Genomic DNA, 57,671 nt, shown 5'->3' on the forward strand with positions numbered 1-57,671 from the left:
CTCACATCAATCCCGATCCCAAACATGGCAGAACTCCGCTAGGCTGACAGGGTCGAGAGCTCTCCCCGCTTGCCCAGTCTTATCAGTTCGAGCGCCAACTCAACCAACTGTTCGGGCGGTTCAGGGAGAATCCGGCGTGGGCACCCAAGCTACTTCTCGGTCGCAAGACCTGGATCCACACGGTCGCCCACGCCGGGCTCTCGGCACCCAAGGTGCCAGATCGGCAAGAGATAAGATCCACGCCATGCGTGGATGCTCTGCCTCAACGTCGCCTAAACTCGATGATCCCAAGGACCGAGGTCGCTCAGGCACTCCGCCTGATGTCGCAAATGACATTAGACCCGCCAGGGAATGTGCGGATACTCTTGAATCCGCATGGATATTCCAAAGAGGTAGAGGTGGCAGCCATGGATTTCCCGTCCCCGCCTGTTCCGGCGAAGCTCCGGGAAATGCTTAAGGACTATCCGGAGCACATCGAACAGCTACAGAAGGCTCTCATTTCAGTCAGCCATGGGCGACAGAGTTACGCCCCGCCCTTTGAGGGCGCAGTATGGTTGTTGGAGGACTGTCTCACTAGCTTTGTCGCCGAAGCGCGAGCTGAACTAGCAACCGCCGAGGCTTCAGGCAACCCGAAGGCAATTGCACAGTCTCAAAAAAAGTAATAGCTCATGTCCTTTGCGAGATCCAGCAACATTGGCATGGCCAGACTCAGCGATCTCAGGAAGTACTTCGAGCTTCATTCAAAAGGCGACTAGCGACACGTTCTGATAGTCGACTGGCCATGGGGGCATTGAACTTGCCTTTACAAGTGCAGATACTCATGAAAACGCGTCAGGCCGCTGAATAGGTACCCACCATGCCTCAATCCCATCCTCCCGTTCCGGCGAAGCTTCGAGAAATGCTCAGAGACTACCCAGAGCACATTAAGATCCTGCAGGAAGCGCTCAATTCGGCGAGCAACCGACGCATAAAGTCCCTGCCGACATTTGAGGATGCAGTGTGGAAGCTGGAGGACTGTCTCGACGGATTCATCAATGACGCTCAAGGTGAGCTGACTGCAGCTCAGGCATCCGGCAATGCGCAATCCATTGCAGCGGCTGACGATAAATTCAAACTGATGTTCCGAGCGCGTTCCGGCAACGGCGGAATGAAAGGCCTCCATGAACTGTATGAGTATTTCAAGGCATCGGGAGAACAGCCCTAAGTGGATACTCCCCATCCGCGTTTGAGTCCAGAGGAACATTCTGCCCGCCTCAGGGATGTCATCCTTCCGGAATCTCGTTTGGACCAAGTCACAAGCCAGCTGATGCCTCGAGCCATCGTTCTGGCGGGACAACCCGGCGCGGGTAAAGGTGGACTGGTCACCGCTGTTGAGTTTGAGCTTTCCGATGATGTTGTAAAGGTCGATCCTGACGAGCTTCGCGGCGCTCATCCTGATGCTCGACTCCTGCGCCAGCAACACCCGTACACGTGGGCCGGCCACACACATGAAGACGCCAGCCAATGGGCCAAGGAGCTGCGTTCGACAGCAGTAGAGGGGCGTAGGAATCTCATCCTCGACACCACGCTTGGCAATGGCGATAGCGCAGTCTCATTGATCAAGGACCTTCAAGCCAACGGCTACGACGTAGAGATTCGAGGCGTCGTGGCGCACCGGCTGGAAAGTGAACTTGGCGTGGATGCCCGCTTTTCCAACTCTCTGGATAGCAGAGGCTTCGGCCGCTACGTCCCCGAAGATGTACGCAAACACGTTTACGATGCCCTGCCCGGAAATCTGGACAAGGTCCAGGCCGAGACCGGCATCCAGATTCGGCTCTACGGACGCGAAGGCGCTCAGGTCTACGACAGTTATGCCGATACCCGCCTGCCGGGCGCAGCACTGGAAGCCGAACGCGAAGCTCGGCTGAAAGACCCTCGAATCACCCAATCATTGCGCGATGGCTGGCGCGCACAAGGCCGCTGGCACGCCGAGCTTGGGGACACCCTGCCCCTCAACGACAAGGTCAGTCCACCAACAGCGGCAGCCGTTTTCGATGAGCGCGCAACGCTCAAGGTTGTTGAAGGCATTACACCCAACATCCAGGAAGCACGCGGCATCGACCACACCATCCGCGTGCGTCCAAACATGGTGCGGGGCGCCGTCATCGGTGGTGCCGCTGCGACGGTTGTTGAAGCTGCCTCAGAAGGAACAAAGATCGCCGATCTGTACGCACGCGACAATCGGACGGGTGCAGAAGCTGCGCTGTTGGACTTCGGTGCACGCAGCGTCGGCGGTTGGACCGGCGCAGCGGTGGGCGCCAAGGTCGGTACGCTGCTGGGCATCGAGTCCGGCCCCGGCGCCATTGTCACCGGCATCATCGGTGGCGGGTTGGGCGCCTGGGGTGGCGGTGAGATCGTCGATTGGATCGAGAAGTACCAGATCGACAATCAGCCCGACAGCACCGGTAGGGTCTGGACGTTTGACCCGGCGCATCCCGAGAAGGGCTGGACACACAGCGAGCGGGAGATCGTAGGTACCGTCGGCACCCTGGCCGATCGCCCGATCTACGGCGCGACCACGCAGCTGACCGCCGATGCCGAATTGACCCAGCAACTGAACTACCAGGCCTCAAGCCGGGCCGTCGGGCTGCGGCTGTCCGAGCCTGATCAACCGATCAATCCCTTCAGCATCGCCGGCGACGCCAGCGATACACCCAGCGCACTGCCACGCTCCTGGGAGCGCAATCCGGAAACCGGCGAATGGCGACGCGAGGTCGTCCATCAGGTCCTCGAACATGGCATCAAGAACACCACGGTCGAAGTTGCCGACGCCACCAAGGCTGCGCAGCTTGATGAAGCCGCACAGGGCATCATGGCCTTCAACGCCGCCCGAAGCTCGGCGGCCTTTGCCAAGCAGTATGAGGAGGCCTACACCGCCCAGGGCTGGTCTCAGTACGGAGCTATTCCTGATGAAGTGATCTGGGCACGCGAGCATCCCGATCACGTACTCGCCTCCGACGGACGCACCTATCAGCAACAGGGCGATGGTGAGTGGCTGCATGACGGCTGGGTCTACGATTCGCTGGCCGAGGGCAACATCCGCGACGAGTTGAACAGTACCTACCCGCAGATCCGGGCCATCCAACAGATGGAGGCGCCCGTACCCAGCGCCCACGAACGCAGTATCGAGGCATTGACCGCCAACGAGCGCGATGCTCACGAACAGGCCATGCAGGAAGCCAATCGACTTGGCGTCGCTGCACCGCAGGTGCAGCAGATGGCCGCCGCAGCCGTGGCTGAGGTTCGCGGCGAGCACGCCGAAGAACGGCTGACGCCACAAGCCGTGATCGATGCGCACAGCGTTGAACGCGCTGCACTGGCGCCCAACACATCACCCTTGGTACAGGCGCATCACGCTCCTGCGCCTGCAGCGCCGACGCCTTCGGATCGTGTGGAATCTCTACAGGAGCCGGCTCGCCGCGAAGCACCACGACAGGAGCCGACCGCAGCCGCTGCAACGCAACCTGCATGGGATGAGTCAAGCGAGCGGCAAGCGCGTACCGAGGCAAATCCTCCTGCGCACCCGGTGCCGGCAGCTCCTGTGCCGTCACCCGACATTCCCTCCGCTGAGCGATCTCCCGCGCAGCCAGAAGTGAGTGCGCTACCGACACCGGATATCGGGCACCCGGCTCCTGCGCAGGAGCCCGTTGCAACTGACCCGCACTCCCCGGCCCCGTCAATCCAGACCGAAGTGGCTGAAGCCGCGCCGGCTACTGCCCGCCTCCACGAAGCCGAAGCGAAATCGGCGTCGGTCCAGCCGGAGTCAGACGTTCCAGCCGCACTCGCAAGAGCCGAGCCCGCTGCGCCCCCGCTGATGACAGACGCGGCGACCCAAGTCTCGCAGCACGAACCTCCCTACACGCCACCACCCGTGGAGGCACCGGCGGCATCACCCTCAAGCGCAACGATCCAGGAACCCGAAGCGCCGCCCGCGCCCCTGCTGCCTACCCAGCCCGAGCATCCCGATCATGTGCTCTACCAACAGGTGCGCGAAGGCGTAGCGGCGCTGGACGCCAAACACGGTCGCACCTTCGACGAAGCCAGCGAGCGCATGACCGCCAGCTTGCTGGTGCTCGCCAAGGACAACGACCTGGACCGCGTGGACCACGTGCTGCTGAGCAACGCCACCGCGGACAAACCCGCCGGTCATACTCTGTTCGTGGTCCAGGGCGAGCCCAGCGACCCCGCACACCAGCGCGCCGCAATGCCGACCGAACTGGCTGCGCAGACCACGGTGGAAGAATCCATGCAGCAGTTCGACGCCGTCAGCCGCGAAGCGCATCAGCGCGCCTTCGCCAACCAGCTGGAGCAGCAGCTGGAAGATCAGCGCGTGCAGCAGGATATCCAGATCCGTGCCGCCAGCATGGGCTGAGTGGGTAAGACACGCGCGAAATCATTCACAACAGCCCGCCCTCTTGGTCCCCCTGCTTGTCAATCGGCGCTATTGATATCGCCGCACAATCAGAAGAACAGACTCGCTCGCTCAACGGTCGCGAGTGGATTGGCCTTCCGCACCGCCTCCAGAAAGAGCAGAAAGTCGCGGTTGAACAGCGAAAGGTTGTTAGTGAACGTCACGCACTTTCTACCCGATGCTCTGCTGAAGCACACCTGCCAGACATAGCGCGCATAGATGACGTCGGACGTTCGAGTGACTGAGGTGATCTGCGAAAGCGGAACTGCCGTGGGCACCGGGCCCCGCCGCAGGTAGAAGGATTCTGTATCAAAGAAGTAGTGCTCGCGATCCTCTTTGCCATCCACCATCACCAAGGTCATGGACGTGCCGGAAATCCGGCGAGGTGGATTCAGACGCAGCCCGGATCCCAACGCGGAACGCGCGGTCGCTGACATTCGCCGAAGGATGAACCAAAGGATCACCAACGGAAGTGCCGCGAGGACAATGAAGCCTACGGTCTTCAAGACAACGTCCAATGTGCTTGGCACACAGTTCTCCAGGATGAACGTTCAGGCAATGGCGACGCCCGGGTAGATCCACGCCAGGCGTGGATGCTTTCCCTCAACGCCCTATCACTTCCAATGATCCGGCCCCAGGAACGGCAGGCTCAACACAAACACCGGCACCGCCACGGGAATCAACGCCGCGCCCAGCACCTTTCCGGTCGCCGTCCCAGCCCCTGGCTTGTCCGTATCGTCCGGCCGGATCCGCTCAGCCCGCGCGGTAATCGACTGCGGCAGCTTCGCCTTCGCCGCCAGCGCAGCGGCATCCGGCAACGTCACCCGCTCGCCATCACTCTCGAACAGCGCGCTGTAGTAGCTGCCGCCCTGTCTGGAAAGGTTGCAGTCCGGGTTGGCCGCCAGCTCGTAGCGGCTCCGGGCTTCAAGGATGTACGGCCGGCGCGTCAACGCATCGATGGCCTTGGCCACCCGTGGGCTGATCTCCAACCGCTCCAGCTTGAACTGCGCCGCCTGTTCCGGCGTCACCTGGTCCGGCCGCAGCAGCAGCGCGTAGCTGCCATGCACCTTGGTCCTGTCGGCCGGCACGCGCCAGTCCTCACGGAAGTACAGCTGCGCGCAGACCACGGCCTCGCGCAGCGGGCTGTCCATCAGGGCGCGGTAATCACGGAACGGCGCGGCGTCGAAGCGCATCGGCTCGTCATAGACCGGCAGCAGGTACAGCTTGCCGTCGTCGGCCACGAACGCGCCGGTAATCTCGCGATTGGAATGGTGGTAGTCCGGCCCACTGGCGCAACCAGACAGCAGAGCCAAGCACAGGGCAAAGAGAATAGAGAGAACGGACGTACGCATGTCGTATTGAAGGGCTTCCCTGGAAAACTGGCCCCGCCCGAAAGGACGGGGCCAGTCCGCCATGGTGCCACGGCACAGCAAGCGATGCAGAGCCAGCCCTACTTCAACCGCTCCACCAACCGCTGCCCCACCTCCAGCGCCGAAGCCGGATTCTGCCCGGTAATCAGCTCGCGGTCCATCACCACATGCCCCGTCCACGGCGTGGTGTTGCTAGTGAACTTCGCACCCGCCCGCTGCAATGCAGTCTGCGGGTAGAACTTCATCTCACCGCCGCCCAGCAGCGGCTTGGCCTGCTCTTCTTCCTGGTTGCTGATCACCGTCATCTGGTAGCCGCGGTAGATCCACTTCGGCGTGGCCGGCGTCGCACCCGCCTCCAGCTTTGCCACGAAACCACCCGCATCCGGCAGCGTGGAAAGCAGCGCGATCGGCCCGTGGCAGACCAGCGCGGTGGTCTTGTTGCGCTGGTGGAAGTCGGCCAGCAGCCGGCCCAGCGCCGGGCTTTTCAGCAGGTCCTGCATCGGCGCGTGGCCACCGGGAATGTAGACCGCATCGAAACGCGCGTAGCCCTGCTGCTCGATGCGCGCCAGGCTGACCACCGGCGAGGCCGTCGGCGAGGTCAGCGCCAGTTTCTCCAGCAGGTTCTTGTGCAGCGTCAGCTGCGCGGCATCGTCGCCAAAGTACGCCGCCGTCACCGAGGACGCATCCACCGTCGGCGCCCGCCCCTGCGGCGTGGCGAAGGTCACCTCGTGGCCCGCATCCAGCAGCAGCTTGACCGGCTGCATCAGCTCGTTGAGATAGAAGCCGGTGGACAGCACCTTGCCGTCCTTCAGGTCCAGGTGGTTTTCGTCGGACAGCACCACCAGCACGTTGGCGGCATGCGCGCCGGTCGCGGCCAGGGTCAGGGCCAGCGCTGCGGCCAGCCGGGTCATCAGGTTCATGGGGAGCTCCTATCGGGGAATGGCGGCCACTTTATTCATCGCCCCAGCGGCGATAAATTGGCCCCATCGCAAAACATCTGTTCCCCGGAGAGCCAAATGAGCCGCAAGTTCGACTACCTGGGCGATGTGGAGGTGTTCCTGGCGGTCGTCGAGCACGGCTCGTTCACGGCCGGCGCGGTCGCGCTGTCCACCACGCCCTCGGTGCTGAGCCGCGCGGTCACCCGCCTGGAAGCGCGGCTGGGCCGGCAGCTGCTGCAGCGGACCACCCGCCGCGTGGGCCTGACCGACGCCGGGCGGCTCTATCTGGAACAGGTGCGCACCGCCTTCGGCCTGCTGGACGACGCCGAGCGCGACGTACTGGCCCAGGATGGTGCGCTGGCCGGCCGCGTGCGCCTGAGCGTGCCCACCACCTATGGCCACTACCGGCTGCCGCCCGTGCTGGCGCGCTTTGCGCAGCAGTACCCGCAGGTGCAGGTGGAACTGAACATCACCAACCGCAACGTGGACCTGGTGGCCGAAGGCTTCGACCTCGCCATCCGGCTGGGCCAGCTGCCGGACAGCGGGCTGGTCGCGCGAAAGCTGGAGGACGCCCCACTGCTGCTGGTGGCCGCGCCGGAGTACCTGCAGCGCCGGGGTACGCCGCAGACGCTGGACGATCTGCAGCAGCACCTGTGCCTGCCCTTCGTGATGCCGCGCACCGGGCGGCTAGCGCCATGGATCTTCCGCGACGGCGGGCGGGATGTGGATTGGGTGCCGCGTTCGTCCATCGAGACCTCCGACGATGTGCTGGGCGTGGTGTCGCTGGCCGAACAGGGCATCGGCATCTGCCAGAGCTATGCGTTCATCGTGCACGAGCGGTTGCAGCGTGGGCAGTTGGTGGAAGTGCTGCCGCAGCTGCGGGGGAGATCTCGCCCGTTCTCGGTGATCTATGCGCCGCATCGGCGGCAGTCGGCGGCGGCGCGGGCGATGATTGAGTTGCTGGTTGGGAATGCGGCTGAGGATCGCACTTGTTGAGGCCGCGAGGCGCGCTGGCGATGTCGGGATTGAACCGATTTTGTGGGCGTGTGGCCTGTCGGGAGCCGCTGCCTGCCGAAGCAAACTAAGAACTGTTGCAAAGAAGGCCGTCGCGCTATTCGCTTGTGGCGTGGGGGATTGCGCCAGTTTGATTCGCCATCAGCAGAGCAGCTGCGCGAATGCGTCTGCTGGCGTCGCGTGCTGCACGAATGGTGCGTGCAACAATAGTTCCTCGCTCTCGGATTCCGCGATTCCTCCGCGAATTTCTATTGGCATTCGAAGCGGCTGCGTAAACACCATGACGTGCCACCGACAACGGGTGGCTCCGGGTCTGCAAACCCGCGATGAGCAACGACTGTTGTTTACGCTTGCCCGTCGGCACCGTCCTTAACCGGTGCCGGCGGGCAATCCGTCGGCCTATCTGGCGGGCGGTGCGTGGGGGTCTTCGGATCCACCGGTCACTCGTTGCTTCATCCCGGTTTGCAGCCACGCATCGTCCGCCACCCCGCTACGCGGTGGCGCTGTTAAGCACAGCCACGGAAGCCGACGCCATGAACGAATCCGACACCTTCTCCTCGTACACCGTTGTTGAGCCCATCAACGACGACACTCCCCTGCCCGATCTGAACTCCCTGCTTGGCATCCTCAAGCGCATGCGCGGCTGCGAAGGAGCTGATGGGCATCCTTGGCCAGAAGCCGATGTGTCACCCGGCCGACGCGTGAGCCTGGCACGGAGCGAGCGCGCGATGGTGGGGGCGCTGACGGTGCTGGAGCTGCTGCACGCGGCGGACCGCTGCCGGGTGGCAGCGGAGCCGGAGCGGCATTTGGATGAAGGGGTGGTGGATGGGTTGTTTCTGGCTTGTAGGGGGTTGGTTGAGTGGGCTTGCCATGAGGTGAGGCCGGAATGAGGCGGCATCCGCTCACAAGGCCCGAAATCAGCCCAAACAGGGCTCGCGTCTGATTCCTCGAAAACGTCCCCTCAATGCAAATCAAGCATCTTCGTCGAAATAATCGCTATCCACGGACGGGACCCGAAGAATACGCGAGCTCACGCCTACCTCATTGTCGATCATGAGACCAACCAATCGATTTCCATCCACGATCACAATGCCTTCAACAGAGCCAACAAAGTCAACAGCCTGAGGCGTGAAGCCAGACGTGGTTATGAAAACTCCGCGTTTGGCCTTCTGTCCAGCAAGCGCCCCATAGAAGGCCTGAAGCTCGGGCCTACCAACTGTACTCTTCCAGCGCTTCGCTTGCACATAGACCTTGTCCAGACCGAGCTTATCCAGAGAGATCACGCCATCGATTCCACCATCTCCAGCTCCTCCGACCCGCAGCAAGTCAGAGCGGCTGGCGCCGTACCCCAGTCGATGCAGGATATCGAGAACGATGATTTCAAACCGCCCGGGAGAAACACGCAACAGACAGTCCAGAAGCTCCACCGCTGTGGCCGATTTCAATTCAGCAAGCGCACTATCAAGTCGATCATCAGGGCTCAAAACGCGAGACCCAGGAGCTAATTCACTGGAGACAGGGCCATCTAGCGCCGCAGCATCTACTGCGGATCGAAGCTTGACCGCGAGATAGCCAGTTGCGATTCTCCCAACCTCTTCATCGTCCAGCGGGAACGGATGATCGCCGACGTAACTTCTCCCGGCCTCCGTCAACTGCCAGACGCCGCGCCTCGGGCTGGACGAAAGGCCAGCGCGCTTCAGCCGATCATGCGCCCAAGCCGCTCGATTCTTATAGATCTGCGCACCGCTATCCAATACCCTGAGCTTCTGTTCCTCGGTCAACCCTAGGGCATTGGCCGCGGCTTCATATGCTGTTGCGGCGGCAACGCCTTCAGGATTTCCTTCGAGGAGGCGCAACACGGGATCGATGAATTTGTCGTAAGTTGGAATCATCAACTTTGCCCCTTACAGTGTCTTCTTAGCAACTATAACCTCATCCGAAAAATGGCCCTGGGATTCGCATCTAACTCAGGCAAGAATTGAGCAATCTGACCCACCCCGATTGCTGGGCCGACGCAACATCATGGTAAGAGGTATTCGACATACCTACTTATATCCCCTCCACATCAATCCCGTGTTCGGCCAGCCAGGCCCTTCGCTGCGCATAGTCGGGCATTGCGCGCTCAACGCGTAGCCAGAAGGCGGGGCTGTGGTGTGGCTCGTGTAAGTGGGCAATCTCGTGCACCACCACATATTCCGCGATACGGGCTGGCAGCAAGATCGTTTTCCAGTGGAAGTACAGCCAGTCGCCCTTTCCACACGAACCCCAGCGATAGCCGAGATCCTGCACTTTCACGCCAGCCGGGGCCACCTCCATGCGTGACTGGTAGTCGGCCACCCGGTTCGACAGCCAGGTCCGAGCCCTTTCGCTATACCAGCGGACGAAATGCTCCCGTGCGCCTGCCTGCGCATCTTGGCGGAGCGCAAAGCGGCCATTCACCAGCTTCAAGGGGCAGTCTTGGTCATTGACCAACTTCAGCCGATGGCTCCGCCCGAGGTACAGGAAGCCCTCGCCGCCGACGAATTCCTTTCGTGGTACCTGGCGTAGCAGCCGATCCTTCTCCGCCAGCTTGGTGTAGATCCAGAAGCGCTTCTCGCTGACAAATTCGCGGAGTCGGGCGATGCCCACCTCGGGCGGGGCGCTCAGAATCAGTTCCCCCGTTCTTTCCACGGTGATTTGCATTGTTCGACGCCGGGCACTGCGCCGTATCGTGAAATGCAAGTCGTCTACCTGGATGCAAGCCTCTGCCTCGGCCGCAGAGCCGTCCGCGTGGTACTGGCTAGATTTCAGTGGCGCCAGCATAGCTTTACACCTGCACCAGCTTGTCGTGACTGGCGCGTGACTGCTCCATCAACTTGTCTGCGAGCACGCCGGCCTTGTCGGCGTCTACCAATGGTGGCCGCAGGCGCATCAAGTGCTCGAACAATTGCGTGTTCAGGTCCTCCTGCGCCGCGCGTTTGTGGGGACTCCAAATATCGCGGTTACCTTGCAACTCCTGCACCAGCAGGTCTACTAGCTCCACGGTCACATCCTTCAGTCGCAGAAACTCGGGCGCGGTTGGCGCCTGTCCAGCACACACCACGTCCAGCACAGTGCGCAGGAAGGGCGCGCAATGCTCGGGTAAGTCGCTTGGCGCATCGGCCATGACTGCCTTTCCCGTGCGCAGCTCGTCGATGATCTTCTGCAGTTGCGAGATCACCTCGTTCCACTTTTCGCCCAGCGTCTTGAGAATGTCGCTCAAATGCTCCGAGAGCTTGCGGTACAACACCGGGTCTTCATCGGTGTGCTTGCGGATGTGCGAGCGAATTGCGTGCTCCATTTCAGACGCCTTGGCGCGGTCGTTCGCCGCCCGGGCCACGTGCGTGTCGAACTGAGCATCGGTCAGCTGAATCGGCGGGATCTTGGGGTCGATGCCCAACGAGATCACATGGTCGTCGATCAGCTTGCGCACTTTGGCGCCGACATCCTTGCCCAGTACCGGCGTGTCCTTGTAGCGATTGCGGGCGCGGGCGTAGATATAGGCGAGCGTCTTGGCGTCCTTGGTGTAAGGCAACCCTTCCGGTCGCGGCAACACTATGTCGAGCGATCCCAGGAAAGCCTTGAGCTTGACGGCAAACTCGGCTCGCAACCTCTCGATTCCCAATGCGTCAACGCAGGCCTCGGTGTCCTCCAGCGAGTCAATGCCACGCCGGCGGAACAAATCCACCACGCGCAGATGCCGGTCGCGCAGCACTGGCACCTGATCTCTCAAGCTAGCCAGCGCGCCTTCCACGTCCTCATCGGCGTAGGCCGCCAGCGCTTCCTTCAGATGTTGCGCGACACCAAAGTAGTCAACCACGATGCCGCAGCGCTTGCCGAAGCCGGTGCGGTTGACACGGGCAATTGCCTGCAGCAACTCCGCCTCGCGGATTGGACGGTCGAGGTACATCACGCCCTCGATCGGCGCATCAAAACCGGTGAGTAGCATCGACTTAACGATCAGGAAGGCCAGCGGATCGGTCTTCCCGGGCTTGGCATGGAACAGCGGCTTCTTGAAACGCTCAATCAGCTCCTCGTGCGCTGCGCCGTCGGTCCACTGCTTCCAGGCCTGGTTGTCATTGTTGCTGCCCGAAATGATCGGCGCGAATTCAATATGCTCCAGGGTGCCGCGGTAACGCCAGGCCTGCACCGCCGCCTGCACGCTCACAGGACGCTGACATAGCAGCTCGTCATCCAGCGCCTTGTCCTCAGGCGAGAGTGCTTGGGCCTCGGCCAATAACTCATCACGGGCGGACCTCAGAGCGTCGAAATAACGAATCGCCGCCAAACGGCTATACGCCACCACCTGCGCCTTGTAGCCGTTGGGTAGGATGTTGGTCACGTAATGGCGAAGGATGTCACGCGCTTTGTCGGCGATCAACGCCGGGGCGTCGAAGATTTGGCCTTTGGTAGCGTACTTTTTCTTGATCGCCTCCAGCTCCTCTGGCGAGTGCTGGCGGAACAGGTCTTCGAACAGTTCGTCGAGGCTGGCGCCGTCCTTGATCGCGCCGTTGGCAGTCCGGCCCTCGTAGAGGACCGGCACCGTGGCACCGTCAGCCTCGGCTTCCTTGATGGTGTACTTGTCGATGAACTCCCCGAAAATCTCATGGGAGCGCTTCTTGTCGCCCATGATGATTGGCGTGCCGGTAAAGCCGATGCGCGCGCAGTTGGGCAGGGCCGCCAGCAAGTTGGCGTGCAGGTCTCCCGCCTGGGTACGGTGCGCCTCGTCCACCAGCACAAGGACGCTGTCGTCCTCGTTCAGTACCTCAAACTTCTCGTGGGTCTTGTAGGAGGCCTTCGGCTCTTCTACTTTCGGCAGATCATCTGCAGTCAGCGGCGCATCACCAGGGGCATCCGGGTCACGGTATTTTTGGATCGTGGCAAAGATCAGCCCGGGTCCCTTGCGCCGCGCCAGTGCCTTTACGCCCGTCGTGCTTTCGGCCACGTCCACCACCTCGCCGGTCAGCGTGGCGGTGAGGGATAGCTGGCCCTGTAGGTCCTTGCGGTCGGTGATGACGACAACCTTGAAGCGTCGCAGTTGCGCGTCTGCACGCATCTTGCGAACCAGGAACACCATTGTCAGGCTTTTGCCGGAACCCTGAGTGTGCCAGATGATGCCGCCGCGCTTGTCATGTTCGCCGTGCTGCAGGCGCGTCTGGCCGGTCTTGAGGCGTGCAATCGCTCGGTTCACCGCCCGGTACTGCTGGTAGCGACATACCGTCTTGATGGTTTGGCCGCCTGTCTGCATGAACAACATGAAGTTCTTCACCACATCCAGCAGATGCGCGGGAGCGAGCAGTCCCGCGATCAAGCGTTCCTGCTCAGAAATTGCCGCCTTGCCGAGTGCCTGCGCCACCTCAATCTCGCTACCGGACCCATCCGGGCCGGCCACCGTCTTCCACTGCGCGTAGTGCTCAAAGGCCGCGCCTATGCAGCCGACCCGGGCCTCGTCGAAGCTACTGGCCACCAGCAACTGGTTGGTGGCAAACAGAGGCTCGTTGCCCTCGTTGTCATCCACCTCAAAGGCGGCCTTGCGCTGGTTGCTGTAGCGCCGCAGTTGATCCACCGCCTCGACCAGCGGCTCGGGGACGGACGGGCTCTTGCACTCCACCACCACTAACGGAATGCCATTCACCAGCAGCACCAGGTCGGGCACGATGAAGGCCTTGCCTCCTTTGAAACCGGGCTGGCAATCGACGCGGAACTGATTGATCACGGCGAAGTGGTTTTTCGCAGTAGTTTCCCAGTCGATGTAGCGTATGGTCTGGCCGCGCCCGCCATCCCAGCCGGGCAAGCCTTCCACCGTCAGGCCACGGATCAACAACGCGGTGGCCCTTTCGTTGGCTTCCATCAGCTTATGCGTGCCCAGCCGCGTAATGGCTGCCACGGCTTCCGACAGCCGGACCTCGTCCAGCCAGGGCGCACCATCGGGTCCAAGGTTCAGCGCGCGTAGTTGTTTGCGCAATAACCTCTCCTGAACCACCTCGGCAAAGCCGGTTCGACCAGTAACTGTCGGATCATCAAGACTTCCTGCGCTGTAGGTCCAGCCAAGTGCCTGCAACTGCGCAACGAACGGCTTTTCGACGTCATCAAGTTCCCAACCCATCTGGCGTTCCTTCTTTATTGGGCAGCTTCGACCAGCAATGGTGTGACGCGGACTCGGCCGGTGAAGAGATCGTCCATTAGGCCGGCCCTCTCTGAATGGCGCTTCGAAAGCGAATCAATCTCCAGATCGATACGCTTGCTGAGCACCCGAAGGCGATCTTCCATGAGACGCTGCTCCTCACGCGGAGGGACTGGAAACCGAGTAGATCGAAGCGTTTCTGAACGAATGGCAGCCATCGTCCCACCCTGTTGATCTCGAGCGAAATGCCCCAGCACCCAAGGCGAGTAATTGACCTGAAGCATCGCCAAATAAGGTGAATAGGCCTCTTGATTCAGAGAGATCGTCCAAGTGTGCTTAGAAGAAAGAGCTTTGCCAATATCTTTTGGGACTAGGCAACACCTTCCGACAGTACCCATGATCGTGATCATCAGGTCCTCAGGGCGAACCGCATAACGCTCCAGTTGCGCGAATTTCCTCGGAGTTACCAATCTGGTGAACGTGGCGACAAACCGCTCGGTGTGGACATTGTCGATTCCAAGAAGCGGGAGTCCAACCTCAACCAATTCCTCCTTCAGAAGAGCACTGCCGAATGGTCCAGCACGCATTGCTGGATCAACGTCGGCAAGCAATTCTTCAAGCTGGTTGACATGCCACTCCCTAGGAATCCATCCCAGCGGCGATTCCTTGTAGAGATTCGGAGCCTCGGACTGGGGTGGGCGCAGTTCGCCGTTTGCAGCGATGCCACGTGTCAGCAGGTCATGCAGAAGGCCCTTCTTTAAGGCCTTGAGCTTGGCAACGATCGCCTCGGTTTGGAGAATGGCGGTGTCGAGGTGATCAAGGATCTCGGCAACTCGAAGTTGCTCTGCAGGCGCGGGGCAAAAAACTCGAATGGCCTCCAGCAACTCTCGGTCAACGTGCGGTATCCCGGTGCCGGTCGTCTGGCCCTTCAGATAGGATTCCGCATGCTTTACGGCATGGAAAAAGTACGCCGGATTGAAACCTGCGCTTGGCGTTATCTTGGCCATCGTGGAAGCGACCAATCCGGACTTCGCCCTAAAGAACTCACCGGCATTTGAACCGTCCCACAGTAGAATCGTATCGCCATGGCGTGCGCGAACTGCATCAGGTCCTGGCTCGGCAAGTTCTGCACTCGCTCGCCCTCGCAGATACTCGGGATTGAGGTACGGCTCGGCCCCAGGCCCGGAATAGCCGGTTGCCAGTGGTGCTTTTCCTTTTTGAATGATGATGTGCCCACCCAGGGTCACAAAGTCAGACATACCGCAGACCCTTCAAAAATCCCTGTAGCGCCTTCGCCGCTTCATCGCGCTTGCTCTCTATTTCAGTCAGCGTCACTCGGTACTTGTCCCACCAGTTCTCAAACGCAGCCACGATCTGCTTGCGCTGCGCAGCCATGTAGCGCTCAATGATAGACCGCATATCGTTGTGCAGAATGGTGAGCACCAACTCGGCGGCGGCTTCTGGTGTCAGGCCCTCAACGGCGGCACCGATTCGCTGCTTGAAGCTGTCCTTCTTAATCTTGAGCTGTTTCTTGACGGCGGTGAGTTCCTTCTTCCAAGCCTTCAGCCGGACTTCGTCCGCAGCGCCTGCTTCGTCGGCATCGTTCTCCCCTGACTCGGCGGCTTCGCCATCCTCGTTCTCGACGTCCTTGGGGCTGGCGGCCCTGATCTGACTGTCGAGGTCGGCCTTCTTCGCCTCTAGCTCGGTGATGGCCTCGACGAAATCACTCATCAGGAACTTGACTAGCTTGTGCTCCAGCGGGCTTTCCTTGCTGACCCTGTCTTCCAGCGCGGTGACGATGCTGGTGCGCCATGCGTCGGCCACGCCCTTGGCCCCGCGCGCCATCAGGGTGAGGAAGTCGTACTTGGTCTGATACCAGAAGCCGGCCACGATGCCTCGCACCTGGAAGGGGTCGAGCAGGCCGATGGCCTCCAGGCTCTGACTGAAACTAGCCAGCAGGTCGTTGCGAAGGGCCACCAGACTGGCCGCATTGTCCATTTGCCCGGACAGTGCCGTGATACGTGCGCTGTGAGCTTTCCACCATTGCTCGAAAGCGGCGCGAATGTCCGCCTCCTTGGCGACCAAACCGGCATTGCTTTCGATGGTCGGCTTGAGGGCCTGTCGTTTGTCGAGGGCAGGCGCGAAGTCGAAATACTTGGCATCCCTTTCAACCAGCAGGTCCATCGGGTTCAGGCCGTGGGCGCTGAACAATCCGGCTCTGTCGGCCACCTCAGCCTTGGGGATGCCGCCCACCAGATGAGCCCGCACGTCGTGCGGCTCGGATGGCGGCGCGTTGTCGGCGTAGCGCCGAATATTGAGGTTGTACTCATTGGTTTTGAGTGCGGCGTTGTCGACGATGGCCGAGAAACCGTCGATTGCGCGGAATTCGTCAAAGGTGGTGACGATCTTCTCAATGTGCTCGGGAAGCAGGTAGTTCTGCGCGCGACCTTCGAAAAACTCGCGATCTGCATTGATGAACAGCACTTTGCCCTGGCGCTTAGCGGGTTTGCCGCTGACGCGGTTGGCACCCTTCTGCACGCGCTGGCGCAGCACCAGAATGCAGGCCGGAATGCCGGTGCCGTAAAACAGGTTAGGGGCCACGCCGATGACGGCCTCGAGCAGGTCGTCCTCAATGATGCCGGCCCGGATGGTCCTCTCTTCGCCCCCCCGGAACAGCACACCATGGGGTAGAACGGTGGCCACCATGCCGCCATCGCGCGTGACGGCCAGCATGTGCTGCAGGAACATCAGGTCAGCTTTTTTTGCCCCGAGAGGCACCTGGCCATAGGGGAAGCGCTCAGCTTCAAACTTCGGCTTCCATGCGGGATTACCGTCGGCATCCTTCTCGGTATTGCCCCAGTGGATGGAGAACGGCGGATTGGTGAGCACGCGGTCGAAGTGCATCAATTCGCCACCCTCGACATGCTGTGGCTCGGCCAGAGTGTCCTCGTTTTGCAGATTAGCGGTGCTGATGCCGTGCAGCAGCATGTTCATCTTGGCGATGGACCACACTGTGCCGTTGAACTCCTGCCCAAACAGGTTAGCCTTGCGGCCGTCTTCACCGTGTTCATCAATGTACTCCTTGGCCGCGATCAGCATGCCGCCAGAGCCACAGCAGGGATCGTAAATGTCGTGCTTGAGCGCGGGCTTAATTAGTCGCACCATCATCCGCACCACCGAGCGCGGCGTGTAGAACTCACCACCCTTCTTACCCGCCGAATCGGCGAACTCGCCGATCAGGTACTCGTAGGCTGCACCTAGCAGGTCAGGGAACTCGAAGTCTTCATTGCGCAGGCGATGCAGGTTGAAATGCGTGATGAGCTGCTGCAGCTTGATATCGGGGATCTTGCTCTGACCGATCTTTCTTGTGAAGTCGATGTGCTCCAGCACGTCATACAGACTGACGTTGTCGCCCTCAATTCCAGCAAGCGCCTTACTCAGAAGACTCCCAACATTTGGCTGTCGCGAATTGTCGACCAAGTGGTCATAGCGAGACTCCTTGGGCACCCAGAAGTATCCATCCTTCTTGTACCAGCGTTTGTTCTCAGCCGAGGCCTCAGCCTGAGCGCGCGTCTTACCCGCGTCGATCTCGATCTGAATCACCTCTTCTCGGCGCTGCTCGAACAAGTCAGAGCAGCGCTTGAGGAATAGCATCCCAAAGATGTACTCCTTGAATTCGGATGCATCCATCTTGCCGCGCAAGATGTCGGCGGCTTTGAACAAATGACGTTCTAGCTGAGAAAGGGTCAAAGGCATACTAACAATCCAATCGAGTTCGTGTATCTCTCGGCAAGACGCATCAGGCGCGTTGCTCGAGAATGTTTTTTCCCTGCGCAGTGACATCCCGGGAACAGTGCAGGACGGCCATGCCGTAGGGTGCCAGGTGCCCATTGGGCCACAGCCGATTTTTTCGGTCCAGTGGCCAAGGAAACGCATCGTAAGTCTTCCGCGATTCGACGCCAAACGAACCGGAGTTGGACGTGCGGTCGTGGGTAAAGGGCACGCCAAGTTTCCCGAGTCTAAAAAAACAAGGGCGCCTCTCGGCGCCCTCCTTCTTTCAACTCACTCCCACTCAATAGTAGCCGGCGGCTTCCCCGAGATGTCATAGACAACCCGCGACACCCCCCGCAACTCATTGATGATCCGGTTGCTCACCGTCCCCAGGAACTCATACGGCAGATGCGCCCAATGCGCCGTCATGAAGTCGATCGTCTCCACGGCCCGCAGCGCAATCACCCACTCATAAGCACGCGCATCGCCCACCACGCCCACCGACTTCACCGGCAGGAACACAGCAAACGCCTGGCTGGTCTTGTCGTACAGGTCGGCCTTGCGCAGCTCATCAATGAAGATGGCGTCGGCCTTGGCCAGCAGCTCGGCGTACTCGCGCTTCACTTCGCCAAGGATACGCACGCCCAGGCCGGGGCCCGGGAACGGATGGCGGTAGACCATGGTGCGCGGCAGGCCCAGCTCAACGCCCAGGCGGCGCACTTCGTCCTTGAACAGTTCGCGCAGCGGCTCCACCAGGCCCAGCTTCATGTGCTCCGGTAGGCCGCCCACGTTGTGGTGGCTCTTGATCACATGCGCCTTGCCGGTCTTGCTGCCGGCCGACTCGATCACGTCCGGGTAGATGGTGCCCTGCGCCAGCCACTTGGCGTTCTTCAGCTTGTTCGACTCTTCGTCGAAGATCTCGACGAACAGGTTGCCGATGATCTTGCGCTTGGCTTCCGGGTCGCTCACGCCTTCCAGCGCGGCGAAGTAACGGTCGGCGGCATTCACGCGCACGACCTTCACGCCCATGTGCTCGGCGAACATCGCCATCACCTGGTCGCCTTCCTGCCAGCGCAGCAGGCCGGTATCCACGAACACGCAGGTCAGCTTCTCGCCGATGGCCTTGTGCAGCAGCGCGGCCACCACGGACGAATCGACGCCGCCGGACAGGCCCAGGATCACCTCGTCATCGCCCACCTGTTCGCGCACGCGGGCGATCTGGTCGTCGATGATGTTGGCGGCGGTCCACAGGGTCTGGCAGCCGCAAACATCCACCACGAAGCGGCGCAGCAGCGCCTGGCCCTGCAGCGTGTGGGTCACTTCCGGGTGGAACTGCACGCCGTACCAGCGCTTCTCTTCATTGGCCATGGCGGCCACCGGAATGCGGTCGGTGGTGGCGGTGATGGTGAAGCCCGGCGGTGCAACGGAGACGTGGTCGCCGTGGCTCATCCAGACATTCAGCTTCGGCTCGCCGCCGTGGTCGCTCAGGCCCTTGAACAGTGCATCCGGGTTGATCACGTTCACTTCGGCGTGGCCGAACTCGCGCTGGTCCGCCGCTTCGGTAGCACCGCCCAGCTGCGCGGCCAGCGTCTGCATGCCGTAGCAGATGCCGAAGATCGGCAGGCCGCTGTCGAACACTTCCTGCGGCGCGGCCGGCGCACCCGGCAGCGTGGTCGATTCCGGGCCACCGGACAGGATGATGCCCTTGGCGCCAAACGCCGCGATCTCGGCCGGGTTGTGGTCCCACGCCCAGATTTCGCAGTAGACGCCCAGCTCGCGGATGCGGCGGGCAATCAGCTGCGTGTACTGCGCGCCGAAATCGAGGATGAGGATCTTGTCGTTATGGATGTTGGTCATGGCGCCCCGGCAATGCAGTAGGGAAAACGAAATCAGATTTACGGCGGCAGATGGAGAAAGAGGAACGGGAAGTGCTTCCCCGTTCCTCTTTGCTCGGCCCGCGTCAGGCGCGGTAGTTCGGCGGCTCTTTGGTGATCGTCACGTCGTGGACGTGGCTCTCACGCTGGCCGGCGCCGCTGATCTTCACGAACTTGGGCTTGCTGCGCATCTCGTCGATGGTGGCGCAGCCCACGTAGCCCATGGTGGCGCGCAGGCCGCCCATCAGCTGGTGGATGATGCCGCCCACCGGGCCGCGGTACGGCACGCGGCCTTCGATGCCTTCCGGCACCAGCTTGTCGGCAGTAGCGGCGTCCTGGAAGTAGCGGTCCTTCGACCCCTTCTCCATGGCAGCCAGCGAACCCATGCCGCGGTAGCTCTTGTACGAACGGCCCTGGTACAGCTCGGTCTCGCCCGGCGATTCCTCGGTACCGGCCAGCAGGCCACCGACCATGATGGTCGAGGCACCGGCAGCCAGCGCCTTGCCGATGTCGCCGGAGTAGCGGATGCCACCGTCGGCGATCAGCGGGATGCGGTCCTGCAGCGCTTCGGCCACCAGATCAATGGCGGTGACCTGCGGCACGCCGACGCCGGCGACGACGCGGGTGGTGCAGATCGAGCCCGGGCCGATGCCGACCTTGACTGCGTCAGCGCCGCTGTCCAGCAGCGCCAGTGCGGCTTCGCCGGTGCAGATGTTGCCACCGATGACCTGCACGTTCGGGAAGTTCTTCTTGACCCAGCTGACGCGGTCCAGCACGCCCTGCGAGTGGCCGTGCGCGGTATCGACCACGATCACGTCCACGCCGGCGGCGACCAGCGCTTCCACGCGGCGATCGGTATCGCCACCCACGCCGACGGCAGCGCCGACCAGCAGGCGGGTCGACAGATCCTTGGCAGCATTCGGGAAGTCGGTGTTCTTCTGGATGTCCTTGACGGTGATCAGGCCACGCAGTTCGAAGGAATCATTGACCACCAGCACCTTTTCGATGCGGTTGCGGTGCAGCAGCTGCAGCACTTCATCAGACGCAGCGCCTTCCTTGACCGTGATCAGGCGATCCTTCTTGGTCATGATGTGGCGGACCGGGTCGTCCAGCTCGGTCTCGAAGCGCATGTCGCGGTGGGTCACGATGCCGGCCAGCAGGCCGTCGCTGCCCACCACCGGCACGCCGGAGATGTTGTGCGCCTGGGTCAGGGCCAGCACGTCGCGGATGGTGGTTTCCGGGCCGACGGTGATCGGGTCGCGGATGACACCGGCCTCGAACTTCTTGACCTTGGCCACTTCCGCGGCCTGCTGTTCCAGGCTGAGATTCTTGTGGATGATGCCCATGCCGCCGAGCTGGGCCATGGCGATGGCCAGGCGGGCTTCGGTGACGGTGTCCATGGCTGCGGACAGGATCGGAAGCTTCAGCTTCAGGTCTCGGGTCAACCGCGTTTCGAGGTTGACGTCCTTGGGCAGGATGGTCGAGTGGGCGGGGACGAGCGAGACGTCGTCGTAAGTGAGTGCTTCAGCCTGGATGCGCAGCATCGGCATACCCGAGATGTGGGGAAGCGCGACATTTTACCCTGTTTTCGCGTCGCGTGGCAGGGGGTAGATGCGACGCAGTGTCGCGCCGGCGGCGATTGGTTCAGGGGCCCGGCTACCGCTTTGGTGGGCGCCAACCTGGGTTGGCACGACCCGTCCGGCACCGGCACTCCAGATGGGCCGATGGCCCTGATGGATGTGTGCCAACCCAGGTTGGCACCTACCACGGCAGGCCAGCGGCCGGCCCTACCCGTCAGCTCAGCGCTTCCGCCGCTTCCAGGGTGTTCTGCATCAGCGTGGCCACGGTCATCGGGCCCACGCCGCCCGGCACCGGGGTGATCCAGCTCGCCCGCTGGGCGGCCGCCTCAAACCCGACGTCGCCCACCAGGCGGCCATCGTCCAGGCGATTGATACCGACGTCGATCACCACCGCGCCCGGCTTCACCCACTCGCCCGGCACGATGCCGGGGCGGCCCACCGCCACCACCAGGATGTCGGCGTTGCGCACGGCCTGTTCCAGCACGTCCTTGGGGGTGAACTTGTGGCAGCTGGTCACGGTGCAGCCGGCAATGAGCAGCTCCAGGCCCATCGGGCGGCCGACGTGGTTGCTGACGCCGACGATGGTGGCATTGCGGCCGCGTACCGGCTGGTCGGTGTGGCCCAGCAGCGTGGTGATGCCGCGCGGGGTGCACGGGCGCAGGCCGAACTCGCGCAGGGCCAGGTGGCCGACGTTTTCCGGGTGGAAGCCGTCCACGTCCTTGCGCGGGTCGATGCGCTGGATCAGCCGGCGCGCATCGGGGATGCCCGGCAGCGGCAGCTGGATCAGGATGCCGTTGATCTTCGGATCGGCGTTGAGCTGGTCGATCAGGTCGAGCAGCTCGGCCTCGGTGGTACCGGCCGGCAGGTCGTAGTCGTGCGCCTCGATGCCGACCTTCTCGGCGGCGCGGCGCTTGTTGCGCACGTACACCGTCGAGGCCGGGTCGCCGCCGACCAGCACCACGGCCAGGCCCGGGCGGCTGCCACCAGCGGCCACGCGGGCGTCGACGCGCACCTTCAGGCTGTCGAGCAGGTCCTCGGCGATGCGGCGGCCATCAAGGATGCGGGCAGAATGCGGGGCGGCGGAATCAGTCATCGGGGGCAGGCGTGGAGCGGCGGGGACGCTATTGTCCCTGATTCAGGCCCCCTCGCCCACCGCCGTGCGCCGACTCCGCGCACCGGTAGTGCCGGCCGCTGGCCGGCAACCTCATGACCTCGGAACGTTTGCGCATCTGCCGGCCAGCGGCCGGCACGACCAACCACCGGCTTCGGCAATTCCCCACACGGTAGTGCCGGCCGCTGGCCGGCACCCCCATGACGTCGAAACGTTTCCGCATTTGCCGGCCAGCGGCCGGCACGACCAACCGCCGGCTTCGGCAATTCCCCACACGGTAGTGCCGGCCGCTGGCCGGCACTCCCATGACGCCGGAACGTTCGCGCATTTGCCGGCCAGCGGCCGGCACTACCAACCGCCGGCTTCGGCAATTCCCAAGACGGTAGTGCCGGCCGCTGGCCGGCACCCCATGACGTCGGAACGTTTCCGCATCCGCCGGCCAGCGGCCGGCACGACCAACCGCCGGCTTCGGCAATTCCCCACACGGTAGTGCCGGCCGCTGGCCGGCACCCCCCATGACGCCGGAACGTCTGCGCATCTGCCGGCCAGCGGCCGGCACTACCAACCGCCGGCCTCGGCAATTCCCCGCACGGTCGTGCCGGCCGCTGGCCGGCAACCCCATGACGTCGGAACGTTTCCGCATCCGCCGGCCAGCGGCCGGCACGACCAACCGCCGGCTTCGGCAATTCCCCACACGGTAGTGCCGGCCGCTGGCCGGCACCCCCATGACGTCGGAACGCTTGCGCATCTGCCGCCCAGCGGCCGGCACGACCAACCACCGGCTTCGGCAATTCCCCACACGGTAGTGCCGGCCGCTGGCCGGCACCCCCATGACATCGGAACGTTCGCGCATCCGCCGGCCAGCGGCCGGCACTACCAAGCGATCAGCGACCGGGCTTTATTCTTCCTCTTCCGGCACGTCCTGCGGGTTCAACGTCTTGCTTGCCCGCTTCGGCGCGGTGAACGGCGTCGGCGTCGGCACGCCCTGGCCGGAGTTGCCGAACACCATCTTGGCGCCGGCATTCAAACCACCACCGGCAATTTCCAACTCGAAACGCTCGGCATCGCGGCGGCGGATCTGCTCGGCAATCTCCACCGCGTCATCCTCATCCGCACCCAGTTCCACCAGCGCGGCTTGGCCGAACAGCACCGCCGATTCAAACGTCTCGCGGATCTGGAAATCGACACCGGCATGGATCAGCCGCAGCGAATGTTCGCGGTCGAACGAGCGCACCATCAGCTTCGCCTGCGGGAACTCGTGCGACACCAGTTCGACGATGCGGTCGGCGGCCTCGGCCTTGTCCACGCACACCGCAATCGCACGCGCGGTGGCCGCGCCCGAGGCATGCAGCACGTCCAGTCGCGTTCCGTCGCCGTAATAGATCTTGAAACCGAAGCGCGCGGCGCTCTGGATCATCTCTACATCGTTGTCGATGATGGTCACGTCCACGTCGCGCGCCAGCAACGACTGGCTGGCCACCTGGCCGAAGCGGCCGAAGCCGATCAGCAGCACGCTGCCGGACAGGCCCTCGGCCTCGTCCACGCCGTCCATGTTCACCGTCGGCTTCGGTGCGATGCGCTTGTAGACCAGCACCACCAGCGGGGTCAGCGCCATCGACAGCACCACCACCGCGGTGAAGTTGGCATTGATCTCCAGGTTGATCACGCCGGCCGATGCGGCGGCAGAGAACAGCACGAAGGCGAACTCGCCGCCCTGTGCCATCAGCACGCCCCGGTCCAGCGCCTGCGCGTGGTCGCTGCCCATGATGCGCGCGACCACGTAGATGCACAGCGCCTTGGCTGCCATCAGCGCCAGCACCAGGCCGAGGATCAGCGGCCAGTTGCCGGCCACCACGCCCAGGTCCAGCGCCATGCCGACGCTGAGGAAGAACAGGCCCAGCAGGATGCCGCGGAACGGCTCGATGTCCGCCTCAATCTGGTGTCGGAAGGTCGATTCGCTCAGCAGCACGCCGGCCAGGAACGCGCCCATCGCCATCGACAGGCCGGACAGCTGCATCAGCAGCGCCGCGCCCAGCACCACCAGCAGCGCGGCGGCGGTCATCACCTCACGCGCCTTCGATTCGGCCAGCACGCGGAACAGCGGATTGAGCAGGAAGCGGCCGACCAGCACCAGGCCGACGATGGCGCCCACGCCGATCGCCACCGACAGCCAGCGCGAACCCTCGCCATCGGCACTGCCCGCGCTCGGCGCCATCCATGCCACCAGCGCCAGCAACGGCACGATCAACAGGTCTTCGAACAGCAGGATCGAAACGATCTTCTGCCCCGACGGCAGCGCGATGTCGCCGCGCTCGGCCAGCAGCTGCATCACCACTGCGGTGGAGGTGAGCACGAAGCCGGTGGCGCCGATGAAGGCAACCTGCCAGGGGAAGCCGAACAGCTTGGCGATGCTGGTCAGCACCAGCGCACAGGTGACGATCTGCAGCGTGCCCAGCCCGAAGATTTCCTTGCGCAGGCTCCACAGGTGCGAGGGCCGCATTTCCAGGCCGATCACGAACAGGAACATCACCACGCCGAGTTCGGCGGTATGCAGGATCGCCTGCGGGTCGGAGAACCAGCCCAGGCCGAACGGTCCGATCGCCAGACCGGCAGCGAAGTAGCCCAGCACCGAGCCCAGGCCGGCCCGGCGGAACAAGGGCACCATCACCACCGCCGCGCCCAGCAGGGCGACGACCTTGACCAGCTCGCTGGTCGCTGCTTCTGCCGCCATGCGGTGTGTTCCCCAAGATCCAGAATCGGGTTCAACAATAGAGCAATGCCGATGACGGCAATAGCACGCATGTTGCGCCGGATTGTCTTGGAGGTGGAACGATGGTGGGTAACCGCCCCAGCATCATCCCGAAACCAATGCACGTCGCTGTAGATCCACGCCCTGCGTGGATGACGCCCGGCCGGACTCACCCGCCCCGGCAGAACGCGGCGTAATCGATATACCCCGGGAACGGCACACCCGCCGCACACACCGGGCACTTCGGGTCGGGCCGGATGCCTGTCTCACGAAATCGCATGCCCAGCGCATCGAAGCGCAGCAGCCGACCGACGAGTGGCTCACCGATGCCCAGCAGCAGCTTCAGCACCTCGGTCGCCTGCAGCACGCCGGCCAGGCCAGGCAGCACGCCCAGCACGCCCGCCTCGGAACAGTTCGGCGCGAACTCCGGCGGCGGCGGCTCGGGGAACAGGCAGCGGTAGCACGGCGCCACGCCACGCTGGCGGCCAGCGTCAAACACGCTTACCTGGCCGTCAAAGCGCTCGATGGCGGCGTAGACCAGCGGCTTGGCGTGCTTGATGCAGGCGTCGTTGAGCAAGTAGCGCAGCGGGAAATTGTCCGACCCATCCAGCACCACGTCCACGCCGTCCAGCAACGCATCCACGTTTTCGGAGGTGACCCGCTCGGGCACCGCCTCGACCTCGATCGACGGATTCAACGCCAGCAACCGCTCGCGCGCCGAATCGACCTTGAGCTGGCCGACGCTGGCTTCGGTATGCACGATTTGGCGGTGCAGGTTGCTGCGCTCCACGCGGTCGTGGTCGGCAAAACGCAGGTGCCCTACCCCGGCTGCCGCCAGGTAAAAACCGGCCGGCGCGCCCAAACCGCCGGCACCCAGCACCAGCACGCGCGATTGCTGCAGCCGGCGCTGGCCCGCCTCGCCCACCTGCGGCAGCAGCAGGTGGCGCGAATAGCGATCAAAGAAATCACGCTCGGCGGCGCTGGCCAGCGGCTGCACCAGCGGCAGCGACTGCTCGCGCCAGGCCACGGTGCCGCCGGTCACGGAAGCCACATGGGTGTATCCAGCCTCCAGCAGGCACTGCGCGGCATCGGCCGAGCGCTTGCCGCTCTGGCAGATCAGCAGGATCTCCTGGTCGTGCCGCGGCAGATGCGCGACCGGGTCGGCCTGCAGTTCGCCCTTGGACACGCCGCGCGCGCCCTCTGCCATGCCGCCGGCCCGTTCGTGCGCCTCGCGCACGTCGATCAGCACGGCGCCATGGGCCAGGCGCTCGCGTGCCTGTGCGGGGGAAAGCTCTGGGATGCTCATGGGCGCATTATCACGCACGTGGCGGCAGGCCGCCTTGGCCGATACCTGCAAACATGGGGGACTGCCGGCTGCTGGCCGGCATGGCCATGAACGCACGGGATGACGCGAGGTTGCCGGCCAGCGGCCAGCACTACCACAAACAAGAAAGGCGGCCCTGCGGCCGCCTTCCCGTGAATCACTTGCCCTTGACGTGCTTCATCAAGCGCCGCTTGGCCTTGACCTGCCGCTCGGTGAGGACGTTCTTCTTGCCCTCGTACGGGTTGGTACCCTCGCGGAAGATGAAGCTCACCGGCGTGCCGATCAGCTTGAAGCGCTTGCGGAAGAAGTTCTCCAGGTAGCGCTTGTACGACTCCTGCAGTTCCTTCAGGCGGGTGCCGTGCACGATGAAGGTCGGCGGGTTGGAACCGGCCGGGTGCACGTAGCGCAGCTTGGAGACATGGCCGCGGATGGTCGGCGGCGGGTTGGTCTCGTACGCCACTTCCAGCGCTTTGTTCACTTCGCTGGTGGTGAAGGTCTTGTTCGCCGATTCGTGCGCGCGGTGCACCGCACGGAACAGCTCGCGCAGGCCCGAGCCATGCTTGGCCGAGATGCGCACCGACTCTGCCCACGGCACGAAGCCCAGCTTCAGCGACAGCATGGTTTCAGCCTGCTCGCGCTGGTACTCGGTCAGGCCATCCCACTTGTTGATGGCGATCACCAGCGCGCGGCCGGCATCGAGCACGGCACCGAGCACGGTGGCGTCCTGGTCGGTCACGCCTTCGGTGGCGTCGAGCATCAGCACGGCCACCTGGCACTGCTCGATCGACTGCATGGTCTTGACCACCGAGAACTTCTCGACGACCTCGTCCACGCGCGAGCGACGGCGCAGGCCGGCGGTATCGATCAGGCGGTATTCGCGGCCATCACGTTCCAGGTCCACCGCGATCGAGTCGCGGGTGGTGCCCGGCACGTCGGAGGCGATCATGCGCTCCTCGCCGAGGATGCGGTTGACCAGGGTCGACTTGCCCACGTTCGGGCGGCCGACGAAGGCGATGCGGATGCGGTTCGGATCGTTGTCCAGCTCTTCACCGCTGCCTTCTTCCGGCAGGCGCTGGATCACTTCGTCCAGCAGGTCATCCAGGCCCTGGCGATGCGCGGCCGACACGGTCAGCATCTCGCCGAAACCGTAACGGGCGAACTCGGAGCGGACGCTGTCCTCGTCGGTACCGTCGATCTTGTTGATCAGCAGCAGCGTCGGGCGCGACAGCTTGCGCAGCCAGGACAGGATCTCGTCGTCCAGCGCCGAGGTGCCCTCGCGGGCATCGACGACGAACAGGATCAGGTCCGCTTCGGCAGCCGCCGCACGCGCCTGGCGGGTGGTGGCACCGGCCAGGCCTTCGTCCTCACCGGCGATACCGCCGGTATCCACGACCAGGAAATGGTTGTCCTCGTCGAGGCGGCAGACGCCGTAGTTGCGATCGCGGGTGACGCCGGGCTGGTCATGGACCAGGGCGTCACGCGTGCGGGTCAACGCATTGAAAATGGTCGACTTGCCGACATTCGGCCGTCCAACCAGGGCGACCAAAGGCAGCATCGCGATTACTCCGTATTAATTTGCCAACCGGAAGGCGGTCAGCTTGCCATCCACGTTCTGCACCAGCAGCACCCCGTCTGCGACGACCGGCTGGGCCAGCAGGGCATCACCACCGCTCTTTGCCCGTGCCGCCATCGCACCATCGGAGGTCTGCAACCAGTGCACGTATCCCTTGTAGTCGCCGACCACCACGTAGTCGCCCTGCAGCGCCGGGCCGGTCAGCGAACGACGGGCCAAGGCGGTCTGCGACCACATCGCTGCGCCGCTGGCCTTGTCCAGGCCGAACACGCCGCCCTTGTTGTCGGTGACGAACACATTGCCCGACGACACCGCCACGCCGCCCGCACCGCCATGGTCGCGCGCCCACAGGGGGCGACCGGTCGGGCCTTCGATGGCCATGGTCTGGTTCTTGAAGCTGCTCACGTAGAGGGTGTTGCCCTCCAGCACCGGCGCGCCATCGACGTCGGCCATGCGCTCCAGCTCGGTACGGCCTTCGCCGTTGCCCAGGTTCTGCTCCCACAGGGTGCGGCCATCCTGCTGGGCCAGGGCGGCAACCGCGCCCTCGTCCTTGCCGATGAACAGCACGCCCGGACCGGTCACCACCGGCGCGTTGCCGCGCACGGTCAGCGCCGGCAGCTCGCTCGGGTTGAACCACTTCTGGGTGCCGTTGCCGGCATCGAAGGCGGTGACGCGGCCATCGTTGCTGCGCACGTAGACCAGGCCCTGGGCCACGGCCGGCGCGGCAATGACTTCACCCGGGACACGGGCGCGCCACTTCTCGCTGCCGTCGTTGATGTCCAGCGCGATGACCTGGCCATCCAGCGTGCCGATCACGACCAGGTTCTCACCGACACCCGGGCCGCCGGACAGGCGCAGCTTGGCCTTCTTCTTTTCCTTCTTCGGCTCCCAGGTCCAGACCTTCTTGCCGGTCTGCAGGTCGATGGCGTGCACGCCACCGGTGATCGCCGCAGCGAACACGTGGCCGTTGGCGACCGCCGGGCCCTGGCGCACGCCGATGCGGCGCTCGCCCTTGCCGAGGTTGACCGACCAGACCTTGCTGACCTTCACGGTCGGCTCGAACTTGACCAGCTCAGCCGGTTCCTGTGCCTTCTTCGCGGCCGCGTCCTTGCCGGCGAACCAGCCCTTCATGGTGCTGCAGCCGGTCAGGGCCATGCCCATCAGGAGCACGGTGGCGACGCGGGTGATCATGACCTTCTGACTCATCAAACCGACTCCGCAGGGGCGGCGACGGTGCCGCCGGCGTCCATAACCTTGGTTTCCAGCAGGCGCCGCTGCGGCGCTGCCACGTCCAGCGTCTTCAGCGCCTTCTCGTACTGTGCACGGGCCTCATCACGCTTGCCCTGCGCCATCAGCGCATCGCCATGGATTTCCAGGCTGCTGCTGTCGGTGGCGCTGCCCAGCAGCTTGATGGCCTCGTCGCTCTTGCCGGTGGCCACCAGCAGGCGGGCCACGCGCTGGTCAACCACGCGCTGCAGGTCGCCTTCGACCTTCACATTGCGCAGGGTCGCCAGCGCTTCTTCGTTCTTGCCAGCGTCGACCTGGGCCTTGGCCAGCTGCAGCGCTGCGAGGTCGCCGTAGATGCTGGACGGGCCGGCTTCGAGCGCCTTGACCGCCTTGGCGGCGTCGTCAAGCTTGTTCTGCTGCAGGCCCTGCAGGGCCTTCTGGTACTCGACATTGGCCGAGGCCAGCTTGCCGCCCTGATCCTTCTGGTACCACTGCCAGCCGGCAATGGCACCGATGGCGATGACTACGCCACCGAGGATGCTGGCGCCATTCTTCCGCAGCCAGCTGCGGACGCGTTCACTTTGTTCGTGCTCGTCGAGCAGATCGTCGATCGCCATGCGTACTCTCGCCCCGCCCATCGGGAGGGACCATTGGGATTATCGAAGGTGGTGAAACCGCGCCTCAGTGCGAAACCGGGACAACGGAGCCTTCAGAGGATACCTGAAAGCGTGCCACGTTGGCTCGCTGGTAGGGGGTCAGATCGACGATAGCGCCGTTCTGCTGAACCTGGACCGCCGAGGCGTTGCCCAGGGTCACCCGGGTCACCTGGCCCGGCGTGAAGCTGCGGGTTTCGCCGGACCTGATCAGCGCCTTCTCGACGGTGCTGCCGTCCGGGCCGCCGATGTCGACCCAACTGTCGCCGCTGAACTGCATTTCCAGCGTGTTGCCAGCCGCTGCCGGGGCCGGGACCGGACGCGGCACCGGGGCCAGCGAGGCCACGTACGGGGTGGCGGCCGGCTTGCTGGCCGGGGCGGTGGCCGTGTCAGCCGGGGCCGCGGCGTCGGTACCGGCGGCGGCCGGGGTCACCGGCACGGCGGCCGGGATCGCATCCAGCGAGGCGGTGTTCGGCGACGGAGTGGCGCTGTCGTCGAAATGGCCACGGGTGGCGAACCACACCGGCACTGCCAGGACTGCGGTGATGCCGACATACAGCACGCGCCGGCCGAGGTTCTCGGCGATGCGGCGCGCACGCGGGGTATGGGTATGACTGACCAGGGTGGGCGGAACCACCGGGCCGACCTGGGCCTGTTCCAGCAGCTGGCCCACGTCCACGTCGAGCAGGCGCGCATAGCTGCGCAGCTGGCCACGCACGAACACCGGCGCCCCCAGCTTCTGCCATTGTTCCTCTTCCAGCGACTTGACCACCTGGACCGGCATGCGCAGGCGCGAGCCGACATCTTCGAGGGTCAGTCCGGCCGCTTCACGGGCCTGGCGCAGGCGGGTGCCGCAGCCGGCCGCAGTCTCGAGAGCGCTCACAGTCTGGTCATCAATCACAATGCATCAACCCTGGAGTTAGGAGCCCGCTTCCTGCGGAAATTCCTGTCGAATCCGCTGCAGATAACGATCAGATGCCGCCCGATCGCCCAGCTTCACTTCGATTTGAGACGCAAGTTGTAACACGGAACGCGTTGCGGGTGCAGCCGCAATCCTACGTTCGGCGAAGGCCCGGGCTTCCATGTAGCGGCCCTGGCGGTAGCTCAGCTGGGCCATCGACTCCAGCGCGACCGGGTTGGCCGGGGCCGCCACGAGCGCCGCACGCAGGTCGCGTTCGGCACGTTCAAGCTGGCCCGCATCCAGTGCGCAACTGCCGGCATTGGCCTGCGCTTCGCCCGGGGTGGGATAGCCCGGCGCCTGCAGCGCGCGGTCGAACCAGACCAGCGATTCGGCCGGCCGGCCCTGCTGGCACAGCCAGGCACCGTAGTTGTTGAGCACGTCGCCGCGCTGCGGCGCCAGTTCGGCGGCCTTGCGGAAGTTTTCGCCGGCCTGCCGGGTGCGGCCACGACGGTCGTCGATACCGGCCTGCAGCACCAGCGCGTCGGGGGCCTCGGGCGCCAGTTTCAGCGCGTCGCGCACCTTGCGCTCGGCGGCATCGAGGTTGCCGACCTGCAGATCGCGGGTCGCCAGCGTCAGCAGGTCGCGCCAGCGCACTTCGCGCCGGACGCTTTCCGGGTCACCGACCGAATAGACCGGGGCCTGGCTCGGGCCGAGCTTGGCCTTGGGATGGGATTTGCAGCCACCGACCGCGACGGCCAGCACGCCTGCGCACAGCACCAGCCAGAGGCGGTCAGGCTGCGGCATCGCTCCCCTTCCCCGCCTGCAGCGTCTTGTTGAACTCCGCCTGGCGGCGGGTGCGGTCCATCACCTGGCCCTTGAGCTGGCCACAGGCGGCGTCGATGTCGTCGCCACGGGTGCGGCGCACCATGGTCAGCACGTTGCTGTCGAGCAGGATCTTCTGGAAGGCGCGGATGTTGGCCTCCTCGGAACGCTCGTAGCGGGTGCCCGGGAACGGATTGAACGGGATCAGGTTGACCTTGCCCGAATCCTTGGCCTGCACCGCGTTGTCGAACTGGCGCATCAGGCGCGCCAGCTCGCGGGCATGCTCGGGCTTGTCGTTGATGCCCTTCATCAGCGTGTATTCGAAGGTGACCGATTCGCGGCGCTTGTTGGCGCGCAGGTAGCGGGCGCAGGAGGCCATCAGCTCGGCGATCGGGTACTTCTTGTTGAGCGGCACCAGGGTCTCGCGCAGCGCGTCGTTCGGCGCATGCAGCGACACCGCCAGCGACACGTCGCTCTCGGCGGACAGGCGGTCGATCTGCGGCACCAGGCCGGAGGTCGACAGGGTCACGCGCTTGTTGGCCAGGCCGTAGCCCAGGTCGTCGCGCATCACGCTCATGGCGCGCACGACGTTGTCGAAATTCATCAGCGGCTCGCCCATGCCCATCATCACCACGTTGGTGAGGCGGCGCATCTGGTGCGGCACGTTGCCCAGGTGGCGCGCGGCGACCCACACCTGGCCGATGATCTCGGCGGTGGTCAGGTTGCGGTTGAAGCCCTGGGTGGCGGTGGAGCAGAACGTGCAGTTCAGGCCGCAGCCGACCTGCGAGGACACGCACAGCGTGCCGCGGGTCTTGTCCGGGATGTACACGGTCTCGATGGCGTTCTTGCCATCCACGCCCATCGCCAGCAGCCACTTGTGGGTGCCGTCGGCGGAGGGCTTGTCGAACACGATGTTGGGGACAACGACCTCGGCATGGGCCTGCAGCTTGGCGCGCAGGACCTTGCCGAGATCGGTCATTTCATCGAAGTCGGTGACGTAGCGATGGTGGATCCACTTCATCACCTGGTGGGCACGGAACTTCTTTTCGCCGAGAACCTCGACGAAGAACTTCTCCAGGCCCGCGCGATCGAGGTCGAGCAGGTTCTGCTTGCCAGCCGTGGGTGCCGACTTCGGCAGCGGCTGGATGGCGGGGGACTGTACGACCTCGTTCACGGCATTACTCTCAGCGCGAGACGACTTCGGTGGCGGCGAAGAAGTAGGCGATTTCAATCGCGGCATTCTCGACCGAGTCCGAGCCGTGGGCGGCGTTGGCATCGATGGATTCGGCGAAGTCGGCGCGGATGGTGCCCGGCGCGGCTTCCTTCGGGTTGGTGGCGCCCAGCAGGTCGCGGTGGGCCAGGACGGCGTTCTCGCCTTCCAGGGCCTGGATCATCACCGGGCCGGAGATCATGAACTCGACCAGCGCGTTGAAGAACGGACGCTCGCGGTGCACGGCGTAGAAGCCTTCGGCTTCACGGCGCGACAGCTGCTTGTACTTGGCGGCCACGACCTTCAGGCCGGCCTTCTCGAAGCGGGCGTAGATTTCGCCGATGACGTTCTTGGCAACGGCGTCCGGCTTGATGATCGAAAGGGTGCGCTCCAGCGCCATGGGATGTCTCCAATGGAATCGGGCCGCTGATGGCCCGAAGGGTAACATGAAAAAAACCCGCGTCGGGACGCGGGCTTAGCCTGATAAACGTAGGCGAATTGTAAAAGATAAAGCGCTGGCGTGGTAGTGCCGGCCGCTGGCCGGCATTGGGCGCCATTCAACCGCGGGGCTGCCGGCCAGCGGCCGACCCTACCCCATTCACCCACCTGAGTGAAATCTGACCGGACCGGCCGATTTTGCTGCACTGCAAAATGCCATACGCTACCGTCTGGTCCTAGTATCAAACAATCGTTTGATTAAGGTCTGCCCGCCGATGGCCAAACCCGCCCACTTCTCGACCAAGGACCGGATCCTCGGCGCGGCCGAGGAGCTGTTCGCACAGCACGGCTTCGCCGGTACCTCGCTGCGCCAGGTGACCAGCCAGGCCGACGTCAACATCGCAGCGGTCAACTACCACTTCGGCTCCAAGGAAAACCTGGTCAACGAGGTATTCCGCCGCCGCATGGACGAGATGACCGGCGCCCGTCTGGCGCAGCTCGAGCGCGCCCGCAGCGAACACCCCGGGCAGCTGCGCCCGGTGCTGGCCGCCTTCGTCGAACCGGCACTGGCACTGGCCCAGGACCGCCAGAACGGCGGCGCTTTCGTGCGCGTGATCGCCCGCGCCTACGCCGAGAAGAACGACAACCTGCGCAAGTTCCTGTCCGACCACTACGGCCACGTGCTGCGTGCGTTCGGCAAGGCCATTGCCGAATGCGCGCCCGGCCTGAGCAAGGAAGAGCTGTACTGGCGCCTGGACTTCCTGGCCGGTTCGCTCACCTACGCCATGGCCGACTTCGGGCTGATCAAGCGTCCCGCCGGTGTCACCGAAGCGGCGCATCGTGCCCATGCCGCCCACGAACTGATCCATTTCGCCGAAGCCGGGTTCCGCGCCGCCGCACGCGCCAGCGCCCTGCCCGCTTCCCTTGATTCCACCCAGTAACTGCTGACCAACAAAGGCCTTACACCATGTCCAATTCCCTGCTAGTCCGCCGCGCCGCCGTGCTGGGTGCCGGCGTCATGGGTGCCCAGATCGCCGCCCACCTCACCAACGCGGGCGTCGACACCGTGCTGTTCGACCTGCCTGCGAAGGAAGGCCCGGCCGACGGCATCGTGCTGAAGGCGATCGCCAACCTGGGCAAGCTGAGCCCGGCGCCGCTGGCCAGCAAGTCGCTGGCCGAAGCCATCACCCCGGCCAACTACGACTCCGGCCTGGAGCAGCTGAAGGACTGCGACCTGATCATCGAGGCCATCGCCGAGCGCATGGACTGGAAGCAGGACCTGTACAAGAAGATCGCGCCGTTCGTGGCCGACCACGCGGTGCTGGCCTCCAACACCTCCGGCCTGGGCATCAACAAGCTGGCCGACGTGCTGCCCGAACAGCTGCGCCACCGCTTCTGCGGCGTGCACTTCTTCAACCCGCCGCGCTACATGCACCTGGCCGAGCTGATCCCGGCCACCACCACCGATGCCGCCGTGCTGGAAGGCCTGGAAGAATTCCTGGTCACCACCCTGGGCAAGGGCGTGGTGTACGCCAAGGACACCCCGAACTTCATCGGCAACCGCATCGGCGTGTTCTCGATCCTGTCGACCATCCACCACACCCAGCAGTTCGGCCTGGGCTTCGATGAAGTGGACGGCCTGACCGGCCCGCTGGTCGGCCGCCCGAAGTCGGCCACCTACCGCACCTCCGACGTGGTCGGCCTGGACACCATGGCCCACGTCATCAAGACCATGGGCGACACCCTGCCGAACGACCCGTGGCATGCATTCTTCAAGTCGCCGAAGTGGCTGGACGCGCTGATCGCCAAGGGCGCGCTGGGCCAGAAGACCGGTGCCGGCATCTTCCGCAAGGTCGGCAAGGACATCGTCGTGCTGGACCTGGAGAAGCAGGACTACCGCCCGGCCGAGCGCACCGCCGCCCCGGAAGTGGTCGAGATCCTGAAGATCAAGAATCCGGCCGAGAAGTTCGCCAAGCTGCGCGAAAGCCAGCATCCGCAGGCGCAGTTCCTGTGGGCGACCTTCCGCGACCTGTTCCACTACAGCGCCTACCACCTGGCCGACATCGCCGAGACCGCGCGCGACGTCGACCTGGCCATCCGCTGGGGCTACGGCTGGTCGCTGGGCCCGTTCGAAACCTGGCAGGCCGCCGGCTGGAAGCAGGTGGCACAGTGGATCGCCGATGACATCGTCGCCGGCAAGAGCATGAGCAATGCGCCGCTGCCGGACTGGGTGTTCGATGGCCGCGACGGCGTGCATGCCGCCGAAGGCAGCTACAGCCCGTCGCGCAACGCCAAGCTGCCGCGCTCGTCGCTGCCGGTGTACCAGCGCCAGCGCTTCCCGGACCCGCTGCTGGGCGAGACCTTCGCGCCGGGCGAGACCGTGTTCGAGAACGACGGCCTGCGCATGTGGCATGACGGCGATGGCATCGCGGTGGTCAGCTTCAAGACCAAGATGAACACCGTGTCCGACCAGGTGCTGGACGGCCTGCAGGAGTGCGTCAGCCGCGCCGAGAAGGACTTCCAGGGCCTGGTGATCTGGCAGCAGAAGGAGCCCTTCTCCGCCGGTGCCGACCTGGCCGGTGCGCTCGGCCTGCTGCAGGCCGGCAAGGTCGACCAGTTCGAAGAAATGGTCGCCAACTTCCAGCGCACCAGCCAGCGCATCAAGTATTCGCTGGTGCCGGTGGTGGCCGCCGTGCGTGGCCTGGCCCTGGGTGGCGGCTGCGAGTTCCAGATGCACAGCGCCAAGACCGTGGCCTTCCTGGAAAGCTACATCGGCCTGGTCGAGGCCGGCGTCGGCCTGCTGCCGGCCGGTGGCGGCCTGAAGGAACTGGCCGTGCGCGCCTCGCAGGCCGCGGGCCCGGGTGGCGACGTGTTCGCCGAACTGAAGAAGACCTTCGAGACCGTGGCGATGGCCAAGGTGTCCAACTCGGCGGTCAACGCCAAGGAACTGGGCCTGCTGCGCAGCACCGACAAGGTGGTGTTCAACAGCTACGAGGCCCTGCACATCGCGAAGGCCGAAGCACGCGCCCTGGCCGAAGCGGGCTACCGCCCGCCGCTGCCGGCACGCCGCATCCAGGTGGCCGGTGACGTCGGCATCGCCACCTTCAAGATGATGCTGGTCAACATGCTGGAAGGCCGCTTCATCAGCCCGTACGACTACGAGATCGCCGAGCGCATCGCCACCGTGCTGTGCGGCGGCAAGGTCGATCGCGGCACCCTGGTCGACGAAGAATGGCTGCTGACCCTGGAGCGCAAGCACTTCGTCGAACTGGCCCAGCAAGAAAAGACCCAGGCCCGCATCGCGCACATGCTGAAGACCGGCAAGCCGCTGCGGAACTGACGGAAGACATCGGTAGTGCCGGCCGCTGGCCGACAACCTCTTCCAACCCCTATTCAAGAGATCATTGCAATGACCAAGCAAATCCAGGACGCCTACATCGTCGCCGCCACCCGCACCCCGGTTGGCAAGGCGCCCAAGGGCATGTTCCGCAACACCCGCCCCGACGACATGCTTGCGCACGTGCTGCGCAGCGTCGTCGCCCAGGCCCCGGGCGTGGACGTCAACCGCATCGATGACGCGATCATCGGCTGCGCCATGCCCGAAGCCGAGCAGGGCATGAACGTGGCGCGCATCGGCGTGCTGCTGGCCGGCCTGCCCAACACCATCGCCGCGCAGACCGTGAACCGCTTCTGCTCCTCCGGCCTGCAGGCCGTGGCGCAGGCCGCCGACGCGATCCGCCTGGGCAACGCCGACCTGATGCTGGCCGGCGGCACCGAGTCGATGTCGATGGTGCCGATGATGGGCAACAAGATCGCGATGGCACCGAGCGTGTTCGACAACGACCACGTGGCCATCGCCTACGGCATGGGCATCACCGCCGAAAAGGTGGCCGAAGAGTGGAAGGTCTCGCGCGAAGACCAGGACGCCTTCGCCCTGGCCTCGCACCAGAAGGCCATGGCCGCGATCCAGAACGGCGAATTCAAGGACGAGATCAGCCCGTACGAGATCGTCTCGCACCTGCCGGACCTGGCCGATGGCCAGCGCATCATCACCCGCAACAAGATCGCCGACACCGACGAAGGCCCGCGCCCGGATTCCTCGGCCGAGGGCCTGGCCAAGCTGCGCCCGGTGTTCCGCAACGGCCAGTTCGGCGGCACCGTCACCGCCGGCAACTCGTCGCAGATGAGCGACGGCGCCGGCGCCGTGCTGCTGGCCTCGGAGCAGGCGATCAAGGATTACGGCCTGACCCCGCTGGCGCGTTTCGTCAGCTTCTCGGTGGCCGGCGTGCGCCCGGAAGTGATGGGCATCGGCCCGATCGCCGCGATCCCGAAGGCACTGAAGCAGGCCGGCCTGACCCAGGACCAGCTGGACTGGATCGAGCTCAACGAAGCCTTCGCCGCGCAGTCGCTGGCGGTGATCCGCGACTGCGGCCTGGACCCGGCCAAGGTCAACCCTCTGGGCGGCGCGATCGCCCTGGGCCACCCGCTGGGCGCGACCGGCGCGATCCGCACCGCGACCCTGCTGCATGGCCTGCGTCGTCGCCAGCAGAAGTACGGCATGGTGACGATGTGCATCGGCACCGGCATGGGCGCGGCGGGTATTTTCGAGGCGCTGTAAGGTTCAAGGCGTTGCCGGCTGATTGCTGGCGGTGGGGCCCGGGTGGATGAGACTGCCCGGGACACGCCGTGAACCCGTCCCTGGGGGCTTGGCAGCGGCATCCATGCCGCTGACAGTCCCGGTCAGCCTCACCCACCCGTGCCATCCATCATTCCGCGCGGCGGAAGGGTGAGCAAAGGCAGGATCAAGAGCTGGGGTCAGAGCCCTTTGCTACGCAAAGGGATCCGACCCCACAAGCAACCCCACAAGCAAAAAAGGCAGCCATCGGCTGCCTTTTTTGCTTTTGCTCTTGCCCTTGATTCCGCCCTTCCCGTCCGCGCCCGCAGGAAACCTGACAGGCGGGACGGGTGGGCCGTTGCAGGACCGTTGGCGCCATGGATGGCGCCATCGAGCCCCCATGGACGGGTTTACGGCGTGTCCTGCAACGGCCCACCCGTCCCGCCCATCACGTATCAATCAAAGCGCTGACGGAGCGCTTGATAAACCCCTTATTCCGCCAGCATCGCCGCCAGCTTCTCCCGCGCCGGGCCGGCCAGCTTCGGGTTGTCCAGCGCGAAGCGGATCGTCGCCTCCACCAGGCCCAGATGCGTGCCGCAGTCGAAACGGGTGCCCTCGAAACGATAGGCGTCGACCTCTTCGGTCTTCAACAGCTCGGCAATCGCATCGGTCAACTGGATCTCGCCGCCGGCACCGGTCTGGGTCTGTTCCAGCAGCTCGAAGATCTTCGGGCTCAGTACATAACGGCCGACCACCGCCAGGTCGCTCGGCGCGTCCTCCGGCTTCGGCTTCTCGACGATCTGCGAAATGCGGCCCTTGCGGCCATCGAACGCCTCGGTGGCGACGATGCCGTAGCTGGCGGTCTTCTCGTGCGGCACGTCTTCCACCGCAATCACGCTGGCACCGCTGGCCTCATTGAGGTCGGCCATCTGCTTCAGTGCACCGGCACCGCGGTTCCAGATCAGATCGTCGGGCAGCAGCACCGCGAACGGCTCGTCGCCGATCACGGCCTTGGCACACAACACCGCATGCCCCAGGCCCAGTGCCTCGGCCTGGGTCACGAAAATCGCGCGCACGCCATTGGGCAGCACGTGCCGGATCAGCTCCAGCTGCTCCTGCTTGCCGGCGCGCTCGAGCTTCTGCTCCAGCTCGTAGGCCTTGTCGAAATAGTCGGCCACCGCATGCTTGTAGCGGTTGGTGATGAACACCAGGGTGTCGCAGCCGGCCTCGATGGCTTCATCCACGGCGTACTGGATCAGCGGCCGATCAATGATCGGCAGCATCTCCTTCGGCACAGTCTTGGTTGCTGGCAGAAAACGCGTCCCCAGCCCTGCCACCGGGAATACTGCCTTGCGAATTCGCTTGCTCATTGGTGCCTGTTCGCCTCACGTGCCGGAAAGGGCACGACTTTAGCGGATGAAATGTAAGCATCCTGTTCGATTGGCGAGAATTCCGGCATCGTCGCAAACAGGATTTCCTGGATGCTGGCCGTGTCGTAGCTGGCAATCGCCTCACGCAGGCGCGGCACGTTGCCCAGCACCAGGTCGCGCGAGAACGCACGCACGCCAGCCTCGAGAATCTTGGGGTGCGCGGTCGAACGGTAGTCCTCGTCCGAATAGAACAGCGTCTCGTGCAGTTTCTCGCCCGGACGCAGGCCGGTATAGATGATCGGGATGTCCTTGTACGGCTGCTTGCCGGTCAGGCGGATCATCTGTTCGGCCAGCACGCGGATCGGCACCGGCTCGCCCATGTCGAGCGTGTAGATCGCGCCATGCGACGCGGAGGCGGCCGCCTGCAGGATCAGCTGGCAGGCCTCGGGAATGGTCATGAAGTAACGGCTGACTTCCGGATCGGTGACCGTGACCGGGCCACCGCGCAGGATCTGCTCGCGGAACAGCGGCACCACGCTGCCGGCCGACGCCAGCACGTTGCCGAAGCGCACCGTGACAAAACGGGTATGCGTGGACTTCTGGTCCAGGCTCTGGCAGATCATCTCGGCGTAGCGCTTGCTCGCGCCCAGCGCATTGACCGGGTCGACCGCCTTGTCGGTGGAGATGAACACGAAATGCTCCACGCGGGCTTCCAGGCAGGCGCGGGCCACGTTCTCGGTCGCCAGGATGTTGTTGCGCACCGCTTCGCGCAGCTGGCGCTCCAGCACCGGAACGTGCTTGTAGGCGGCGGCATGGAAGGCGGTATCGACCGGGTGCAGCGACAGCGCGTGGCGGATCACCGCCGGGTCACCGCAGTCGCCCAGCACCGCCTCGATCTCGACATCGGGGAAGCTGCGACGCAGCTCGCCCTCGATGGTCAGCAGCAGCAGCTCGCTGATCTCCAGCAGGATGATGCGACCGGCACCATGCCGCGCGCACTGGCGGCACAGCTCCGAGCCGATCGAACCACCGGCGCCGGTCACCATCACGGTGCGCCCACCCAACCAGCCGCGGATCAGGTTCCAGTCCGGCATGATCGGCTTGCGCCCCAGCAGGTCCTCGATCGCCACTTCCTTCAGCTGCCCAGGCAGCGACTGGCCCTGCAGGATGTCACTCAGTTTGGGCACGGTACGGAACGGCACGCCGGTGCTTTCGCAGATCGCCACCACGCGCTGCATGCCCGCAGCATCCAACGAGGGCATGGCGATGACCAGCAGCTTGGCGGCAGTCTCGCGGACCACCGTCGGTGCGTCGTCCAGGGTGCCGAGGATCGGCAGGCCCTGCAGCTTGGCGCCACGCAGGTGCGGTGCATCGTCGAGCAGGCCGACCGGCTCGAAGTTGCCGGAACGGCGCAGGTCGCGCACCAGGGTCTCGGCCGCCTGGCCGGCACCCAGGATCAGGACGCGGCGGGCGCTGGAATCGGACTGCAGCGCCTGGTAGTCCTTCCAGGCCCGGTACAGCAGGCGCGGCGCGCCCAGCAGGGCCGACAGCGCGAACGGATAGATCACCAGCACCGACATCGGCACGCCGTCGAAGCGCTTCCACATCAGCACCAGCACGATGGCCACCATGCCGATGAAGCTGGCCTTGAAGATGTTCAGCAGGTCGCTGACGCTGGCGAACCGCCACAGGCCGCGATACAGCCCCACGCGCCAGAACACCAGGCCCTGCAGCAGCACCAGCGTGGTATCGACGTTCCACAGGGGCAGCGCCGGGGCGTTGGGGAGGATCGAGTAGCGCCCCGCATGGAGCAGCTGCCAGCATGCCCAGACCATGAAAAGGTCGTGGCAGACGATGGCCGAACGCGGCATCAGGCCGAGGATTCTGTCCCGCCAGGGTGAAGCCATAAGTCAGGTATTTCCTTGTCGGTAGCGCATTCCATTGCGCAGGAGGAGCCAGAGGACGCTCAGCGCGGTGAACCACGCGATCGCCACGGCAGCCTCCCACCTCGGCTGCAGATTGGAGCAGACATTGAACACTGTAATGCTGAACAGGCCCAAAGCAAAGTACATCCCTGTCACCTGGGGGTGACTGGCTCCTGCCTGCACCGCGCGCTGGTAGACGTGCTGGGTATGGGGTTCCATCCAGCGTTGTCCTGAAATGATGCGCGCCAGCAGTGTGAAGCCCGCGTCCACGAGGAACGGCGAAACCGGTACCAGCAGCAGGATCCAGTTGATATCGGTGCGCACGCTGGCGAGCGCCAGCACGGCCGCGACCGCGTATCCCAGCGCTCCACTTCCGACATCGCCCATGAAGATCCGGGCCCGCGGGAAGTTGAACGGCAGGAATCCCAGGCAGGCCAGGCCCAGCGCCACCGCAGCCAGCGAGTACGGCCACGGCAGCACCGGCGCCAGCCCCAGCATCGCTACGACGGCCTGGCTGGCGGCGATGCCGTTGATGCCGTCCATGAAATTCCAGATGTTGATCAGCGAGGCAGTGAACAGCAGCACCAGCGTGGCCAACAGCCAGCTTCCGCCGTTCACCTTGACCAGGCCGGCCAGCAGCGCCGCAGCGATGAAGTGCACCAGCAGGCGACGCATCGCCGGCAGGGGCTTGTGGTCGTCCCACCAGCCGATGCCGGCCACCAGCACCAGCCCAAGGCTGGCCACCAGCAAGCTGGGAGTCGCTTCGGGCCAGGCCCACATGGCCACGCCAGCAGTCACCAGCAGGCTGATGACAATGGCGATGCCGCCACCGCGCGGGGTGGCAACGCTATGGCTGCGGCGTTCGCCGGGCTGGTCCATCAACTGCCGGCGCAGTGCGTAGCCGCGTGCCGCCCACGTCAGCAGCGCGCTCAGCAGGGCGAGCGCCAGCAGCGCGCCCATCACAAGCCAGGGCATGGATCAGAGCACCGCGTAATTCAGCAGCGGCTTGACCGTCCCCCACTCCTTGCAGCTCGGGCACTGCCAGTGGTGGGTACGCGCGCCGAAGCCGCAGCGGGTGCAGCGATAGGCCGGGTTGCGCACCAGCAGCTGGTCGGTGATGTGCTTGAGGTCGTGCAGGGTGGCCGTGGAATCGGCGCCCTCGGCCAGGGTCAGGTCGATCAGCGCGGACTCGCCACGCACCGACGGACGATCCTTGAGCTGGCGGCCCAGGTAGGCACGCGCCGGCGCCACGCCCTCCTGCTCTTCCATCAGCCGGGTCAGCGCCAGTACCGGGGCGATGCCGCGGTAATGCTCGGTCATCTCCGACAGGAACGCGCGCGCGCCTGCCAGGTCGCCAACCTTGCGGTAGTTCTGCATCAAGGCCGGCAGCAGTTCCGGCAGGTATTCGGGATCGTTGCGCGCGGCGCGCTCGAAGGCGCGTACGGCCGCCTCCGGGTTGCCGGCGTCGGTCTCCAGGCGGCCCTCGATGATGCCGGCGCGCACCGACATCGCGTCGGCCTGGTAGGCCCGCGCAATCGCTGCCCTCGCCTCTTCCAGCTTGCCGGCGCCACGGAACCGCTCGGCCAGTTCGCATTCGAACTGCCCGATCAGCTTGCCCATCGGCTCGCCGGTGACATCCTCGAAACGGGTGGCGTTGTCGATCGCCTTTTCCCAGTCGCGCTCGGCCTGGTAGATGCCGATCAGGTGCTTGAGCGCCTGCGGGGCGCGCTGGTCCAGCTGCGCCAGCTCGGTGAACACGGTCTCTGCGCGATCCAGCAGGCCGGACTTCATGTAGTCCTCGCCCAGCGCCAGCAGAGCCTGCACGCGCTGTGCATCACTGAGGTCGTGACGGTTGACCAGGCCCTGGTGCAGGCGGATGGCACGGTCGACTTCGCCGCGGCGGCGGAACAGGTGGCCCAGCGCGACCTGGGTCTCGAAGGTTTCCTTGTCCAGCTCGGCAATGTGCAGGAACAGCTCGATGGCCTTGTCCGGCTGCTCGTTGAGCAGGTAGTTCAGGCCCCGGAAATAGGTGCTCGACAGGCGGCTGACCTGGCTGTCACCGTGGCGTTGGCCGCCGCGACGTCCGATCACCCACCCGGCCAGTGCGGCCAGCGGAACGAACAGGAAAAACCAGAACCACTCGGTGACGAAATCCATCTTCGATCAACGTCCATCAAAAGATTGGTTGGAAGCGACCGGTGCCGGCGAAGCGACAGCGGACTTGTTGGCGCGGCGCAGCTGGCCGTAGAGCGGAATGACCACGCTCACCAGCACCAGCCCGGCACCGACCACCACACCGACCAGCAGCGCGGCGATCAGGGCCACGCCCACCGAGGTGTGCAGTTGGGTAAACAGCAGGTTGATCGACATCGCGGTCATGTTGACCGCACCAATGATCAACCCAAGGATCAGCACCGCCAGCAGGACCAGCAGACGAAAAACCTTCATGCGACAGCTCCAGTGGCAGGAGTCCGTAGCTTATCCGACTCGCGGCTGGATTCGCACGCGGTGGCGCGACGGCAGGCTCAGGCCGGATCGGCGTCCAGCGGCAGCACGCTGCTGACCCGCTCGCGCAGTTCCTTGCCCGGCTTGAAATGGGGGACATGCTTGCCCGGCAGGGCAACCGATTCGCCGGTCTTCGGGTTGCGGCCCAGGCGCGGCGGACGATAGTGCAGCGAGAAGCTGCCAAAACCACGGATTTCGATGCGATCCCCGGCGGACAGCGATCCGCCCATCATTTCCAGCAACGACTTCACCGCCAGATCGACATCATCGGCCTTCAGGTGCGCCTGCCGGCGCGCAAGGATTTCGATCAGTTCGGATTTGGTCATCACCGGCTCACATCAGGGGCATCTCAGCCTGAAACGGCCCGGGCAGAAGCCCGGGCCGTGCAGGAAACAACAAACAGCCTAAGGCCGATTACTCGGACTTGTTGCCGTTCAGCTGCGCACGCAGCAGCGCGCCCAGCTGGGTGGTGCCGCTGGAAGCCGAAGAGGACTGGTATTCCTCCAGCACTTCGCGCATTTCCGCGTCGTCCTTGGCCTTGATCGACAGCTGCAGGGTACGGCCCTTGCGGTCCATGCCCACGAACTTGGCTTCGATCTTGTCGCCGACCTTCAGGTGCTGGGTGGCGTCGTCAACGCGCTCGTTGGCGATGTCGCGGGCCGAGACGTAACCTTCGATGCCGTCAGCCAGCTCGATGATCGCGCCCTTGGCGTCGACTTCCTTCACCACGCCTTCGACCTTGGAGCCCTTCGGATTGGCGGCCATGTACTGGCCGAACGGATCCTGCTCCAGCTGCTTCACGCCCAGGGAGATGCGCTCGCGCTCCGGATCGACAGCCAGGACGACGGCGTCCAGGGTATCGCCCTTCTTGAAGTTGCGAACGACGTCTTCGCCGGTGGTGTTCCAGCTGATGTCGGACAGGTGGACCAGGCCGTCGATGCCGCCGTCCAGGCCGATGAAGATGCCGAAGTCGGTGATCGACTTGATCTGGCCCGACACCTTGTCACCCTTCTTGTGGGTGGCAGCGAAGGTTTCCCACGGATTGGCGGCAACCTGCTTCATGCCCAGCGAGATACGGCGACGCTCTTCATCGACGTCCAGCACCATCACTTCGACTTCGTCACCCACCTGCACAACCTTGGACGGGTTGACGTTCTTGTTGGTCCAGTCCATCTCGGAGACGTGCACCAGGCCTTCGACGCCCGGCTCGATCTCAACGAACGCACCGTAATCGGTGACGTTGGAGACCTTGCCGAAGACGCGGCTGTTGGCCGGGTAACGACGGCCGATGTTGTCCCACGGATCCTCGCCCAGCTGCTTCAGGCCCAGCGAAACGCGGTTGCGCTCGCGGTCGAACTTCAGCACGCGGACGTCCAGCTCGTCGCCGACGTTCACGACTTCCGACGGGTGACGCACGCGCTTCCACGCCATGTCGGTGATGTGCAGCAGGCCGTCGATACCGCCCAGGTCCACGAACGCGCCGTAATCGGTCAGGTTCTTGACGACACCCTTCAGGATCGCGCCTTCCTGCAGCTTGTCCATCAGCTGCTCGCGCTCTTCCGAGTGCTCGCTTTCGACGACAGCGCGGCGCGAGACCACGACGTTGTTACGCTTGCGGTCCAGCTTGATGAGCTTGAACTCGAGTTCCTTGCCTTCCAGGTAGGCCGGATCGCGCACCGGGCGCACATCGACCAGGGAACCCGGCAGGAAGGCGCGGACATCCTTGATGTCCACGGTGAAACCACCCTTGACCTTGCCGCTGATGCGGCCGGTGATGGTTTCGTTCTTTTCCAACGCTTCTTCCAGCTCGTCCCACACCATCGCGCGCTTGGCCTTCTCGCGCGACAGGACGGTTTCGCCGAAGCCGTTCTCGATCGAGTCGAGGGCGACCTTGACGATGTCGCCTTCGGCGACGTCGATTTCGCCAGCGTCGTTACGGAACTGTTCGATCGGCACGATGCCTTCGGACTTCAGGCCAGCGTTGATCACCACGACGTCGCCGCGGACTTCAACAACGGTACCGCTGACGATGGCGCCCGGCTTCAGCTTGGCCAGGTTGGCCTGGCTGGCTTCAAACAGTTCGGCAAATGATTCGGTCATTAGATTTACTCTGTTGGACACATGGGTCGGTGGCGTCCCCTTCAGGGGAATGGCGACCGCCCGCCTGTTGGTCGACCCCGGAAACGCAGGTCGTGTGTAGTAGGAAAACCGCCACGCATCATTGCGCGACGGAGCGGGTACAGCACTGCTATGCGCGACCACCGCCGATGCTGCTGGCAGTGCTCCCACGCGAACGGATCAGGCAGCCGGAACCGGAAGCAGATCCATCACTCGGGCAACGACATCATCGATGCCGATGCCTGTGGTGTCGATGAGGACAGCATCGTCTGCCGGCTTCAGGGGCGCCACGGTACGCTGGGCATCACGGGCGTCGCGGGCCATGATCTCGCGCAGGAGGTCATCAAAGTTAACAGAAACCCCCTTGTCTTTCAACTGCTTATGCCGGCGCTCGGCGCGCTCCTCGGCACTGGCGGTCAGGAAGACCTTGTAGGAGGCGTCCGGGAAGATCACCGTGCCCATGTCACGGCCGTCGGCGACCAGGCCGGGCAGCTCCCTGAATGCGCGCTGGCGCTCCTTCAGGGCGGCCCGGACCTCCGGGATGGCCGCAATCGCCGAGGCCAGCGCGCCGGTAGTCTCCAGGCGCAGCTCGTCGGTGGCGTCGGTGCCATTGACCATGACCCGCATGGCATCGCCCTGCTCGACAAACTGGACGTGGGTGTCGAAGGTGCAGCGGACCAGCGCCGAGGCGTCGGAAGTATCGATGTCGGCCCAGCTCGCGGCCACGCCCACCGCCCGGTACAGCGCGCCCGAATCCAGGTAATGCCAGCCCATCCTGCGCGCGATGATGCGGCTGATGGTACCCTTGCCGGCCCCGGATGGGCCGTCGATGGTCAGGACGGGAGCGAGTGGATTCATGGGGGTCCCAGAGCGTGTGAAGAGGCCATTCTAGCCCCTGCCAGACGCCCCGAGCGGGATCTTTTGTGCAACCACTTGAAACCATGAGGAAAAGCCCGGTAGAATGGCGGGCTTGAACGAGCGTCAACTGCCGATTGTCTTTCGCATATCGCGGCCACGCTCCACCCGAACAACTACTGTTTACGCCGAGGTATGCCATGAAAGTCCTGTCCTCCCTGAAGTCGGCGAAGGCCCGTCACCGTGACTGCAAGGTCGTGCGTCGTCGTGGCAAGATCTTCGTCATCTGCAAGTCGAACCCGCGTTTCAAGGCGCGTCAGCGCTAATCCTCACAGCCTCCTGGCTGCGGCGGGCCCTACGCGGGGCCGACCCGATGCAAGAAACCGCCTTCGGGCGGTTTTTTGTTTATGCGGCTTTTTCCTGCCGTTTTTGCTGTAATCGCCTTTCTTGACCACTGGGGAGTAGATCGAGATGAAGCGTTACCTGTCCGCCCTGGCCGTGATGGCCACCCTGGCCGCCGCCACACCGGCACTGGCCGATACCCTGCTTGTCGACCGTGCCCGCGAGAAGCCGGCCGGCGCCCTGCCCGTGCGCGGCCAGAGCATGCAGCAGGTGCAGGCGCAGTTCGGCGCGCCCAGCGAGCAGCTGCAGCCGCGCGGCGGGCAGAAGCGGCAATGGCCGACCATCAACCGCTGGGTGTACCCGCAGTTCACCGTCTACTTCGAGAAGCAGAAGGTGATCGACGTGGTGGCCAACCAGGCGGACCCGAACGAAATCGGCCCGAAACCGCCGATCCGTTGATCCCCTTACCCGCCGTGGGCGGGCCTGTGTAGCGAGACCATGAACCAGACCCTTCGTTTTCCTGCCGAGTGGGAAGCCCAGAGCGGCGTCCTGATTGCCTGGCCCACCGCCGACACCGACTGGGCCGACCGCCTGGGCCAGGTGGAAGAGACCTACATCGCCCTGGTCGCGGCCATCACCCGCTTCCAGCCGGTGCTGATCTGCGTGGCCGACGACGATGTGGAGACCTATGCCGAAATGCGGCTGCGCTCCAACCGCATCGACATGGACAAGGTCCACTTCACCACGGCCGCCTACGACGATACCTGGCTGCGCGACTCCGGCCCGATCACCCTGCGCCGCGCCGACGGCGGTTTCCAGCTGCTGGACTTCCGCTTCACCGGCTGGGGCGGCAAGTTCGACGCCACCCTGGATGACCAGCTGGTGGGCGTGCTCGACCAGGCCGGCGTGTTCAACGATGCGCCGGTTCGCAGCATTCCGTTCGCGCTGGAAGGCGGCGGCATCGAGACCGACGGCGAAGGCACCCTGCTGACCACCTGGAAGTGCCTGCACGAACGCCACCCGGACCGTGACCGCGCCAGCCTGAGCGCCGACCTCGCCGACTGGCTGCAGCAGGACCGCGTGCTGTGGCTGGACCACGGCTACCTGGAAGGCGACGACACCGACGCGCACATCGACACCCTCGCCCGCTTCGCCTCGACCGACAGCATCGTCTACCAGGCCTGCGACGACGAGAGCGACTCGCACTACGCCGAACTGCAGGCGATGGGCAACGAACTGGCGGCACTGCGCACCAAGGATGGCCAGCCGTACCGCCTGTTCCCGCTGCCGTGGGCCCGTCCGGTGATCGACGAAGGCCGTCGCCTGGCCGCGTCGTACGCCAACTACCTGATCGTCAACGGCGCGGTACTGATGCCGGCCTATGGCGACCCGGCCGACGACCTGGCCCGCGACGTGCTGGCGCAGGCCTACCCGGGCCGCGAGATCGTGCAGGTGCCCTGCCGCTCGCTGATCTGGCAGAACGGCAGCCTGCACTGCATCACCATGCAGCTGCCGGAAGGGCTGTTGAAGGCCTGAGAAAAGGTCGTGCCGGCCGCTGGCCGGCAACCAGGCAATGCCTGATGGATTGACGGGGATGCCGGCCAGCGGCCGGCACGACCATCACCCATTCAGCGCGCGACACGCCGCCGCCGTCCATCCGCGCTAACATGCAGGTTTTCCCCCGCAGGAACGTCCCGCATGAACTCGCGCAGCCCCCTTACCGTCGCCCTGATCCAGGAGCGCAACCACGGTGACGCCGCCGCCAACCTGGCGGTGATCGAAGCACGCGTGGCCGAGGCGGCTGCGCAGGGTGCCAAGCTGGTGCTGCTGCAGGAACTGCACAACGGTCCGTACTTCTGCCAGCACGAGTCGGTGGACGAGTTCGACCTGGCCGAGCCGATTCCGGGCCCGAGCACCGAGCGCCTGGGCGCGCTGGCGAAGAAGCATGGCGTTGTGCTGGTCGGCTCGCTGTTCGAGCGCCGCGCTGCCGGCCTGTACCACAACACCGCCGTGGTGTTCGAGAAGGACGGCACGCTGCTCGGCAAGTACCGCAAGATGCATATCCCGGACGACCCCGGCTTCTACGAGAAGTTCTACTTCACCCCGGGCGACATCGGCTTCAAGCCGATCGACACCTCGGTGGGCCGCCTGGGCGTGCTGGTGTGCTGGGACCAGTGGTACCCGGAAGCAGCGCGGCTGATGGCGCTGGCCGGCGCCGAGCTGCTGCTGTACCCGACTGCGATCGGCTGGGACCCGGACGATGTGCAGGACGAGAAGACCCGCCAGCGCGACGCCTGGGTACTGAGCCACCGCGGCCATGCCGTGGCCAATGGCCTGCCGGTGCTGAGCTGCAACCGCGTCGGCCATGAGGCTTCGCCGCTGGGTGCTTCGGGCATCCAGTTCTGGGGCAACAGCCACGTGCTGGGCCCGCAGGGCGAATTCCTGGCCGAGGCCGGTACCGAGGCCACCGTACTGCTGTGCGACGTCGACCTGCAGCGCAGCGAGCACGTGCGCCGCATCTGGCCGTTCCTGCGTGATCGCCGCATCGATGCCTACGGCGACCTGCTCAAGCGCTACATCGACTGAGCCGGAGCCCGCGCATGGCCGTCCTCATCCGTGATGCCGGCCCTGCCGACATCAATGCGATCACCGCGATCTACGCGGTGGAAGTGACCGACTTCGTCAACACCTACGAGTACGAGATCCCGGACGCGACCGAGATGCTGCGCCGCATGCGCGACATCGTCGATCGCGGCTTCCCCTACCTGGTCGCCGAGATCGATGGCCAGGTGGCCGGCTATGCCTACGCCAACACCTACCGCACCCGCGTGGCCTACCAGTGGACCGTGGAGAACTCGGTCTACGTCGATGCCCGCTTCCAGGGCAAGGGCGTCGGCACCGGCCTGCTGCAGGCGCTGATCGATGCCTGCGTGGCGCGTGGCTACCGGCAGATGGTGGCGGTGATCGGCGAACCGACCAACACCGCTTCAATCAAGCTGCACGAACGCTTCGGCTTCGAGCTGGTGGGCGTGTTCCGTGGCCTCGGCCGCAAGCATGGCCGCTGGCTGGATACCGTGCAGATGCAGCGCGCGCTCGGCGACGGCGCCGACACCGCACCTTCCAATGAATGAACCCATGACCGAAACCCTTCCCGAGACCGGTGACGACCTGTTCGCCGGCCAGCCGGTGCGCGTTGTCGAACGCGACGGCGTGCGCTACACCCTGCTGGGCACCGCCCACGTTTCACGCGCCAGCGTCGAGGCCGTGGAAAAAGCCATCGACAGCGGCCGCTTCGATGCAGTGGCTGTCGAGCTGGACCCGCAGCGCCTGCAGGCGCTGAGCGACCCGGACACGCTGGCCAAGCTCGATCTGGTCGAAGTGATCCGCAAGGGCCGCGTGGCCCTGTTTGCGGCCAACCTGGCGCTGTCCGCCTACCAGCGCCGCCTGGCCGAACAGCTCGACATCGAACCCGGTGCCGAGCTGAAGCGTGCGGTGGAGCTGGCCCGCGAGCGCAACCTGCCGGTGCACCTGATCGACCGCGAGGTCGGCCTGACCTTCCGTCGTGCGTCGCAACGGCTGGGCTTCTTCGGCAAGCTGAAGCTGGTTGCCGGGCTGGGCGCCGGCCTGTTCTCGTCGGAAGAAGTGGGCGAGAACGAGATCGAGAAGCTCAAGCAGGGCGACATGCTGGAGTCGAGCTTTGGTGAGTTCGCCAGCGAGAGCCCGGCGCTGTACGAAACCATCATCGGCGAGCGCGACCGCTACATGGCCACGCGCCTGCGCGAGGAACACACCCCGCAGCAGCGTGAAGTGCTGGCGGTGGTCGGTGCCGGCCATCTTGCGGGTCTCGCGCGCTACCTGGAAACCGACACCGAGGCCCCGGCACCGCTGCGCGCCGAGCTGGAGGCGGTGCCGAAGAAGCGCAACATTCCGTGGTTCACGCTCGGCATCCTGGCCATCGTGGCCACCGGCATCGGCGTGGGCTTCTACCGCGGCGGCCTGGGCGTGGGCACCGAGCTGCTGGCGACCTGGGCGATGTATACCGGCGGCCTGGCGGGCCTGGGCTGCCTGCTGGCCGGCGGCCACCCGCTGAGCATCCTCACCGCGATCGCGGTGGCCCCGTTCAAGCCGTTCCGCCTGAGCATCCCGACCGGCGCCTTCTCGGCGCTGGTGGAAGCACGGCTGCGCAAGCCGGCCTACGAGGACTTCCTGAAGCTGCGCGACGATGCGCAGAGCCTGAAGGGCTGGTACCGCAACCGCGTCACCCGCGTGGTGCTGACCTTCATGCTGACCAACATTGGCAGCATGCTCGGCCTGTGGCTGACCACGTTCAAGGTGTGGGGCAAGGTGGCAGGCTGATGGTTCCGCCGGGCATGGCCCGGCGCTACCGGTAGGTGCCAACCTTGGTTGGCACTATGCTTCAGGTCGCGAAGATCAGCCGGGCTTTGCTATGCCTTAACCCCTGCTCGAGCGACGCCGCGATGCAGTGATGGGTAACGCCGCGCCATGCCCGGCAAAAAAAGGGGGAGGCCGCCCCACTACGACCGGCCTCCCCCACACCACAACACGTTGTCGCGCACTACAGCCGGGCAGCGCCCGGCTCTACCCTTTCCAGGCCACGCGCACGGCGGATCAGCCGCGTCACGGCAGTGCGCAGGTCATCGAGCACCGCGTAGATCGTCGGCAGGAACAGCAGGCTGACCACCGTCGAGAACGCCAGGCCGCCGGCAATCGCGCGCGCCATCGGCGAATACTCCGGGCCGTTGCCAAACATCTGCGTATCGGTCAGCGAGATCGGGATCATCGCCAGGATCGCCGTGCCCATCGTCATCATGATCGGGCGCAGGCGTTCGCGTGAGCCTTCCACCAGCGCCTGGGTGCGGCCCATGCCGCTGCGCCGCAGGTTGTTGATGTGCTCGATCATCACGATGCCGTTGTTCACCACCACGCCCATCAGCACCAGGATGCCGATGAAGGACATGATCCCGAACGAAGTGCCGGTGATCCAGAACAGCCAGAACACGCCGAAGATCGAGAACAGCACGCCACTCATGATCGCCGCTGGGAACAGCAGCGACTCGAACACCGCGGCCATCACCACGTAGATCATCACCAGTGCGATCAGCAGGTTGAACACCATCTGCTGCATGGCTTCGTCGTCGTTGCCGTAGTCGCCGCCGTCGAAGGTGAAGCCATAGCCGGCCGGGAAGTTCATCGGCTTGAGCACGGCTTCGATCGCCTTGCGCCCGTCCGGCGCGGTGACCTTCTCGGCCAGGTTGGCCTTGATGGTCAACGTCGTCTGACGGTTGGTACGGCCGATCTGGGTGGCTGAGGAACCGACGTCCACGGTGACCAGGCTCAGCAGCGGCACGCTGCGCCCATCGCCGGTGCGCACGCTGAAACCGGCCAGGTCTTCCGGGCTGCTCTGCTCGGCGCCGGCAAAGCGCACCCACACCGGCACTTCATTGTCACCGCGGCGGAACTCGCGCATCGGGGCACCGCGCAGCGCCAGGCCGACGAAGCTGGCCACCTGTTCGGCGTTGAAGCCGAACGCTGCGGCACGCTCACGGTCGACGCGCACCTTCAGCTCGCCGCCCTTCTCGCCGTTGTCGATGCGCACGTCACGCAGCTCGGCACGCTGCGCCAGCAACGGCACCACTTCCTGGCCAATCTCCTGCAGCATTGAACTGGAGTCGCCCACCAGCTGCACCTGCACGCCCTGGTTGCCGCCACCACCGCCATCGCCCCCCTGGTTGCCGACGAAATAGTCGGTGCGGGCGGACTTCGGCAGGCCCTTGCGCAGCTCTTCCTGCAGCGCCTTGATGTCCTTGGCGTACTTCTCGTCCAGGGTGACCACCGTGGAGCTGCCCTCCTGCTCGCTGTACCAGGAGTACACCTGTTTCACGTGCAGGCGCTCGCGGTTCTGGTCGATCCAGTTCTCCACCCGCGCCACTTCCTCGGACATCTGCCGGTAGGTGTAGGCGCCCTTCCACATGTAGCCGATGAAGATGTCCTTGCCGCCCTCGCCCCCGAACATGTCGACCTTGGTCAGCTTCATCGGCACCAGGCTGACCAGTACCACCAGCAGGATGCCGAGCAGGCTCCAGCCGCGGTGGTGCAGCGACCAGTCCAGCAGCCGGGCGTAGCGGCGCTGCAGCCGCGCAATCAGGCCGGTCTGCGAGTGCACCAGCTTGGGCGTGGCCATGCGCGCGGACAGCATCGGGATCAGGCTGACCGCGACCAGCCACGAGGCCAGCAGCGAGACCGAGATGGTGATCGCGATCTGTGCCATGAAGATGCTGATGTTGTTGGTCTCGCCGAACAGGTTCGGCACGAACACGATGCAGTGGCACAGCGTGCCGGCGCTGAGCGCGATGGCCACGTTGCGGGTGCCGATGATCGAGGCCAGCCGCGGCTGCCCCGGCATGCGCTCGCGCTCTTGGTAGATGCTCTCGACCACCACCACCGCATTGTCGACCAGCATGCCGACGGCCAGCAGCAGGCCCATCATGGTCAGGATGTTGAGTGTCACCCCGACGAAGTACATGAAGCCCAGGGTGATGGTGAAGCAGATCGGAATGGCCAGGGTCACCATCAGCGTCGACGGCCAGTGGCGCAGGAAGAAGAACAGCACGGTGACCGACAGGATCAGGCCGACCGCACCGGCTTCGGCCAGTTCCAGCAGCGAGGAGGTTACCGCCTTGCCCTGGTTGTCGATCACCTTGATCTGCACGTCGCGCATCGACGGCTGCGCGCGGATCGCCTCGACCTCGGCCAGCGCCGCACGCGAGACGTCCACCAGGTTGGCGCTGCGCTCCTTGAAGATGTCCAGGCCGACGGCCGGGTTGCCGTCCAGGCGGCGCCCGTAGTTCATCCGAGCCGGCTTCAGGCGGACGTCGGCGATATCACCCAGGCGCAGGCCCTTGGCGTTGATCACCAAGTCGCGCATTTCCTGCAGGTCGGTGATCTCGCCCACCGGCTGCACGCGCACGCGCTGGCCGTTGTCGTCGATCTGCCCGGCCGAGATCGAGAAGTTCAGCGTGCGCAGGCGCTCGCTCAGCTCGTTGATGCTCAACCCATGCGCGTTGAGCCGGTTCGGGTCGATGGCGATCTCCACCTCGTTCGGCGGCGCACCGGTGATATCGACGCGGGCCACGCCCGGGATGCGCTCGATGCGCCGCTTGAACTCACGGTCGAGCATGTCATAGGCAGTGGTGAGATCGGTGGTGCTGGCCAGCCGCACCTTCAGCACGGGCTGGTCGCTGCTGGACCACTTGAACACGTTGTAGCGCTGCAGGTCGTCGGGCAGGTCACTGCGGATCGCGTCGATACGCTCGCGCGCGTCGGACGCGGCAATGGCGATGTCGCGGTCCCAGTCGCTGAACTCGATGTAGATCAATGCCGCCTCGGACGTCGCCGACGAACGCATCCGCTTGATGCCGGTCATCGTCGCCAGTGACTCCTCGACCGGACGGATGATGGTCCGTTCCACTTCCTCCGGGGTCGAGCCGGTATACGGAATCTGCACGAACAGGAAGGGCGCGGAGATGTCCGGCAGCGCCTCCAGCGGCAGCCGGAACGAAGCGATCAGGCCGATCACCACCAGCGACACGAAGCACATGATGGTGGTGACCGGGCGACGGATGGAGAACTCGGCAACACTCATGCCGGTTCCTCCACGCCTGCCGCGCCGCCCTCAGCGCCGTGCAGCCCTGCGCCGGCATGCTTGCGGCCGCGCTCGCGGTAGTAGGCATCGCCACGACGATCCATCAGGTCGTACACCACCGGGATCACCAGCAGGGTCAACAGGGTCGACACCAGCAGGCCCCCGATCACGGTGATCGCCATCGGTGCGCGCACCTCAGCACCCTCGCCCATCGCCACCGCCAGCGGCAGGAAGCCGAACAGCGTGCACAGGGTGGTCATGATGATCGGCCGCAGGCGCGAGCGCGCACCTTCCACCAGCGCCTCTTGCTTGGCCACACCGGCCTCGCGCAGCTGGTTGACCTTGTCGATCAGGATGATCGCGTTCTTGGTGACCAGGCCGACCAGCAGGATCAGGCCGATGAACACCACCACCGAGATGGGCTTTCCGGTCAGCATCAGCGCCAGGATCGCACCGACCAGCGCCAACGGGATGGTGAACAGGATCACGAACGGATGCAGCAGCGACTCGAACTGCGAGGCCATCACCAGGTAGACCAGGAAGATCGCCAGGCCGAAGGCGAAGATCAGCGACTTCGCCGCCTGCGCCAGCTCCTCGCCCTGGCCGCCGATATGCAGGCCGACGCCTGCGCCCAGCGGCTGCTCGGACACCATCTGCTGCACTTCGCGCATGGCCGCGCCGAGGTCGATGTCGCGCAGGTTGGCCGACACCACCGCAACCCGCGTCTGGTCGGCACGATGGATCTCGCTGGGGCCGGTGGTGGCGACCACGTCGGCCACCGCGTCCAGGGTCACCGGGCGGGTGCTGCCCGGATTGACGATCAGCCGACGGATGCTGTCCACGCTGGCGCGGTCACCTTCCTGCGCACGCACCAGCACGTCGATCTTGCGGTCACGGAAGCTGTAGCGGGTGGCGACGTCGCCACGCACCTTCTTCACCACCACGTCGGCGATCTGGCGGGTGGTCAGGCCCAGCGCACCGGCGCGCTCCTGGTCGAAGCGGATCTGGGTTTCCGGGAAGCCCTCCTCCACCGTCGACTTCACGTCGGCGTAGTGGGCGTTGCCGCGCAGCATCGCCGCCAGGCGCTGGCCGGCCACTTCCAGGGTCGCCATGTCCTGCCCGCGCAGCTCGATTTCCAGCGGCGTGGAGAAGCTGAACAACGCCGGCCGCGCGAAGTCGACCTGCGCGCCCGGATGCTGGCTCATGGTGCCGCGCAGGCGCTCGGTGATTGCCGCCTCGGTCTGGGCATTGCCACCGCCGGCCATCACCACGGTCAGCTTGCCGATGTTCTCGCCGCTCTCGGTGGGGCTGGCGTCCAGGCGGGTGCCGCTGCCGCTGACACCGTACAGCGAAGCCACGCCCTCCCCCTTGCCATGCGCCAGTTGCAGCTCACGCACCAGCGCGTCGGTCTGCTTCAGCGGCGTGCCGGCCGGCAGCTTCACGGTCATCTCGAACCGGTCCTGCGCCAGCTGCGGGATCAGGTCGGCGCCGAGCATCGGTACCAGCGCCATGGTCGCCACGAAGATGATCGTGGCCACGCCCAGCACCTTGCCCGGATGTGCCAATGCGCTCGGCAGCAGGCGCAGATAGCCGCGCTCGGCACCGGCGTAGGGCTTCATCGCCAGGTCACTGGCCTTGCGCATCACCGGCCCGACCACCGCCACCACGCCACGCCACAGGCGCACCACCAGCCAGGCCAGCGCATAGAAGCCCCAGCGCACGCTGGCGACCACGCCACGGCGACCCAGCGCGACCGGCTTCTGCCAGCGTTTCTGCGGCCGCCACGCTGCGTTCGGTGCCTCTTCCGGGAACGCCAGCGGCGGCCGTCCCTTCAGCGAGCTCAGCATCGGGATCAGGGTCATCGACACCAGCAGCGAGATCGCGATGGCGATCGCCACGGTCAGCGCCTGGTCGCGGAACAGCTGCCCGGCGATGCCATCGACGAACACCAGCGGCAGGAACACCGCGATGGTGGTCAGGGTCGAGGCGACCACCGCCATGCTCACTTCACGGGTGCCGGCGATCGCCGCCTGCAGGATGCCCAGGCCACGCTCACGGGCCTTGGCGATGCTCTCCAGCACCACGATCGAGTCATCCACCACCAGGCCGGTGGCCAATGCCAGGCCGCCCAGCGACATCACGTTCAGGCTCAGCCCGAGCTGGCCCATGAAGAAGAACGTGGCAATGATCGAGACCGGCAAGGACAGGCTGATCACGAACGTGCTCCAGCCATCGCGCAGGAACAGGAAGATGATCAGGATCGCCAGCAGGCCACCGATCACGGCATCCTTCTTGACGTCGGCGATGGCGTGCTCGATGAAGCGCGACTGGTCCTCGATGGTGGTCAGCTCGACGTCCGACGGGAACGTGCCCTTGATCTGCTCCAGCCGCTTGCGCAGCGCTTCGGCGGTGGACACGGTGTTGGCGTCACCTTCCTTGTAGATGGCCAGCTCGACCGCCTCCTTGCCGCCCAGGCGGATGATCGCTTCGCGCTCCTTGTAGCCCTGGCGCACGGTGGCGACGTCCTTCAGGCGCACCGGCACGCCGTTGGCGACGACGCTGGAGCCCGCACCTGACGATGCGCTCTGCGCCGCCGACGCCGCCGCGATGGCCGCTGCCGAACCGGTCGACGCGGCAATGTTGAACATCTGCTGCAATGCCGAGTCGGCCGCGCTGCCGTTCGAGCCCTGGGTGGTCACCAGCAGGTTGCGGATCTCCTCCAGGTCGGCGAACTGGTTGACGGTACGCACCAGGAAGCGCTGCGATCCTTCCTCCAGGCGGCCGCCGGAGATGTTGATGTTCTCGTCTTTCAGGCGCTTGATGACGGTGTCGATCGGCAGGTTCAGCTGCGCCAGCTTCTGCTGGTCGATGTCGACCTGGATCTCGTCCTCCAGTCCACCGCCGACCTTCACTGCCGCCACGCCGGTGACCGGCTCGAGCTTCTTCTTCAGGTCTTCATCGGCATAGCGGCGCAGGCCGGTCAGCTCGCGGACCGCGTCGGCATCGCTGGCCGGCGCGACCTTGTTGGACAGCACCAGGCGCATGATCGGCTCGGTGGACGGATTGAAGCGCAGCAGCACCGGGGCCTTGGCCTCCAGTGGCAGGTTCAGCGCTTCCATCTTGTCGCGCAC

General features: G+C 64.9%; 43 protein-coding genes (1 of these 43 running past the window's edge). 13 read left to right on the plus strand and 30 right to left on the minus strand.

Features of this window, described 5'->3' with window-relative positions:
• Nucleotides 1–856: 856 nt before the first annotated feature.
• Together AC5P9I_RS12965 and AC5P9I_RS12970 are read left to right on the plus strand one after the other, a co-directional pair.
• On the plus strand, nt 857–1,204 hold the full coding sequence (locus AC5P9I_RS12965) for a hypothetical protein (RefSeq protein WP_235645214.1): 348 nt from the start codon (nt 857–859) through the stop codon (nt 1,202–1,204).
• The gene (locus tag AC5P9I_RS12970; RefSeq protein WP_262103155.1) at nt 1,205–4,411 is read left to right on the plus strand and encodes a zeta toxin family protein; all 3,207 of its coding nucleotides are present in this window, start codon (nt 1,205–1,207) and stop codon (nt 4,409–4,411) included.
• A gap of 89 nt (nt 4,412–4,500) precedes the next feature.
• Here AC5P9I_RS12970 and AC5P9I_RS12975 read toward each other — a convergent pair whose 3' ends face one another.
• From AC5P9I_RS12975 to AC5P9I_RS12985, 3 genes are all read right to left on the minus strand, one after another.
• Nucleotides 4,501–4,956, minus strand: coding sequence for a hypothetical protein (locus AC5P9I_RS12975; protein WP_235645212.1), 456 nt, complete (start codon nt 4,954–4,956; stop codon nt 4,501–4,503).
• Between the two features lie 108 nt (nt 4,957–5,064).
• On the minus strand, nt 5,065–5,802 hold the full coding sequence (locus tag AC5P9I_RS12980; protein WP_187756769.1) for a hypothetical protein: 738 nt from the start codon (nt 5,800–5,802) through the stop codon (nt 5,065–5,067).
• A 98-nt stretch (nt 5,803–5,900) separates the two neighbouring features.
• Nucleotides 5,901–6,740: a type 1 glutamine amidotransferase domain-containing protein gene (locus AC5P9I_RS12985; protein WP_187756759.1), complete on the minus strand. Its 840-nt coding sequence runs from the start codon at nt 6,738–6,740 to the stop codon at nt 5,901–5,903.
• A gap of 96 nt (nt 6,741–6,836) precedes the next feature.
• Between AC5P9I_RS12985 and AC5P9I_RS12990 the strand changes: the two genes are divergently transcribed.
• Together AC5P9I_RS12990 and AC5P9I_RS12995 are read left to right on the plus strand one after the other, a co-directional pair.
• Nucleotides 6,837–7,754, plus strand: a complete 918-nt coding sequence (locus AC5P9I_RS12990; RefSeq protein ID WP_187756760.1) for a LysR family transcriptional regulator — start codon at nt 6,837–6,839, stop codon at nt 7,752–7,754.
• Between the two features lie 551 nt (nt 7,755–8,305).
• Nucleotides 8,306–8,662: a hypothetical protein gene (locus AC5P9I_RS12995; protein ID WP_187756761.1), complete on the plus strand. Its 357-nt coding sequence runs from the start codon at nt 8,306–8,308 to the stop codon at nt 8,660–8,662.
• 81 nt (nt 8,663–8,743) lie between these two features.
• Here AC5P9I_RS12995 and AC5P9I_RS13000 read toward each other — a convergent pair whose 3' ends face one another.
• The 17 genes from AC5P9I_RS13000 to ndk form a co-directional block, all read right to left on the minus strand.
• On the minus strand, nt 8,744–9,664 hold the full coding sequence (locus tag AC5P9I_RS13000; RefSeq protein WP_308304170.1) for a restriction endonuclease: 921 nt from the start codon (nt 9,662–9,664) through the stop codon (nt 8,744–8,746).
• Nucleotides 9,665–9,821: 157 nt separating this feature from the next.
• Nucleotides 9,822–10,454, minus strand: coding sequence for a M48 family metallopeptidase (locus AC5P9I_RS13005; protein WP_235645210.1), 633 nt, complete (start codon nt 10,452–10,454; stop codon nt 9,822–9,824).
• A 124-nt stretch (nt 10,455–10,578) separates the two neighbouring features.
• A complete protein-coding gene (locus AC5P9I_RS13010) occupies nt 10,579–13,896 on the minus strand; it encodes a type I restriction endonuclease subunit R (RefSeq protein ID WP_187756764.1) in 3,318 nt (1,105 codons plus the stop codon).
• Nucleotides 13,897–13,910: 14 nt separating this feature from the next.
• On the minus strand, nt 13,911–15,173 hold the full coding sequence (locus tag AC5P9I_RS13015; RefSeq protein ID WP_187756765.1) for a restriction endonuclease subunit S: 1,263 nt from the start codon (nt 15,171–15,173) through the stop codon (nt 13,911–13,913).
• Nucleotides 15,166–17,670, minus strand: a complete 2,505-nt coding sequence (locus tag AC5P9I_RS13020) for a type I restriction-modification system subunit M (protein ID WP_197591127.1) — start codon at nt 17,668–17,670, stop codon at nt 15,166–15,168. The genes AC5P9I_RS13015 and AC5P9I_RS13020 overlap by 8 nt, the downstream gene beginning before the upstream one ends.
• 306 nt (nt 17,671–17,976) lie before the next feature.
• A complete protein-coding gene (gene guaA / locus AC5P9I_RS13025; protein WP_005413109.1) occupies nt 17,977–19,542 on the minus strand; it encodes a glutamine-hydrolyzing GMP synthase in 1,566 nt (521 codons plus the stop codon).
• A gap of 103 nt (nt 19,543–19,645) precedes the next feature.
• Complete coding sequence (gene guaB / locus AC5P9I_RS13030; RefSeq protein WP_014036909.1) at nt 19,646–21,103, minus strand: IMP dehydrogenase; 1,458 nt, start codon at nt 21,101–21,103, stop codon at nt 19,646–19,648.
• A gap of 250 nt (nt 21,104–21,353) precedes the next feature.
• Nucleotides 21,354–22,232, minus strand: a complete 879-nt coding sequence (folD, locus tag AC5P9I_RS13035) for a bifunctional methylenetetrahydrofolate dehydrogenase/methenyltetrahydrofolate cyclohydrolase FolD (RefSeq protein WP_187756766.1) — start codon at nt 22,230–22,232, stop codon at nt 21,354–21,356.
• 916 nt (nt 22,233–23,148) lie between these two features.
• The gene (locus AC5P9I_RS13040; RefSeq protein WP_130768166.1) at nt 23,149–24,981 is read right to left on the minus strand and encodes a monovalent cation:proton antiporter-2 (CPA2) family protein; all 1,833 of its coding nucleotides are present in this window, start codon (nt 24,979–24,981) and stop codon (nt 23,149–23,151) included.
• A gap of 187 nt (nt 24,982–25,168) precedes the next feature.
• On the minus strand, nt 25,169–26,305 hold the full coding sequence (moeB, locus tag AC5P9I_RS13045; protein ID WP_130768167.1) for a molybdopterin-synthase adenylyltransferase MoeB: 1,137 nt from the start codon (nt 26,303–26,305) through the stop codon (nt 25,169–25,171).
• 175 nt (nt 26,306–26,480) lie between these two features.
• Complete coding sequence (gene der / locus AC5P9I_RS13050; protein WP_053463240.1) at nt 26,481–27,878, minus strand: ribosome biogenesis GTPase Der; 1,398 nt, start codon at nt 27,876–27,878, stop codon at nt 26,481–26,483.
• A 15-nt stretch (nt 27,879–27,893) separates the two neighbouring features.
• The gene (gene bamB, locus AC5P9I_RS13055; RefSeq protein ID WP_049464719.1) at nt 27,894–29,102 is read right to left on the minus strand and encodes an outer membrane protein assembly factor BamB; all 1,209 of its coding nucleotides are present in this window, start codon (nt 29,100–29,102) and stop codon (nt 27,894–27,896) included.
• Nucleotides 29,102–29,740, minus strand: a complete 639-nt coding sequence (locus AC5P9I_RS13060; RefSeq protein WP_014646859.1) for a YfgM family protein — start codon at nt 29,738–29,740, stop codon at nt 29,102–29,104. The genes bamB and AC5P9I_RS13060 overlap by 1 nt, the downstream gene beginning before the upstream one ends.
• A gap of 64 nt (nt 29,741–29,804) precedes the next feature.
• Complete coding sequence (locus AC5P9I_RS13065; RefSeq protein ID WP_187756767.1) at nt 29,805–30,677, minus strand: RodZ domain-containing protein; 873 nt, start codon at nt 30,675–30,677, stop codon at nt 29,805–29,807.
• A gap of 18 nt (nt 30,678–30,695) precedes the next feature.
• Nucleotides 30,696–31,481: a type IV pilus biogenesis/stability protein PilW gene (gene pilW, locus AC5P9I_RS13070; RefSeq protein ID WP_074726039.1), complete on the minus strand. Its 786-nt coding sequence runs from the start codon at nt 31,479–31,481 to the stop codon at nt 30,696–30,698.
• The gene (gene rlmN / locus AC5P9I_RS13075) at nt 31,468–32,673 is read right to left on the minus strand and encodes a dual-specificity RNA methyltransferase RlmN (RefSeq protein WP_049464712.1); all 1,206 of its coding nucleotides are present in this window, start codon (nt 32,671–32,673) and stop codon (nt 31,468–31,470) included. The genes pilW and rlmN overlap by 14 nt, the downstream gene beginning before the upstream one ends.
• 10 nt (nt 32,674–32,683) lie before the next feature.
• A complete protein-coding gene (ndk, locus tag AC5P9I_RS13080) occupies nt 32,684–33,109 on the minus strand; it encodes a nucleoside-diphosphate kinase (RefSeq protein ID WP_005409295.1) in 426 nt (141 codons plus the stop codon).
• A 313-nt stretch (nt 33,110–33,422) separates the two neighbouring features.
• On the opposite strand from ndk, the gene AC5P9I_RS13085 reads away from it, so the two are divergent.
• From AC5P9I_RS13085 to AC5P9I_RS13095, 3 genes are all read left to right on the plus strand, one after another.
• Nucleotides 33,423–34,088: a TetR/AcrR family transcriptional regulator gene (locus tag AC5P9I_RS13085; protein WP_130768168.1), complete on the plus strand. Its 666-nt coding sequence runs from the start codon at nt 33,423–33,425 to the stop codon at nt 34,086–34,088.
• Between the two features lie 26 nt (nt 34,089–34,114).
• A complete protein-coding gene (locus AC5P9I_RS13090; RefSeq protein WP_130768169.1) occupies nt 34,115–36,487 on the plus strand; it encodes a 3-hydroxyacyl-CoA dehydrogenase/enoyl-CoA hydratase family protein in 2,373 nt (790 codons plus the stop codon).
• Nucleotides 36,488–36,556: 69 nt separating this feature from the next.
• A complete protein-coding gene (locus tag AC5P9I_RS13095; RefSeq protein ID WP_019661304.1) occupies nt 36,557–37,765 on the plus strand; it encodes an acetyl-CoA C-acyltransferase in 1,209 nt (402 codons plus the stop codon).
• A gap of 488 nt (nt 37,766–38,253) precedes the next feature.
• Here AC5P9I_RS13095 and galU read toward each other — a convergent pair whose 3' ends face one another.
• From galU to cmk, 8 genes are all read right to left on the minus strand, one after another.
• A complete protein-coding gene (galU, locus tag AC5P9I_RS13100) occupies nt 38,254–39,132 on the minus strand; it encodes a UTP--glucose-1-phosphate uridylyltransferase GalU (protein WP_032954121.1) in 879 nt (292 codons plus the stop codon).
• A complete protein-coding gene (locus AC5P9I_RS13105) occupies nt 39,129–41,039 on the minus strand; it encodes a polysaccharide biosynthesis protein (RefSeq protein ID WP_495217364.1) in 1,911 nt (636 codons plus the stop codon). Before AC5P9I_RS13105 ends, galU begins: the two co-directional genes overlap by 4 nt.
• A gap of 3 nt (nt 41,040–41,042) precedes the next feature.
• A complete protein-coding gene (locus AC5P9I_RS13110; protein WP_049464484.1) occupies nt 41,043–42,032 on the minus strand; it encodes an MraY family glycosyltransferase in 990 nt (329 codons plus the stop codon).
• Nucleotides 42,033–42,035: 3 nt separating this feature from the next.
• Nucleotides 42,036–43,214, minus strand: coding sequence for a lipopolysaccharide assembly protein LapB (lapB, locus tag AC5P9I_RS13115; RefSeq protein ID WP_005416232.1), 1,179 nt, complete (start codon nt 43,212–43,214; stop codon nt 42,036–42,038).
• Between the two features lie 6 nt (nt 43,215–43,220).
• On the minus strand, nt 43,221–43,505 hold the full coding sequence (locus AC5P9I_RS13120) for a lipopolysaccharide assembly protein LapA domain-containing protein (RefSeq protein WP_049464482.1): 285 nt from the start codon (nt 43,503–43,505) through the stop codon (nt 43,221–43,223).
• 77 nt (nt 43,506–43,582) lie between these two features.
• Nucleotides 43,583–43,888, minus strand: a complete 306-nt coding sequence (locus AC5P9I_RS13125; RefSeq protein WP_005409286.1) for an integration host factor subunit beta — start codon at nt 43,886–43,888, stop codon at nt 43,583–43,585.
• Nucleotides 43,889–43,976: 88 nt separating this feature from the next.
• On the minus strand, nt 43,977–45,662 hold the full coding sequence (gene rpsA, locus AC5P9I_RS13130; protein WP_005409285.1) for a 30S ribosomal protein S1: 1,686 nt from the start codon (nt 45,660–45,662) through the stop codon (nt 43,977–43,979).
• Between the two features lie 198 nt (nt 45,663–45,860).
• Complete coding sequence (gene cmk / locus AC5P9I_RS13135; RefSeq protein ID WP_014036894.1) at nt 45,861–46,538, minus strand: (d)CMP kinase; 678 nt, start codon at nt 46,536–46,538, stop codon at nt 45,861–45,863.
• 197 nt (nt 46,539–46,735) lie between these two features.
• Here cmk and ykgO point away from each other — a divergent pair, with 197 nt between their 5' ends.
• The 6 genes from ykgO (at nt 46,736) to AC5P9I_RS13165 (ending at nt 51,233) form a co-directional block, all read left to right on the plus strand.
• Entirely contained in the window at nt 46,736–46,861 is a 126-nt protein-coding gene (gene ykgO, locus AC5P9I_RS13140; RefSeq protein WP_005409283.1) for a type B 50S ribosomal protein L36, read from the plus strand.
• Between the two features lie 175 nt (nt 46,862–47,036).
• The gene (locus tag AC5P9I_RS13145) at nt 47,037–47,336 is read left to right on the plus strand and encodes a hypothetical protein (protein ID WP_227837998.1); all 300 of its coding nucleotides are present in this window, start codon (nt 47,037–47,039) and stop codon (nt 47,334–47,336) included.
• 39 nt (nt 47,337–47,375) lie between these two features.
• Nucleotides 47,376–48,413, plus strand: a complete 1,038-nt coding sequence (locus tag AC5P9I_RS13150) for an agmatine deiminase family protein (protein WP_049464476.1) — start codon at nt 47,376–47,378, stop codon at nt 48,411–48,413.
• A gap of 162 nt (nt 48,414–48,575) precedes the next feature.
• Nucleotides 48,576–49,463 carry a carbon-nitrogen hydrolase gene (locus AC5P9I_RS13155; RefSeq protein ID WP_014646847.1) on the plus strand — a complete coding sequence of 296 codons (888 nt, stop codon included), beginning with the start codon at nt 48,576–48,578 and terminating at the stop codon, nt 49,461–49,463.
• Nucleotides 49,464–49,477: 14 nt separating this feature from the next.
• On the plus strand, nt 49,478–50,008 hold the full coding sequence (locus AC5P9I_RS13160) for a GNAT family N-acetyltransferase (RefSeq protein ID WP_049464474.1): 531 nt from the start codon (nt 49,478–49,480) through the stop codon (nt 50,006–50,008).
• Nucleotides 50,009–50,012: 4 nt separating this feature from the next.
• Entirely contained in the window at nt 50,013–51,233 is a 1,221-nt protein-coding gene (locus AC5P9I_RS13165) for a TraB/GumN family protein (RefSeq protein ID WP_088475994.1), read from the plus strand.
• Nucleotides 51,234–51,453: 220 nt separating this feature from the next.
• On the opposite strand, the gene AC5P9I_RS13170 is transcribed toward AC5P9I_RS13165, so the two are convergent.
• Nucleotides 51,454–54,540 (minus strand): efflux RND transporter permease subunit, encoded by a 3,087-nt coding sequence (locus AC5P9I_RS13170; RefSeq protein WP_049464469.1) that lies wholly within the window; start codon nt 54,538–54,540, stop codon nt 51,454–51,456.
• Nucleotides 54,537–57,671: the 3' portion of an efflux RND transporter permease subunit gene (locus tag AC5P9I_RS13175; RefSeq protein WP_414608616.1), read on the minus strand. The gene runs 387 nt beyond the window's last position; the window shows 3,135 of its 3,522 coding nt (coding positions 388–3,522); its start codon lies beyond the right edge, outside the window; the stop codon is at nt 54,537–54,539. Before AC5P9I_RS13175 ends, AC5P9I_RS13170 begins: the two co-directional genes overlap by 4 nt.

Source organism: Stenotrophomonas sp. YJH_SMC_29 (genome assembly GCF_059371235.1).

Excerpts from the sequence above, each read along its gene's own strand:
- AC5P9I_RS12965 (WP_235645214.1), top strand. The coding sequence starts at position 857 with ATGCCTCAATCCCATCCTCCCGTTCCGGCGAAGCTTCGAGAAATGCTC.
- AC5P9I_RS12980 (WP_187756769.1), bottom strand. The coding sequence starts at position 5,802 with ATGCGTACGTCCGTTCTCTCTATTCTCTTTGCCCTGTGCTTGGCTCTG.
- AC5P9I_RS12985 (WP_187756759.1), bottom strand. The coding sequence starts at position 6,740 with ATGAACCTGATGACCCGGCTGGCCGCAGCGCTGGCCCTGACCCTGGCC.
- AC5P9I_RS12990 (WP_187756760.1), top strand. The coding sequence starts at position 6,837 with ATGAGCCGCAAGTTCGACTACCTGGGCGATGTGGAGGTGTTCCTGGCG.
- AC5P9I_RS12995 (WP_187756761.1), top strand. The coding sequence starts at position 8,306 with ATGAACGAATCCGACACCTTCTCCTCGTACACCGTTGTTGAGCCCATC.
- AC5P9I_RS13000 (WP_308304170.1), bottom strand. The coding sequence starts at position 9,664 with ATGATTCCAACTTACGACAAATTCATCGATCCCGTGTTGCGCCTCCTC.
- AC5P9I_RS13005 (WP_235645210.1), bottom strand. The coding sequence starts at position 10,454 with ATGCAAATCACCGTGGAAAGAACGGGGGAACTGATTCTGAGCGCCCCG.
- AC5P9I_RS13010 (WP_187756764.1), bottom strand. The coding sequence starts at position 13,896 with ATGGGTTGGGAACTTGATGACGTCGAAAAGCCGTTCGTTGCGCAGTTG.
- AC5P9I_RS13015 (WP_187756765.1), bottom strand. The coding sequence starts at position 15,173 with ATGTCTGACTTTGTGACCCTGGGTGGGCACATCATCATTCAAAAAGGA.
- AC5P9I_RS13020 (WP_197591127.1), bottom strand. The coding sequence starts at position 17,670 with ATGCCTTTGACCCTTTCTCAGCTAGAACGTCATTTGTTCAAAGCCGCC.
- guaA (WP_005413109.1), bottom strand. The coding sequence starts at position 19,542 with ATGACCAACATCCATAACGACAAGATCCTCATCCTCGATTTCGGCGCG.
- guaB (WP_014036909.1), bottom strand. The coding sequence starts at position 21,103 with ATGCTGCGCATCCAGGCTGAAGCACTCACTTACGACGACGTCTCGCTC.
- folD (WP_187756766.1), bottom strand. The coding sequence starts at position 22,232 with ATGACTGATTCCGCCGCCCCGCATTCTGCCCGCATCCTTGATGGCCGC.
- AC5P9I_RS13040 (WP_130768166.1), bottom strand. The coding sequence starts at position 24,981 with ATGGCGGCAGAAGCAGCGACCAGCGAGCTGGTCAAGGTCGTCGCCCTG.
- moeB (WP_130768167.1), bottom strand. The coding sequence starts at position 26,305 with ATGAGCATCCCAGAGCTTTCCCCCGCACAGGCACGCGAGCGCCTGGCC.
- der (WP_053463240.1), bottom strand. The coding sequence starts at position 27,878 with ATGCTGCCTTTGGTCGCCCTGGTTGGACGGCCGAATGTCGGCAAGTCG.
- bamB (WP_049464719.1), bottom strand. The coding sequence starts at position 29,102 with ATGAGTCAGAAGGTCATGATCACCCGCGTCGCCACCGTGCTCCTGATG.
- AC5P9I_RS13060 (WP_014646859.1), bottom strand. The coding sequence starts at position 29,740 with ATGGCGATCGACGATCTGCTCGACGAGCACGAACAAAGTGAACGCGTC.
- pilW (WP_074726039.1), bottom strand. The coding sequence starts at position 31,481 with ATGCCGCAGCCTGACCGCCTCTGGCTGGTGCTGTGCGCAGGCGTGCTG.
- ndk (WP_005409295.1), bottom strand. The coding sequence starts at position 33,109 with ATGGCGCTGGAGCGCACCCTTTCGATCATCAAGCCGGACGCCGTTGCC.
- AC5P9I_RS13085 (WP_130768168.1), top strand. The coding sequence starts at position 33,423 with ATGGCCAAACCCGCCCACTTCTCGACCAAGGACCGGATCCTCGGCGCG.
- AC5P9I_RS13090 (WP_130768169.1), top strand. The coding sequence starts at position 34,115 with ATGTCCAATTCCCTGCTAGTCCGCCGCGCCGCCGTGCTGGGTGCCGGC.
- AC5P9I_RS13095 (WP_019661304.1), top strand. The coding sequence starts at position 36,557 with ATGACCAAGCAAATCCAGGACGCCTACATCGTCGCCGCCACCCGCACC.
- galU (WP_032954121.1), bottom strand. The coding sequence starts at position 39,132 with ATGAGCAAGCGAATTCGCAAGGCAGTATTCCCGGTGGCAGGGCTGGGG.
- AC5P9I_RS13105 (WP_495217364.1), bottom strand. The coding sequence starts at position 41,039 with ATGGCTTCACCCTGGCGGGACAGAATCCTCGGCCTGATGCCGCGTTCG.
- AC5P9I_RS13110 (WP_049464484.1), bottom strand. The coding sequence starts at position 42,032 with ATGCCCTGGCTTGTGATGGGCGCGCTGCTGGCGCTCGCCCTGCTGAGC.
- lapB (WP_005416232.1), bottom strand. The coding sequence starts at position 43,214 with ATGGATTTCGTCACCGAGTGGTTCTGGTTTTTCCTGTTCGTTCCGCTG.
- AC5P9I_RS13120 (WP_049464482.1), bottom strand. The coding sequence starts at position 43,505 with ATGAAGGTTTTTCGTCTGCTGGTCCTGCTGGCGGTGCTGATCCTTGGG.
- AC5P9I_RS13125 (WP_005409286.1), bottom strand. The coding sequence starts at position 43,888 with ATGACCAAATCCGAACTGATCGAAATCCTTGCGCGCCGGCAGGCGCAC.
- rpsA (WP_005409285.1), bottom strand. The coding sequence starts at position 45,662 with ATGACCGAATCATTTGCCGAACTGTTTGAAGCCAGCCAGGCCAACCTG.
- cmk (WP_014036894.1), bottom strand. The coding sequence starts at position 46,538 with ATGAATCCACTCGCTCCCGTCCTGACCATCGACGGCCCATCCGGGGCC.
- ykgO (WP_005409283.1), top strand. The coding sequence starts at position 46,736 with ATGAAAGTCCTGTCCTCCCTGAAGTCGGCGAAGGCCCGTCACCGTGAC.
- AC5P9I_RS13145 (WP_227837998.1), top strand. The coding sequence starts at position 47,037 with ATGGCCACCCTGGCCGCCGCCACACCGGCACTGGCCGATACCCTGCTT.
- AC5P9I_RS13150 (WP_049464476.1), top strand. The coding sequence starts at position 47,376 with ATGAACCAGACCCTTCGTTTTCCTGCCGAGTGGGAAGCCCAGAGCGGC.
- AC5P9I_RS13155 (WP_014646847.1), top strand. The coding sequence starts at position 48,576 with ATGAACTCGCGCAGCCCCCTTACCGTCGCCCTGATCCAGGAGCGCAAC.
- AC5P9I_RS13160 (WP_049464474.1), top strand. The coding sequence starts at position 49,478 with ATGGCCGTCCTCATCCGTGATGCCGGCCCTGCCGACATCAATGCGATC.
- AC5P9I_RS13165 (WP_088475994.1), top strand. The coding sequence starts at position 50,013 with ATGACCGAAACCCTTCCCGAGACCGGTGACGACCTGTTCGCCGGCCAG.
- AC5P9I_RS13170 (WP_049464469.1), bottom strand. The coding sequence starts at position 54,540 with ATGAGTGTTGCCGAGTTCTCCATCCGTCGCCCGGTCACCACCATCATG.